This window comes from Nonomuraea sp. NPDC005730, from assembly GCF_040630865.1.
Taxonomy (GTDB): domain Bacteria; phylum Actinomycetota; class Actinomycetes; order Streptosporangiales; family Streptosporangiaceae; genus Nonomuraea.
On record NZ_JBEXYK010000059.1, the window covers coordinates 1 to 52,953 of the forward strand.

Here is a 52,953-nt window from a genome sequence, read left to right on the forward strand (position 1 = left end):
GGGAGGGGCCAGCCGCCCCTCCCCGCTCCCGGGGTCCGCGCCGCCCGCTCAGCGGGGGCTGATCAGGTCACTGATCGCGAACCCGGTCAGGCTGGTCACGTTGGCGCCGCCCACCGACAGGATCGTGGACGTGCCGGGCACGCGGTCCACCGCGTACGCGCCCGCGTACCCGGCCGACGGGCGGGCCGGGCCGCTGACCCGGGTCCACGAGGCGCCGTCGAAGTACAGGTAGGCGGGTGAGGTGGTGCCGCCGCCGGTCGGGATGACCAGGTGGCCCTGGCCGTCGCCGCTGATGCTCGCCGAGCCGTTGCCCGGGTCGCCGGGCAGCGCCGAGACGGTCCAGCGGGTGCCGTCGTAGCGGGCGATCGCCGGGGTGGCGGGCCGGTTGGGACGGGGCTGGTAGCCGCTGACCCAGATCCTGCCGGGGCCCTCGACGTACACGCCCCGGGGGCTGACGCCGGGCCTGCCCAGCGAGCGAAGGGCCGTGCCGTCCCACAGGACGACGCCGTTCTCGGCGGCGAAGACGATCTGGTCGCCGCCGTCGACGGCGCGCAGCAGGCCCAGGTTCTCGGTGCGCGGGTAGACGGTCCAGGAGCCCTGGCGCAGGCGCAGGATGTCGGTGCCGCCGGTGTTCTTGTACCTGATCGACCAGAGCGAGCCGTCCTTGGTGGCGGCGATCGGGCCGGTCCACTCGTCGCCGGGCAGCGGGGGCGTCCAGCCGGGCGGGGGCGGGATCTCCGACCAGGCCGAGCCGTTCCAGTACGCCGAGCGCGGCCAGGAGACGTCGGCGATGCTCTTGCTGCCGGTCACGTACACCTGGTCCGGCGCGACGGCCGCGACGCAGCACGGGCTCGGCACGTCGTACCCGGCGGTGAGCGGCAGCCTGCTCCAGGACGAGCCGTCCCAGCGCAGCACGGAGGTGTCGGGCGAGCCGTCGTAGCCGCGCCAGCCGACGGCGTAGGCATGGGAGGCGTCCAGCACGTCGACGTTCCAGAGGGTGGTGGGGTCACCGGGCGGGTCCACGGCCCGGAAGGACGGGGCCAGGAGCGCCTGGGCCGGCGTCGCCGCCGCCAGCGCGGCGGTGACGGCCAGGGCGGCGGCGGAGGCGCGGAGGACGCCACGGAAACGGGTCATGTCTTCTCCTGTGGGCGCGTTCCTGCGGAAAAAGGGGCACGAAGGAGGGTGGGGACGGGCCGCGGGCACGAGAAAGCGGGCCGGTACCGACCGGCCCGCCCGGGATCGCCCGCTCAGTCGTCGGATCTGCGCCCGTCGGGGCCGATCGGGCCGAAGAACGAGCTGAAGTTGGCGGTCCCGTCGCCGAAGATGCCGCCGCGGCCCTCCACGACGCGGCCGTTCTCCCACCGCATCAGGTCCACCCCCTCCATCTGCAGGTGCTCGTAGAAGGAGGTGCCGTCCGAGCCGGTGCGCTTGCGTACGGCGGTGCACCGGTTGACGTCGATGGTGTAGCCGTCCACCGGGTTGACCAGGCAGGCGATCTGCTCCATGCGCAGGGTGCCGCCGGCCAGCCGCTGCCAGGTCTTGATGAAGCCCATGAACGCGTCCAGGCCGTCGTGCCAACCGGCGTACGGGTGGTTGCCGGGGGACTGGAACCGCACGTCGGGGTGCCAGTACTCCAGCGCGCGCTCGCGGTCGCCGGACCGCAGCGCCTGGTGTGCCGCCGCCAGTCGCTCAGCCGTCAGATCCGACATCGCTCTCCTCTCACTGCATCGGGTGCTACTGCATCGGGTGCTTGGCGAGGAAGGCCGAGACGCCTTCGCCGACCGCTCTCGGGTTCATGATCTGCAGGCCGTGGGTGGCGCCGACGATGCCGCAGCGCTCGGCCTGGGGCAGCCAGTTCATGAGGAAGTGCTGCGCCTCGCGGAAGCCGGGCATGGCCGCCTCGCTGTCCAGGCCCATCACGGCCAGCACCGGCATCTGCGGCTTGTCCGGCACGAGCTGGTCGGCCTTGGACATGCGGAAGCCCCAGCCGCCCAGCGCCGGGAAGTCGACCTTGAACGTGACGTCCGCGCACTCCTCGACCCGCTCCCACACGTCGAGGGGGCAGGTCATGTCCACGGAACCGAGGTAGCTCGGGCCGCAGACGGCGGCCATGAAGTCGCAGGCGGCGGTGAGCTTGTCGCCCTTCTGCACCAGCTCGATCGCCGTCATCACGGCGTCGTTGTTGGCCTTCTCGGCCTCGGCGCCCTCACGCGGCAGGTACGGCTCCAGCAGCACCGCCGAGTGCGTGCGCTCGGGGTAGGAGAGCATGAACTGGAAGCCGATCACCCCGCCGAAGGAGTACGACATGACGTGCGCCTTGTCGATGCCGAGGTGGTCGAGGAGCTGCTTGGCGTGCTCGGCGCCCTCCTCGATGCTGAGGCTGTCCTTCTCCAGCGTGCTGCCGTTGTAACCGGCGCGGTAATAGCTGATGAACTGGTACTTGTCCAGCAGCTCCGGGTTGTACTTCAGGAGCGGCGTGATGAGACCGTCCGAAATGGAGGTGCAGTGGATGCACAGGACGGGCTCGCCACGCCCCACGACCGTGTAACGAAGTTCCGCGTTGCTGACCTTGACTCGCTTGTCGTGGTCGAGTTTCCAGTCTCGACCGGCGTACAAAGCATTCGCGCTCATGCCATTCCTCTCACGCGATCACTCGACCGTTTCTCGTGCCCGCTTGGCCATACTCAAGAATGGTTGCCATGGGCCATGGAGACGGTCAACGAGAGAGCCCGCGCCGGGGTATTCACCGCGAAATACGCCGGGGAACTCTGTCAAGTCGGCACGCGTGGGAAGGGACCTGCGGTCAGGGGAAGGACAGCTCGTACTCGACCTGCTCGACGGGGTTGCCGTCGCCGTAGTCGTGGGTGCGGGCGGCGCCGGACTCGGTGAAGCCGCTCTTGGCGTAGAACCGGCGCGCCTGCGGCGTGTCGCGCAGCGTCCACAGGTGCACCCGGGTGAAGCCCTCGTCGCGGATGCGGCGCAGGGTGTCGGTCATCAGGGCGGCGGCCACGCCCGTGCCCCAGCCGTCGGGATGGCCGTAGAAGCCGAAGATCTCCGCCGCGCCCGTCCGGGACGGCGAGGGCCCGAAGTAGGAGAAGGCCAGCCGGCGCCCGTCGAGCGCGGCCAGCACCAGGCCCACCCGGGTCTCGGCGAGCACGTCGTGCCATTTGCCGCGCCGGTGGCGCACGGCCTGGTCGAAGAAGGCGGGGGAGAAGAAGCCGGCGTAGGCGGCCTTCCAGGATTCGGCGTGGATCTCTCCCAGCGTCTCACCGTCGCCCGGCGAGGCTGGGAACACTGTGAAAATTCCGGTCACAAGATCACACTAGTCGAGAGGTTCCGCGGGTGTCCGGCGGCGGAGCGCGGGCACGTACGGGTATGCACGCACGCGGGGCGGCGCTCGGCGCGTCCGCCGCCGCACGAGGCGTTCGAGGAGGTGCGGGCGGAGAAGCTGCGCGAGACGGCCGTCCGGGCGTGGCGGCCGGGTCGGTCGATCACGCGATCCCGGCCGCCGTGCCGCGGCCGGAGGTCATCCGTAGCGCGGGAGCGCGGAATGGAGGCTCGATGAGGTGGCTGGCTCGCGGGGAGGGGCAACTCCCGGCGGGGGAGGACCGGACGGGCGACGGGCGGCCCGCCGAGCACCCGCTCGCCCGCTGGACCGTCGGTCAGGCCCTGCACCTGGTCTGTCCCGGCCCCGCCGGTGACCCCGACGTGCGGCGGCGTCCCGACGGCGCGGCGCAGGCGTGGCGGGACGGCCGCCCGCTGCCGGTGGGCATCTCGATCACCAGCCGCGCCGGATGGGCGGTGTGCCTGCTCGGCCTGGAGCCGGGGGCCGTCGGCTGCGACCTGCAACTGGTGGAGCCGCGCGGCCCGGGGTTCGTCGCCGACCGGTTCACCCGCCAGGAGCAGCGCATCGCCGGCGACGACCCGCTGCTGGGCAGCCTGCTGTGGTCGGCCAAGGAGAGCGCGGCGCAGGTGCTGCGCCGCGCCGGGAGCCGGGCGCTGGAGGTGTCGCTGGGCTGCGGCCGGCCCTCCGACGGGTGGAGCGCGCTGACCGTGCGCGCGGGCGGGCGCGGGGTGGCGCACGGGTGGTGGCGCCGGTTCGGGCCGCTCGTGCTGACCGTGGCGGCCGACCGCCCCACGCCGCCGCCGCGCGGGCTGGAGGAGCCGTCGGCGCTGGCCGCGGCTCTGGGGTCGGCGCTGGGGTCGGGTCAGCCTGCTGTCCCGTCGCCGGTCGGGTCGTACGCCGGGTGCGCCTCGCGGGCCGGCTGACCCGCCGCGGCGCTCAGGCCGGGCGCGGCGTCTGCGACCGGTAGGAGTGGCCGAGCTCCGGGCCGAGGCCGAAGTAGTGACGGAAGTTGTACAGCAGCGGGCTCCACGCGGACGGGTCCACGTGGTGGGTGCCGGGGACGACGATCCGCGGGTCGGCGTGCACCCTGCGCACGACGGCCTCGACGATGACGAAGTCCTCGGACACGTCCGGCAGGATCCGCGCGGCGGCCGCCTCCAGCTGGAGGGGGCACTCGGCCACGCGCGGCGGCCGTACGGTCTCGGAGGGCTCGGGGCGCAGGCCCGCCGCGCCGAACTTGTCGGGCTCGAAGCGGCAGCCGGCCGCCTTGGTGTCGGGCACCGGGTCGCGGCCGGTGAGCGGCGCGAGCCGTTCCACCTGCGGCCACAGGTGCGGGGCCGGCAGGTTGACGACCAGTTCGGGCCGGTCGGCCAGGTTGCGCGCGGTCTGCCCGTCGGCGCCGAGGCCGAGCACGACGGTCCGGCCGAGCGCCCAGGCCGACGACATCGGGGCCAGGTTGGCCGACCCGTCCCGGTTCTCCGTGCTCAGCAGCACCACCGGGGTGCCGAAGTAGAGGATGCTGGGCTCGATGGCGACGTGGCCGAGGGTTGCCGTGTTCATGGCAGGAGCCTAGGAACACGACGTTCAACCGCCGGCCGAAATGTCCTCGTCGTGCTGATCTACATCGTAAAGGCGCCCGGCTCGGCCACGTACGCCACGCCCTTGCCGGACAGGCCCGCGCCCGCGACGGCCGGGACGAACGCCGACTCGCCCGGCCGTAGCGTCAGCTCGCCCCGATCCGGAACGAGGCGGGCCTCGCCCTCCAGGCACAACACGATCCGGGGCAGCCCGCCGGGCAGCTCGAAGGAGGCGGCCTCGGCCAGGTCGTAACGCGTGAGGGCGAACTCGGGAGCCGGCGGGACGTAGCGCCGCTCCCCGCCGGCCGGGCACTCGGGCTCGACCAGGTGCGGCTCGGCGGGCGTGAAGTCGACCACCCGCATCAGCTCGGGCACGTCGACGTGCTTGGTGGTCAGCCCGCAGCGCAGGACGTTGTCGGAGCTGGCCATGATCTCCACGCCGACACCGCCCAGGTAGGCGTGCGGCACGCCGGCGCCGAGGTAGAGGGCCTGGCCGGGCCGCAGATCGACGTGGTTGAGCAGCAGCGCGGCCACGACTCCGGGGTCGCCGGGGCAGGCCGCGGCGATGTCGGCGTACGGGGCCAGGTCCGGGTCGGAGCTGCCGGAGAGGGCGTCCTCGACCTGGGCGCGCAGCGGCGCGGAGGCGTCGTCCAGCATCTGCGCGAAGACCGCGCGCAGGGCCTGACCGGCGGGCCGGACGGCGAGCGCGTCGATCCAGGGCTGCAGGCCCGGCACGCCGAGCCGGGCGAGCAGGCCGGCGGTGACGACGGGGGAGCGGAAGCCGCACAGCCCGTGGAAGGACGTGATCGCGCAGACCATCTCGGGCTTGTGCGAGCGGTCCTTGTAGGTACGGGCCGGGTCGCCGATCGGCACGCCGCGCGCCTCCTCGGCGGCGAACCCGGCCTCGGCCTGCGCGATCGTGGGGTGCACCTGGAGCGACAGCGGCCGGGCGACCGCGAGCACCTTCAGCAGGTACGGCAGCGCGGGCCCGAACCTCGCGACCGCCGGCGCGCCGAGGGCGGCGACGGGGTCGCCGGCGATGAGCCGGTGGAGGGGCACGCCGCCGGCGATCGACGGGTCGGCGGGATGGGCGCCCATCCAGAGCTCGGCCTGCGGGCGGCCGGTCGGCTCGGTGCCGAACAGCTCGGGCATGGCGGTGACGGAACCCCAGTCGTAGGGCCGGATCGTGGTGTCCAGGCGCAGGGGCAGTTCGAACGTCGGCACAGGGCAGGAGCGTAGTCGCCGGCGGCCCCTCCCCGCGCGGCCGGGGCCGGGCGGGGCTGCACGCCGGTATAGGATGCTTGTCCGGTGAACAGTCCGCTGTACGAATCGGTGGTGCGATGACAACCGTCCAGGACCCGGAGGACCTCACCGCGCGGGCCCGCATCCGCGACGCGGCGATCCGGCACATCGGCGAGCACGGGTTCGAGCGGGCCACGATCCGCGACATCGCCGAGTCGGCGGGGGTCTCGCTCGGCCTGGTCCGCCACCACTTCGGCGCCAAGCAGGCGCTGCGCGAGGCGTGCGACGAGCACCTGATGAGGATGGTGCGCCGGCTCAACGCCGAGGCCGCCGGCAGCCCGCCGGCCGGCTTCAACCCGGTGGCCGCGCTCGGCCCCTACCGCGCCTACCTGGCGCGGGCGCTGACCGAGGGCTGGGCCGCGCCGCTGTTCGACGAGATGACCCGGCTCGGCGAGCGCTGGCTGGCCGCCGCCGACCAGGACCGGCCCGATCCGCCGGACGTGCCGCCGCGGGCGCGAGCGGCGGTGATGGCCGCGATGGCGCTGTCGGTCACGGTCCTGTACCCGCACGTCTGCCGCGGCATGGGCGCCGACCTGTCCACGCCGGAGGGTGAGCGCCTGCTGATGCGCACGCTGATCGAGGTCTACTCCCAGCCGGTGCTCGGCCCGGAGGCCGCCGCCGAGGCGCGCGCCCGGCTCGGCTGACCCGCGATCAGCGCGGCCCGGCTGCGCTCGTCCGGCCAGACCGACGCGAGGTCCACGTACGGGCGGAGCAGGGCGGTCAGCTCCGGGTCGCCGCGGCCGTTGAGCTCCTCGGAGGCGATCTTGCGCGCCACTCCGGCGACGATGTCGGCCACCTGGACGCGGGGGTCCAGGTGCGAGGCGACCAGCGTCAGGCTCGTCAGCACCAGCGGGCCCGCGGGGCCGTCCGGGCGGGCCAGCAGCAGCCGTAGCCGCTCGATGCGCTCCTCGGTCAGCGTCGTCTGCCGGTCGTGCACCACGGAGACGGGCCGGCCGCCCGCGCCCCAGTGGGCGACCGCGTGCGCGATGGCCGGGATCAGCGGGTCGAGCGCGGGAAAGACGTGCGGGTCGTCGAGCAGGCGCGTGGTGAAGGCGTCCACGAGCGGCCGGGCGGCCCACAGCTCGTCCATGATCTCGCCGGCCGGGCCGGGGGTGGTGCGCAGGTCGGCGACCAGCTCGAAGGCCGACTCGGCGGAGATCTCGGGGCCGCGGCCGTTCCTGGCCCGCAGCAGGTGGTTGAAGGCGTCGAGGAAGGCCGTCCAGCGTGCGGGGCCGAAGGCGTGGCGGCCCTCCTGGTAGAGGGTGGCCGCCATGGTGGCCGAGCGTTCGTGCTGGTCGAGGCCGAGGCTGGAGTGGTGGCCGGCGAGCAGGTCGGTCACCTTGCTCACGGCGAAGTACGCCTTGTCGGTCAGGTGCACGCAGGCCCGTCCGAGGATGGGGCCCGACGGGCCGAGCAGCCAGACCAGGGTGGCCCGGTTCTTCTCGCGCAGCACGTGCTCGGCCTTGTACTCGGTGACCGGCGAGGGCGCCCTGAGGCGCAGCTCACGTACGCAGTCGGCCGCGGCGGTCACGTCGAGGGAGACGCCGGCGTGGGCGAACACGTCGGTGTTGCCGCCGACGAGCTTCTCGCCCTCCGCGCCGGACTCGTCGCAGGCGATCTCGACGGGGGGGCCGTCCGGTGGGACGGCTGCCTGCGCGCGGCTTCGCATGACTTCCATGGTCACTGGCGAACCTACCCAAACCGCCCTTCCTCCCGCGAGACATTTTCCGTCCGCCCACCGGAGGCGGAACCGGCGGGCGGACGGGTAAGGATCGGACGGCAGGTGCGGCAGGTCCGGAGGGAGAGCATCGCGCGTGAGCATCAACGTGACCGTCTGGGGCGAGAACGTACACGAGCAGCGGGAGGAGGAGGTGCGCCGCCGCTACCCCGAGGGCATGCACGGCGCGGTCGCCGGCGGCCTGCGCGAGCACCTGGGGGAGCGGGTGCGCGTGCGCACCGCGACGTTGCAGGACCCCGAGCACGGCCTCGACGCCGCGACGCTGGCCGGCACCGACGTGCTCACCTGGTGGGGCCACGCGGCGCACGAGGAGGTGGACGACGAGGTCGTGGCGCGGGTGTGCGAGCGCGTCTGGGCCGGGATGGGCCTGCTGGTGCTGCACTCGGGCCACTACTCCAAGGTCTTCCGCGCCCTCATGGGCACCACCTGCACGGTCAACTGGCGCGACACCGCCGACCGCGAGCTGGTCTGGACGGTGGAGCCGGCCCACCCGATCGCCGCGGGCGTGCCCCAGCCGCTGGTCATCCCCGAGCAGGAGACCTACGGCGAGCCGTTCGGCGTCCCGGCGCCCGACGAGCTGGTGTTCGTCAGCTCCTTCGCCGGGGGCGAGGTGTTCCGCAGCGGCTGCTGCTACCGGCGCGGCAAGGGGCGCGTCTTCTACTTCAGCCCCGGCGACCAGAACTACCCGGTCTTCCACCAGCCGGGCGTGCGGCGGATCCTGGCCAACGCGGTGTTGTGGGCGGCGCCCGCCGAGGGCACGGGCGAACCGCTGCGCAACACCCGCGTCGCGGCCGGCGACTGGTGACCTACCTCGTGCCGGGCATGACGATGATGACCTTGCCGGTCATGTGGCCCGACCGCAGGTGATCCATCGCGTCGGAGAAGCCGGCGAGCGGGAAGGTCCTGCCGACCACGGGGGTGAGCTCGCCGGTCGCGGCGAGGCCGGCCAGGTGGCGCAGGTCCGCCGGATCGGTCCGGGTGATCGGGGCGCGCAGGGCGTGCCGGACGAACGGCGACAGCGCCGTCGCCCGGAGCTGGCGGCCGGTGCCGTGCAGCCAGCGGCCGGAGGCGTTCTCGCCCCCGACGATCACGAGCGTGCCCCGGCGGGTGAGCATCCGCCGCAGGTCCCGCAGGGGACGATTGCCCGCGGTGTCGAGGACGACGTCGTGGCGGCCGGCGGCCGGCTCCTCGCGGGTGTAGTCGACGACCTCGTCCGCGCCGAGTGAGCGGACGAGGTCGCCCTTGCCGGGGCCGCAGACGCCGGTGACGTGCGCGCCGTGCGCCTTGGCGAGCTGGACGGCGAACGTCCCCACCCCGCCGCCCGCGCCGATGACCAGCACCCGCTGCCCCGGGCGGAGCCGGGCGTGGTCGCGCAGCGCCTGGAGCGCGGTCAGGCCGCTGGTCGGGACGGCGGCGGCGGCCTCGGACGACAGGCCGGCCGGTCTGGGGACGAGACGGTCCGCGCGGGCGACGGCGTGCTCGGCGAGCGCGCCGTCGCAGACCCCGAAGACCTCGTCGCCGAGCGCGAGGCCGGTGACTCCCGGGCCGACGGCCTCCACGGTCCCGGCGACGTCGCGGCCGAGGAGGGGCGAGCGGGGGCGGCGCAGCCCGGTGGCGAGGCGCACGGGGTAGGGCAGTCCGGCGCCGAGGTGCCAGACGCCGTGGTCGAGGCAGGCGGCGTGCACGCGCAGGAGCGCTTCGCCGGGGCCGGGGGCGGGACGGTCGAGGTCGGTGAGGGCCGGGGGGCCGTAGACGTGCCGGGTGATGGCCTTCAAGGCAGGTCTCCATGTCAAAGAAAGTAGACATGATGAACGTAAAAGAAGGCGGACATCATGTCAATGATTTTGTACATCGCCCTGCTTGGGAGGGCTGCCCGGAGTGACGCGCTGGGATTTTCGGCCCGATAACCCGAAATATCGGTATCGCTACCGATAACGGTACGGATGGGAGGTGGAGTTACCCTCTGCCCACCCCCCACCACGGCGGGCCGCCTGTTCGCCGGTTCCGCCGGCCTCTGGCCGGCGCGGCCTACGTGCCCGGATCGGGCCCTGGCTCCCGGCGACCGGCGGCCTGCTTCGGTCACCCCTCACGTGGAGGTGTCCCCCGCATGAGTCCTTCCCGATGGAGAGCGGCGGCCACGGCGTTGATCGCCGCGCTGGCCGTCGTCGCGCCGGCGACCCCGGCCCCCGCCCTCGCGCAGGTCCCCGCCGCCGCCCCCCTGCGGGCGCAGCTCGACAGCCGGGTCTCCCCGGCCGGCGAGGAGGTGCTCGCCGACCTGTCCCTGCCCTACGGCGCCACCGGACGGAGCTGGAGCACACGCGTCACCCGGCCCGGCTCCCGCTACGTCAAGGTGCACTTCGCCGCGCTCACCCTCGTGCCCGGCGACCACGTCACCGTCGCCTCGCCGGACGGCCGCGAGGTCCACACCTACTACGGCGACCCCACCCGCGGCCGCTACCCGACCGGCTCCGGGTACACGCTGCACGGCGTCCCCGGCTTCGCCGCGCTCTCCGTGGACGGGGACACGGCGGTGGTCACCCTGCACGCGTCCGGGCCGCGCGACGCCGTCCGGCTGGCCCGGCAGGGCTTCGGCGTGCGCATCGACCGGTACTTCCGCGGCTACACCACCCAGGAGGCCGCGGCCCTGACGCCGAGGACGTTCAGCGTCTGCGGCACCGACGCGCGGCGGGACGTGGTCTGCTACAAGGACAGCAACCCCACCGAGTACGCCCGCAGCCGCGCCGTGGCCCGCCAGTTGCTCAACGGCCTCGGCTACTGCACGGCCTGGCGGGTCGGCAACACCAACCGCATGCTGACCAACCACCACTGCATGGAGAGCGCCGCCGACCTGAGCGCCAGCGAGTTCCAGTTCGACTACGACTGCGCCACCTGCGGCGGCAACAACCCGGGCGCCGGGACGAAGGTCGGCGGCGGCCAGTTCCTGAAGACCAGCGCACTCGAAGCGCTCGACTACACGCTCTTCAGCGTCTCCGACTTCGCCGCGATCCAGCAGTTCGGCACCCTGTACCTCGATCCGCGCCCCCCGGTGGCGGGCGAGCGCATCTACATCCCCGGCCACGGCGACACCCTGCCCAAGCGCCTGTCCCTGTACGAGGACACGCAGGGCGGCGCGGCCTGCAAGATCGACGTGGTGTCGTCGGGCGTCAACACCGGCTACCGCTGCGACACCTCCGGCGGGAACTCCGGCTCCCCGGTGATCGCCGCCTCCAGCCACAAGGTGATCGCGCTGCACCACCTCGGCGGCTGCCCCAACTGGGGGACGCGGATCACCGAGGTGTACAACGAGATCTCCGGCATGATCGACAACACCCCGCCGAACGGCGGCGGCGACGACTTCGCGATGTCGCTCTCGCCCACGAGCGGCGGCGTCACGCCGGGCGGGTCGACCGCGAGCACGATCTCCACCTCCGTCACGCGCGGCGGGCCCCAGCAGATGCAGTTCTCGGCCGCCGGGCTGCCGGCGGGGGCCGCCGCGACGTTCGCGCCGCCCACCGTCCAGTCGGGCGGCACGTCCGTCATGACGGTCTCCACCTCCGCGCAGACGCCCGGCGGCGTGTACACGATCACTGTCACCGCCACCGGCCCGGCCGCCACCCACACGGCCGCCTTCGTCCTGTCCGTGGCCGTCGCGGGCGGCTGCTCGGGCTACGAGACCACCAAGTCCGGGACGCTGGCCTCCGGGGCGGAGCAGTACCAGCCCGACGGCGGGTATCTGCAGACCACCGTCACCGGCCCGCACCAGGCGTGCCTGGCCGGCCCGTCCGGCGCCGACTTCGACCTGTACCTGCAGCGCTGGAACGGGTCCACATGGGCGACGGTCGCCCAGAGCACCGGGTCGGGAGCCGACGAGACGCTCACCTACACCGGCGCGGCCGGGTACTACCGCTACCGGGTGCACTCCTACTCCGGGACCGGTTCGTACACCTTGGGATACAACGCTCCCTGACCCATGGACAGGCGGCCGCGCATTCCGGTCAAGGCTGACCCATGGACAGGCGGCCAGGCATTCCGGTCAAGGCTGACCCATGGACAGGCGGCCGGGCGGCGCCGAGATTGGGCGGCAGGCACGGTTCGCACGGACGCGGGGAGCGCGGATGAGGATCATGGAACTCGTCTCGGTGGACGGCTGCATCGCCTTCGACCTGGACTGCCCGGTCAGCGCGGGCGGCACCCGGCTGGCGCCGGATGTCACCCGCGCGGAGGCGGGGCTGCTGGCGCGGGCGATGACGTACAAGCTGGCCGTGCTCGGCGAGCGGATCGGCGGGGCCAAGGCGGTGCTGCGGGCCTCGCCGGCCGACCGGGCGGGCACGGTGGCGCGCTTCTGCCGGGAGGTCGCGCCGCTGGTCGAGAAGGGCACCTTCCTCACCTCCTCGGACCTGGGCACGCGGACGCAGGACTTCGCGCCGCTGCCCGGGTACCGGGCCGACTCGATCATGCACGGGAAGGCCGGTGGCGAGCTGGTGGACACCGTCGTGACCGGGCTGGGCGTGGTCGTGGCCGCCGGGACGGCGCTCGGCGGGCTGGCCGGGCGGACGCTGGCGGTGGAGGGCTTCGGCAAGGTCGGCAGCGCCGTCGTACGCGAGGCGGCGCGGCGCGGCGCGCGCCTGGTCGCCCTGTCCACCCTGCACGGGTGCGTCAGCGACCCCGCCGGGCTGGACGTCGCGGCCCTGGAGGAACTGCGCGCCGAGCATGGTGACGCGTGCGTGACCCGGCTCGGCCTGCCCGTGCTGCCGCCGGAGGCGCTGTACGAGGTGGCCGCCGACGTGCTGGTCCCCGGGGCGCGGACCGGGACCCTGTCGGCGCGGCGGGCGGCGACGGTGCGGGCCGGCCTGGTCGCGCCGGCCGCGAACGTGCCCTACACCGCCCAGGGGCTGCGGACGCTGAGGGAGCGGGGCGCGGTGACGCTGGCGGACTTCGTCTGCGGCGCGGGCGCCACGATCGGCTACCTCGCCGAACGGACGGGAACGGTCTCCACCGCGGACGAGGTCGGCCACCTGGTCGAGAGCCGCGTCGCGGAGATCACGGCCGCCGCCCTGCGCCATGCCGAGGGCCCGTACGCCGGCGCCTGCACCCTGGCCGCGGACTTCCTGTCAACCTGGCAGCCCCCACCCACCCCACCCCTGGCCCCCGACCCGGCCAACCCCTGACACTGGACCGGCTCCTGAGCGAGTGACCGCCCCTGAGCGGGTGGCGGCCCCTGAGCGGGTGGCCGCCCCTGAGACGTGGTCGGGCTCCGGCCCGGCGGCGCTGCCTGGGTCTCCGGTGACCTGGCACCCCCTGCCTGGCCCGCCGCCGGCCCCGATCCACTCGACTCCTGAGACCGGGACGGCTCCAGGCCGTCCGAGTTCCAGAGGCCTCCGAAACTCGGACGACCCGGAACCCGGCGTCGCTCGCGGCGGTCGCGGCCCCTGAAAACTCGGCGTCCTTAGACTCCGGCGCCGGTCCCTGAGGCTCGGCGGCCTTGGTACTCCAGCAGTTCTTGCGTGGCAGGGCCGACAGCAGCACCAGCACCAAGTCCCGCACCCGAAGCCGGGGTTCAACCCGCGCGAACCGGCCCGCTGTCCGGGACATCAGGACCTCGAACGCCTCCTGCCGGCGGGCAGGGTCTACGCTGTGACTCGCGGCCACACATGATCTTCAGTCTTCAGACACCGATGATCAACGGTGGCCGCGCCCGCATCCCTTCGGTGTCCCGCACGGGGCACGCAGCGTTCGCCCGCCGTCTCGTGCCAGGAGGACACATGCAACGCGGTGAAGTCTGGTGGGTCGACTTCGATGAGCGACGCCCGGTCGTGCTGCTCTCGGACGAGGAGTCATCCGGGTTTCAGGCGATGCAGGTCGTTGCGCCAGCGGGCGACGACATCAGCGGCCTGGGCGTTGAAGTGGCCGTAGGAGCCCCGGAAGGACTGCCCTTCGAAGGCGTGCTGCGGTTCGCGTTCCCGCGTTCAGGCTTCACTCCGTGCACATGGCTGACCACCGTGGCCCGGGACGACCTGATCGAGCGGGCGGGCGTGTTGTCCTCCGTGAAGCTCAGCGAGGTTGGAGAAGCCCTCCGTGCCGCTGGCGAGAGGAGGGAGTGGACCCCGATGACGGCTGCCAGGTTCAGCGAGATCAAAGATGCCCGCCGTCTCGAAGGACTCGAGTAGCGGACGCCTGTGCTGCCCAGCCCGATCTCGTCGACGACTGACCGCTGCCCCCCTCTCCACCGCACTCCAGCAATAAGATCACGATCTACGGCTGGAGTACTGGACTCCGGCGTCGGTTTCTGAGGCCGGGACGGCTCCTGAGCTGGGACGGCTCCTGGCCTCGGGCGGAGGACTCTGCAACTCGGACGTCCCGGGGTCCGGCGGGGCCCTGGGTCTCTGGCGGCCCGGCAAGCCCCGGCCCGCCGGTGGCCCCTATCCGGACGGTTCCTGAGACGGAGGCGGCTCTTGAGCCTCGGCCGCTCTTGAACCCTGGTAGGCGCGTGAGCCTTGGAGGGCTCCTGAGACTAGACGGCTCCTGAGACCAGGGCGGCCTTCTGAGATTCGGGCGGCCCTTCATGCGGGTGCGTAGTCGGAGAGTGCGGGTTCGAGGAGGTCGAAGGCGCGGGTGGCGTCGGTGGCGGTCGTGTCGGCGATGCGGTCGTTGGGGAGGCCCGCCAGGGTGAGCTCTTGGATGCGCTGGAACAGCACCCGGTGCACGGTTCCCAGCAGCCCGGCGGCGGTCTGGACGGTGATGTCGCCGGCCGTCGCGCCCGTGGCGTCGGCGAGGGCCTGGGCGAGGTGCTGTTCGCGCTGGTCGTGCAGGCCGCGCAGGCAGGACGTCAGGGTGGGGCTGTCGGCGATCATGCGGGCGAACTCAGGTCCGGAGAACCCGGCCACCGGATCCTGGGCCGCGACGGAGGCCAGGAAGGCCCGTCGTAGAGCGGACAGAGCCGACTCGCCGGGGCCGCGGGCGGCGACGGCGTCGGCCAGAGCGGACGTGAACGCCTCCTGATGGTCGAGGGCCAGGTCCTCCTTGCGCGGGAAGTAGTTGGTGACCGTCTTCTTGGCGATGCGGGCGGCGGTGGCGATCTCGGCGATGGTGGTCTGCTCGAACCCCTGGGCGATGAACAGCCTGGTGGCGTGGTCGGAGATGAGCTGCCGGGTCTCCTGCTTCTTGGATTCGCGGAGGCCGGGTGCGGGCGAGGTCTCGTGAGCCATGAGGAAATCTTACCCTCGTTGTATTTTTACGTTGACACCCTTCGGGCCATCGGGCTATATTTACGTCCGTCGTAAGTTTGCGACCGACGAACGAAAAGGAGAATCTGCTTGGAACTCAAGCTCTTCCCGGCTGTGGCTTTCAAGATCGACCTTGGGGCGTCGGACGGCCGCGACCGCAAGTCGCAGGGCACCTCCCTGCCGAGCGGCGCACTCCGCAGACCGTCCGCCGACCATGGCGCACGGGGATGGCGGGACCCCCAAGTGGCCCGCAACCTCCCCCGCCGCCGCGCCCACTGATCCCCGCCCTCCCCGCGACGATCGCCCCTCGCCCCCCTGACCACGTCCACCGCTGACGACGCCCGCGGCGCCCACGTCCACAGCGGTTCACGTCCACAGCGGTTCATGTCCGCTGGGGTCGTCGGCCCTCGTCGTCAACGTCGGGCAGGCCGTCCGAAGCGGCCGCTCGTGTTCCGCTCAGCCGTTCTCATCCCTCCTGGAGACCTTCTTGCAGATCACCACGTCCACCGTCTCGCTCACCGTTGCCGACGTCGCCGCCTCCCAGGCGTTCCTCACCGAACACCTGGGCTACACCGTCCAGGCCGCTGCGGACGGCTTCGCCTCGCTCACCCGTGCCGACGCGATGGACATCGTGCTGCTCGCCCGCGGCATCGAGGTCCTGCCGCCGGAGCAGCGCGACCAGCACGCCTCCGGCCTCATCCTGGCCTTCACCCTGGACGGCGGCCTGGACGGGCAGGAGAAGCTGCTGCGTGACGCGGGCGTCGAGATCACCATGCCACTGCGCGAGGAGCCCTGGGGCGAGCGCCTGTTCCAGGTGACGGACCCCAACGGGGTCGTCATCCAGTTCGTCGAGTGGGTGGCTCCCGCCTGACCGGGGCCGCCTCAGCCGGTCCGGCGGGCCTGGCCGTCGAGGAAGTCCGCCACGAACGCCGCGAACTCCGCCGCCTGGTGCTCCAGCGGGATCACGCCGCCCTTGACCACGGCCTGGGCGCTGTGGGGAAGGGCGGCGGCCAGGCGTTCCAGCTCGGGGAAGGCGAAGGGGTCGTCGGTGGCGCCGACGACCAGCACCGGGCAGCGGACCAGCCCGACCCGCTCCTCCATCCGGTACGCGGCCACCGCCTCGTGCCCGCGCTCCACCTCCGGCAGGACCGTCAGCGCGTCGCGGACGAAACGGGTCAGCAGCGCCCACGGGTAGTAAGGGGCCCGCCGGCTCCACAACTCGCCCAGATGGGAGCCGTCGGCCTGCTCGCGCACGGCGTCGATGGAGGGATGGCCCGCACGACGCCGCCGCCCTTCCGGGTCGACCATCGGCGTGGACGACAGCACCAGGGCGGTGACGCGGTCGGGCGCGCGCGCCGCCGTCTCGACCGCGATGACGCCGCCCGTGTGGTGCCCGGCCACGGCGGCTCGCGGCAGGCCGAGGGCGTCCATCAGGGCTAACACGCCGGCGGCGTAGGTCTCGATCGAGTGCTCGGGCGGGCGGGCGGAGTTGCCGAAGCCGAGCGTGTCCATGGCGATGGCCCGCCGGGTGCGGCCGAGCAGTGGGAGCACCTCGCGGTATTCGTCCCATGAGCGGGGGGTCTGGTGCAGCAGGAGCACCGGCTCGCCCGTGCCGCACGAGGCGTGGTGGATCTGGCCGAACGGGGTGTCGGCATAGCCGAATCTGATCACGGCGTCTCCTCCTGCCTGCTCACCAGGGGCGGGCTGGCCCCGTCTCGCGGACGATCCCGGCCGGGGCACACCTCCGGCCGGCCTCACGCCCCCACGATCGCAGACGAGGCCCCGCCGCGCATCAGCCCCTGGTCTGACCTCGCACCCCTCATCGGATAGCCGCCGCACCACCCATCGGAACGCCGCCGGTGAACGACTCCTGCGAGCGCCGGACGACCCCGCTACCCGATCCGGTACCCGACGCCCGGCCGGGTGCTGATCACCGGCGGTTCGCCCAGCTTGCGGCGCAGGCGGCCGACGGTGACGGTCACGGTGTTGGTGAACGGGTCGGCGTGCTCGTCCCAGGCCTGTTCGAGCAGGGCCTCGCTGCTCAGGAAGCCGGGCGACGCGCGCAGCAGCGCCTCCAGCACGGCGAACTCCTTGACCGACAGCTCCAGCGGACGGCCGTCCCGGGTGACGGTGTGCCGCAGCGGGTCGAGCTCGATCCCGCCCCCGCGCAACGTACGCGGCCGGGCGCCGGGACGGCGGCGCGCCAGTGCCCTCACCCGCAGCACCAGCTCCGGGAAGTGGAAGGGCTTGGCCAGGTAGTCGTCGGCGCCCAGGGTCAGCCCGCTCACCCGGTCGCCGGGCGAGCCGGCCGCGGTCAGCATCAGGACCATGGGACGTTCGTCCTGGTCGGTGAGCATCTGGCAGAGGGTGTCGCCGTGGATGCCCGGCAGATCGCGGTCGAGCAGCACCACGTCGTAGGGGGTGAGGTCGAGCTTGGCCGCCGCCTCCAGCCCGTCGTGGGCGACGTCCACGGCCATGCCCTGGTCGCGCAGGCCCTCGGCGAGCACGGCGGCCAGCGCCCGCGCGTCCTCCACCACCAGCACCCTCATGCCGGCAGCCGCACGGTGGCGCGCAGCCCGCCCTCGGGGCGGGCCGCGAGGTCGAGGCCGCCGCCGTGTGCCTGAGCGACGGCGGTGACGATCGACAGGCCGAGCCCCGAGCCGTCCCCCGACCCGGTGCGGGCCGCGCCGAGCCGCTGGAACGGCCGCCCCAGCCCCGCCACCTGTTCGGGGTCGAGCAGGTTCCCGCCGGACTCCACGACCAGGCGCGCCCAGCGGCCGTCGGCCGCGGCCTCGACCTTGATCCAGCCGCCGTCCTGGTTGTGGACGATCGCGTTGTCGACGAGGTTGTGCACCATGCGGGTGACCAGCGCGACGCTGCCCCGCGTCCGCACCCCCTCCGCGACGCCCTCGTCGTCCAGGGTGAGGCGCCGGGCCGCGAGGTCGGCGGCGCGGGCGTCCAGGGTGTGCCGCACCAGGTCGCCGAGCGTGATCGCGGCGGCGTCGGGCAGGCTGCCGTGCTGGGCGCGGGCCAGCGCGAGCAGGCCCTCCAGGAGCCGGTCGACCTGGTCGAGGTCGGTACGCATCCGGTCGGCCAGCGCCAGCGTCTGCGCCGGTACGGGCTCCGGCTTGGCCACGGCCACGTCCAGCCGCGCCCGCATGGTGGCCAGCGGGGTGCGCAGCTCGTGCGAGGCGTCGGCGACGAACCGGCGCTGCGCGGCGAAGGCGCCCTCCAGACGGGCGAGCAGGCCGTCGACGGTGTCGGCCAGGTCCTTGACCTCGTCGGCCGGGCCCGGCACGGCCAGGCGTTCGTGCAGGTTGTCGGCGGAGATGCGGCGGGTGGCGGCGGTGATCGTGCGCAGCGGGCGCAGCACCCGGCCCGCGACCACCCGGCCGAGCGCGATCGACACCACGGCCATGACGGCCAGCGCGAGCACCGACCCGGCCAGGAGCTGGCGCGACTGCGTGGCGTGCACGTCGGCGAGCTGGGCCTGGAGCAGGGCGATGTGCTCCTCGGCGGCGGCCGGGACCGGCCGGCCGCCGGGCCGGCCCGGCACCGGCTCGGTCCGCGACAGCGGCATGCCGGCGAGGTTGACCAGGACCAGCAGGGCCGCCCCGGAGGCCAGGAACAGCCCGCCGTACAGAAGAGTGAAGCGCAGCCGGACCGTGCGTGCGGGCAGCCTGGGGCGTGACGGCATCTGTCTCCTTTCGGGGACTCCAGGATGCCGCCACCGACCTAACACCGGCATGACGGGGTCGGCGCTCCGCCGCTCCCGCCGGGGCCGTGGGACCGGTCAGGCGGGCTCGGCGAGCGCCTGGCCGCTGTTCCACGGGTCAGGCGGGTTCGACCAGGGCCTGGCTGCGGTCCCACAGGCGGCGGGCCAGGACGGGGTCGTCCGCCAGGCGGTGGACGGCCGAGGGACGGCGCTTCTCGAAGTGGCCGCCGGGCGCCCAGTCGGCGCCCGGCCGCGAGGTGGCCAGCCAGACCAGGGTGTCGGCGCCCTGCTCGGGCGTGAGCAGGAACCGCTTCAGCGGCGTGTGGTAGAGCAGCCGCGCCGCGCTGTCGCCGCCGCCGGAGAAGTTGGTGGCCACCACGCCGGGATGGAAGGAGGCCGCGGCCAGGCCGTCCGCGCCGTGGCGGCGCTGGAGCTCGCGGGTGAACAGGATGTTGGCCAGCTTGGAGTTGGCGTACGCCCGGCTGCCCGAGTAGCGGCGCACCGCGTCGAGGTCGTCGAGGTCGAGCCGGGCGCGGGTGTTGAGCAGGCTGGAGGTCGTGACGACCGTGCCGCCGCAGGCCAGCAGCCGGGGCAGCAGCAGCGTGGTCAGCAGGAACGGCGCCAGATGGTTGACCTGGAAGGTCGCCTCGTGGCCGTCGGGCGTGGTGGTGCGCGAGCCCATGATGGCCCCGGCGTTGTTGACCAGCACGTCGATGGCCGGGTGGCGGTCGAGCAGGGTGGCCGCCAGGTCGCGTACCTGTGACAGGCGCGCGAAGTCGGCCACGTGGTGGTCGGCCGCCAGCTCCTCGGCCAGCGCCGCGGTCTTGCCGGCCGACCGGCCGACGAGGACGACCTCGTCGCCCCGCTGCCGCAGGGCGCGTGCCGCGGCGCGGCCGATGCCGTCGCTGGCGCCGGTCAGGACGATGGTCTTTCCCGCCATGGGCCCGATCCTTCCGCATCCGGCCACCACCATAGATCGCGGGGCGGCGTACCCGCCACGCCGGGGGCGGCCCGTGGCCGCGGGGTCAGGGGCCGGTGGTGAGGAAACAGGCGGCCGGGTCGTCGCCGAGGGCGGCGTCGAGGCGGGCGCGCATGTCGGGGCTCAGGTCCGGCAGCTCACGCAGGGGGAACCAGCGGGCCTCGCTGTTCTCGCCGTCGGCCGGGTACGGGTCGCCGGACCGCCAGTGGCAGCGGAACACCAGGTCGAGATAGCGGGCCCGGTCGCCGTTGGGGTAGGTGACCTCGCGCGTGACGTGCACCAGGGCCAGCCGTTCCGCGACGGCGCGTACGCCGGTCTCCTCGGCCACCTCGCGCAACGCGGCGTCGGCCGGCTGCTCGCCCGGGTCGATGATGCCGGTCACGGGCGTCCAGGCGCCGGTGTCGCTCCGGCGGACCAGCAGCACCTGGTCCTCGCGCAGCACGACCGCGGTCACCCCGGACAACCACAGCGGCTCGGTGCCGATCTTCTCGCGCAGCGCGAGGACGAACTCAGGGGTTGGCATCCGCCCAGCATATGCACCGGACGCGGGCCGCCGGAGGCCCGCCGTGCCTTGAGCGCCCCGAGGTGCGGACGCGTTCCCGGCGTGCCGGGCATGCGCCGGACGGCCATAACCCCATAAAGTCTATAGGTAATAAGGATAATCCCAAGGAGAGGTAAGCAGCCATGTCCGGTTCCACGTCCTGGCCTAGCCTCGGTTCCATGTCGATCGACGAGAACGCCCTGCTCCCCGATCCCGGCCGCGCCGTCGTGGCGGTCGAGCCGCCGGTCCCGGCGCACGGCCATTGGGCCGGGGCGCCGAGCGCCGTCGCCGCGGACGGGCTGATCTACCTCGCATACCGCCTGCGCCGCCCGGTCGGCGAGGGCCGCGGGTACGCGGTCGTGATCGCCCGCTCGTCCGACGGCGAACGTTTCGAGCCGCTGACCACGATCACCCGCGAGGAGATGGACGCCGAGTCGCTGGAGCGGCCCGCCCTGGTCCGCACCCCGCAGGGACGCTGGCGGCTGTACCTGAGCTGCGCCACGCCCGGCACCAAGCACTGGCGGGTGGAGGTCGTCGAGGCCGCCGACCCGGCCGCGTTCGACCCGCGCACCCGTACCACTGTGCTGCCCGGCGACCCCAAGACAGGGGTCAAGGACACCGTGATCGTACGGCGCGGCGACGTGTGGCACCTGTGGGCCTCCTGCCACCCGCTGGCCGACCCCGACGAGGCCGACCGGATGGTGACCGACTACGCCACCAGCGCCGACGGCCTGGACTGGACCTGGCACGGCACCGCCCTGACCGGCCGCCCCGGCCTGTGGGACGCCCGCGGCGTCCGGATCAGCGCCGTGCGCTTCGACGGCGACCGGGTCGTGGCCTTCTACGACGGCCGCGGCAGTGCGGAGGAGAACTACGAGGAGCGCACCGGCGTGGCCGTGGGCGCCGACCCCGACGCGCTGACCGCCCTGGGCGACCGGCCCGCCGCGATGTCGCCGCACCACGGCGGCGGCCTGCGCTACCTCACCTTCGTCGACCTGCCGGGCGGCGGCCTGCGGCTCTACTACGAGTACACGCGCGCCGACGGCGCCCACGACCTGCGCACGGAACTCCGCCCGGCCCGCTGACCGGCCCGCTCCCGGATCGCCGTCCCGGTCAGGGGGCGCGGCCGTTCCTGGCCTGGCGCTGGCCGGGCGGCCGGCTGCCGACCAGCCCGCCCGAACGTTCCCGCGGCCGCAGCCAGTCGCTGAAGTCCTCGCCGGTGACCTGCTGGAGCAGCTCGACGTCCGCCGCGAAGTAGGGGATCAGCCGCTGCCGCTGCTCCCACTCCAGCGGCCGGCGGGCCCGGCCGCGCCGCTGGAGCAGCCGCTCCAGCGGCCCGGACAGGGATGTGGGAAGGGTACGGCGCAGGGTGGACAGCAACGCGTGCCGCGCGCCGGGGTCCGGGTGCGCGGTCACGTTCTCCCTCGGGACGCCGGTGAGCAGGCCCTGCCGCACGCCGAGGAAGCCGCAGATGCGGTCCAGGGTCTCGGCCGGGCGGTCCACGATGTCCCGGTAGCGGAAGATCAGCACCTGGTCGCGGGGGAACAGGGTGAACAGGTGGGCGAGCTGCCCGCCGTACCGGCCGAGACCGGTGTAGTGCCAGAAGTGCGCCCATCCGGCCGCGATGCGCTCCGGCTCGGCCTCGCAGGCGCGGACGAGGTCGCCGATCGGCTCCAGGCCGGCCGACCACAGGTGGGTCCAGTTGGAGTGGGCGCGCTCGACCGGGTCGCGCAGGCTCACGATGATCCGGACGTGCGGGATCGTCTCCCGGATGCGGCGTTGGGCGTCCAGGTCGTACAGGTAGAAGGGGGTGGACTCGCCGGCGAGGGTGCCGGGGGGAGCGGCGGCGAACAGCGCCTCGTAGTCCGTGCGCCGCCAGACGTGTTCCCGGTAGGTCTCGGCGTCGCCCGGTCCGCCTCGTCCGGGCGGTGGCCCGTCGGTGAGGAAGAACTTCGGCTCCTTGATGGGCGACAGGAACAGGTCGGGGTGCGGGTGCAGCGCGGTGTGCAGCGCCGTCGTCCCCGCTTTGGGCACTCCCGCGATCAGGAAATCAGGCAAGGGCACCGTCGTCCTCCCAGTGACGAGAACCGATATTGCCTGATTTTCCTACCAAAAGTGTAGGAAGCCAAGAGGTTCCCGCGACGTCACCGGCGGGCGGGCGAGACCGACGCGGCGGCCTCGTCCCCGGGCGCCCGGCCGCCGGGACGGCCGGGCAGCGCCATGGTGACGGCCGCCGCGGCCGGCGCCGCCCCGCACCCGACCGGCATCCCGGTACGGAAGCCGGCCTCCGACCGGCAGGCCGAGGGCCCCGCCGATGCCCATGGACGAGCTCATCAGCGCGATCGCGGGGCCGAGCCGGTCGGGCGGCAGCAGGTCGCGCAGGGCGCTGGTGCCGAGCGGGATCAGGCCCAAGCTCATGCCCTGTAACCCGCGCCCGACGATCATGGGCGCGAGCGACCCGGCCGGCGAGCAGATCACCGACCGCGCGATCAGCGGCGCGGTGCAGACGGGCATCATGCGGCGCTTGCCGTACAGGTCGCCGAGGCGTCCGGTGACCGGCGTGGCGACCGCGCCGGCGGCGGTGGATGCGGAGCCCCCCCATGTTGTTCCCCCGTCGTCGACGGATGTGCACGCTACACATCATGTGTTACGTACACAATTCGTGTAAGGTGCACATATCTCGTGAAAGGGGGGATTGGGATGGAAAAGCCCACACATCTCATCGAGTTCGAGACGATGCTGCTCGGCCGGCACCGGCACTACGACCGCAGTGCCCACCTCCTGCTGCGGCGGCTGCACGGCTCGGGCCCGATGTCCATCGGGCAGCTCAGCGACGCCTTCGGCCTGGACGTCTCCACCCTCAACCGGCACACCTCGGCCCTGCTGCGCGCCGGCCTGGTCGAACGCATCCCCGACCCCGAGGGCGGCATCGCCCGCAAGTTCCGCCTCACCCCGGAGGGCGAGCGCAACCTCGCCGAGGAGCGCGAGAGGAACGTGCGCGGCCTGGAGAAGGTGATGGCCGACTGGTCGCCGGAGGACGTCGCGGCCTTCGCCGCCTACCTCAGGCGCTTCAACGCCGACATCGAACGCCTGGCCGGCCGCCCCTGGCCGCGTACCTGAGCCGGGCCGACCGGCCCCGGACACGCGCGAGGGCCCCCCGCCGGGACGGGCGGGGGGCCCTCAACGCGTGCGTACCGGTGTGCGTGTCGCCTCTCGGCGAGGGGCGCAACGCGGCTCCAGCCGAACGGTAGTCCGCGAAGGCGATAGGTGAGGCCCGGGGACACTGGGCACACCGGCCACGAGGGATGTAACGGCGGCCGCCTCCGGGATGTTCCCGGCAGATCAGGCGAAGTGCATGACGATGGCCAGGCCGACGATGTGCGTGACCACCACCACGACCAGCAGCGTGACGAACACGAACTTGGCCGGGCCGTGCTCGAAGTGCTTGCCCTCCTTCAGCGGAGGCAGCTTGGCCTGGCGCTCGGCGATGCGCTCCTCCAGCGGCTTGCGGTGAAACATGAGGTGTCCCTCTTTCGGCGGCCCGGCCACGGGTACGATTTGTGTGGCATCGATTTGCAGGCTATTAGTTTGTACACAAAGTAAGTTACCAGACGGCATCGGAGGCGTACACGCATGGAGCCTGTGACAGAGGCGACAGACCTGCTGGCGCTCGACCGGCAGGTGTGCTTCGCCCTCAGCATCGCCTCGCGCAGCGTGATCGGCCTCTACCGGCCGCTCCTGCAACCCTTCGGGCTGACCCACCCCCAGTACCTGGTGATGCTGGCCCTCTGGCAGCACGAGCCGCTGTCGGTCAAGGAGCTGGGCGAGCTCCTGCAGCTCGACCCCGGCACGTTGTCCCCGCTGCTGAAGCGGCTGGAGGCGCTGGGCTACGTCCACCGCGAGCGCAACAGCAAGGACGAGCGGGCCCTGGCCGTCACCCTGACGCCCGCCGGCCGGCAGCTCAGGGCCGAGGCGGAGAAGATCCCGCCGGCCATCGTCGCCCGGCTCGGCATGGACCTCGACGAGCTCCAGGACCTGCACGCCGCGCTGATGCGCCTGATCGCCTCGGCCCGCCGCGACGCCTGATCCCGCTCGGCACCGGCCGCCGATAAGCAACTGCAGTTGACTATGTCTCAGTTGGTCAACTACGGTTGCTTGCGTTCGCGAGTCCCCATCGTGTCGCTGGAGGCAGCATGTCCATGGTTCAGGCCGGTCGTCCGAGGTTGCGGCAGACGCTCGACCGGCTGGTGGCCGACGACCGCGGGCCCGGCATCGTGGCCGAGGTCCGGGACGGCGACGACCCGCCGTGGTTCGGCGCCGCGGGCGTGGCCGACCTGGAGACCGGCCGCCCCCGCGGGCCCGGGGAGCACTTCCGCGTCGGCAGCTTCACCAAGGCGTTCGTCGGGACCGTCGTGCTGGGCCTGGCGGCCGACGGCGACCTGGCCCTGGACGCCCCGGTGACCACCTGGCTGCCCGGCGTCGTCGAGGAGTACTTCCCCGGCGCCGACGCCGCCCGCATCACCCCGCGGCTGCTGCTCAACCACACCAGCGGCCTGCCCGACGCGATCCCCGGCCAGGAGACCCCGCCCGTCGGGGAGCCGGGGAAGCGGTTCGTCTACTCCAAGGTCAACTACAACCTCGCCGGGATGATCGTCGAGGCGGTGTCCGGCTCGACGCTCGCCGAGCAGATCGACCGCCGCGTCGCGGCCCCGCTGGGGCTGACCGGGACGTACCTGCCCGCGGCCGGCGAGGGGCTGCGGGACCCGCACGCCCGCCACTACTCCGGCCAGGACGAGACCGGCCAGGACACCGGCCGCCACGACGTGACCGGCGCCGACCTGTCATGGGCCTGGGCCGCCGGCGGCATGGTCTCGACCACGGCCGACCTCCACCGCTTCCTGGCCGCCCTGCTGGGCGGGCGCCTGCTCCCGCCCGCGCGGCAGGAGGAGATGTTCACCACCGTGTCCACCGAAGGCGCCGGCTGGGTGCCCGGCGCCCGGTACGGGCTCGGCGTCTACTCCCAGCGTTTCCCGTCCGGGGTCACGCTCTGGGGCGGGGGCGGCTACATCCAGGGGTCGATGACGTACGCGATGGGCGACCGGCAGGGCAGCCACACCCTGGTCGCCAACGTGAACGGCGACTGGGGCGACTTCCTGGGGACCTGCGCCGACCTGTTCCAGGCCGACTTCGGCTGACGGCGCGGGCCCCCACCGGCTCAGACGAGCCCAGGGACGGTCACCGCGGCCGTCCTGACCTCGCGCACCCGTACGCAGGCGGCACGACCACCCGGGCCTCACCGCCGGGGCCGACCAGGGCGATCACGCCGGGCGCGAAGTCGGCCCGGCCGAAGTCGAAGCCGACGCAGTCCACGTAGATCCGGCCGCGGCCGTCCACGACGACCTCGTTCGGCCCGGCCGGCAGCCTGCCCAGGTCGGCGTGGACGGACGTCGTCCCGTCCGGCTCCACGCGCAGCAGCTCGCGGTCGCCGGTCACCAGCAGGCGGCCGTCGGGCAGCCGGCCGAGGCAGAACCCGGCGGGTTTCGGGCCGCGGGCGACCACCTCGCGCTCGCCGTCCGGGGTGACGGCGACGATCTCCTGCGCCCCCCAGTGGGAGAACCACAGCCTGCCCTCGTGCCAGCGCGGCGACTCGCCCACGCACAGTCCGGTCACCAGTGTCTTCGTCTCGGTCATGTCGTCATGCCTCCTTCTGCCCTCCACACGAAGGGCGGAGACCCACATCGACACCGCCGGGAACAGAATCGCGCCGGATCTACAGGGCGGCGCGGGCGCGCTCGGCCAGCGCGGCGCGGTCGACCCCCGCCAGGGCCAGCGCCCGCGGGACCGTGCCCACCTCGGCCTGGAGGACGCCGAGCAGCACGTGGACCGGCCGCAGGTCCTTCTTGCGATGGGTGGCGGCCAGCCGCTCGATCGCCAGCTTGACCGACGCCCCGAGCTGCGGGCGCCGCTCGGGGTCGGGCGTCGAACGCAGGTCGAAGGCGGCCACCGACACCCCGGCCGCGGCGAGGCTGTGCTCGAACTCCCGCCGCAACGCCGCCCGCACCCCCGCCTGGTCGAGCCCGGCCTCGGCCAGGATCGCCCGCGCCGCGGTGTCCTGCGGCGCCGCCATGGCCAGCAGCACGTGGTGGGCCTCGATCGTGGGGGAGCTCTCCGCGCGCGCCTCGGCCTGGCCCCGGAGCAGCACGTCGTGCAGGTAGTGGTCGAACGCGCCGCTCATGCCCGCCTCCTCAGCTCGACCCCGGCCGCGATGAGCCGCCTGGCGTGCTTCTTGTGGACCGCCTGGCGGGTGACGCCGAGCGCCTCGGCCACCTGCGGCCAGCTCCAGCCCGCCCGCATCGCCTGCTCCACGGCGGCGTCCTCCAGCTGGTCGGCCAGGCGGCGCAGCGCGACCACGGACGCGAGCGCGTCCGCGGGCTCCTTGACTGACATTCCAGCCACCCTAGGCGTCCGCCCCGGAACAGGCAATTCAGGTTGCTTGAAGGGGGCCGATGCGTCATACCGGGAGCCACCGGGTAGGGCCAGGGATGTCATGAGCACGATCGAGAACGCCGGGGCCGCCGCCTACCGCATCCCCACCGACCAGCCGGAAGGCGACGGCACACTGGCCTGGCGGTCCACCACCATGGTCGTCGTCACCCTGACCGCCGCGGGCGTCACCGGCACCGGCTGGACCTACGCCCCGGCCGCCGCCGCCTCGGTCGTCACCGAGCTGCTGGCCGGCGTCCTGACCGGCGCGGACGCCGCCGACATCCCCGCCCTGCACGCCGCGATGGTCCGGCAGGTGCGCAACGCGGGCCGTCCCGGCGTGGCCCGGCCCGAGGTCCCCCTGTACGGCTCGGGCGGCTTCACCACCTACGACGACGAGGCCACCACGGCCCAGCTCGCCCACTGGGTCCACGAGCAGGGCATCGGCCGCGCATGCGCGAGCACGACGTGACCTGGTTCGAGGAGCCCGTCTCCTCCGGCGACCTGGCCCGCCCCCGGCCCGACGCCCCCGGCCACGGGCTGGAGCTGCGCGCCGCCGCCGCCGAACCCCACCGCGTGTCCTGACGGAAGGAGCGGGCGCCGATGCGGATCGAGGACTACGCCCTGATCGGCGACATGCACACCGCCGCGCTCGTCGGCCGCGACGGCTCGATCGACTGGCTGTGCCTGCCCCGCTTCGACTCGCCCGCCTGCTTCGCCGCGCTGCTCGACGGCCCGTCCGCCGGACGCTGGCTGCTGGCCCCCGCCGGCGGCGGCCGGGCCGGCTCCCGCGGCTACCGCCAGGGCACCCTCATCCTGGAGACCACCTGGGACGGCCCCGGCGGCAGCGTCCGGGTGGTGGACTTCATGCCGCCCCGGGGCGAGGCCCCCGACGTCGTGCGGATCGTCGAAGGCGTGCGCGGCCGGGTCGAGATGACCATGGAACTGGTGCTGCGCTTCGACTACGGCCGCGACGTCCCCTGGCTGCGCTACGAGCCCGGCGTGCTGGCCGCGGTCGCCGGCGGCGACGCCACCTGGCTGCGCACCCCCGTCGAGCTGTGCCCGGACGCCGACCGGCACCGCACCACCGCCTCGTTCACGGTGGAGGAGGGGCAGCGGGTGCCGTTCGCGCTGACCTGGCAGCAGTCGTGGCTGCCGCGCCCCGAACCGGTCGACCCGCCCGAGGCCCTGGCCGACACCGAACGGCTGTGGCGCGAGTGGGCCCGCCGGTGCGGCTACCAGGGGGACTACGACGAAGTCGTCCGCACGAGCCTGCTCACCCTCAAGGCGCTCACCTACGCCCCCACCGGCGGGCTCGTCGCCGCCGCCACCACCTCGCTGCCCGAGCAGCTGGGCGGCGCGCGCAACTGGGACTACCGCTACTGCTGGCTGCGCGACGCCAGCTTCACCCTCCAGGCCATGATGACCGCGGGCTACGACGCCGAGGCGCGCGCCTGGCGCGAATGGCTGCTGCGGGCCGTCGCCGGGCACCCCGCCGACCTGCAGATCATGTACACCGTCGAGGGCGGCCGGCGCATCCCCGAATGGACCGCCGACTGGTTGTCGGGCTACGAGGCGTCCGAGCCGGTACGCGTCGGCAACGCCGCCTCCGGCCAGCTCCAGCTCGACGTCTACGGCGAGACCCTCGACTGCCTGCACCTGGCCCGCCGGTCCGGTCTGGCCATCGACGACGAGGCCTGGGACCTCCAGAACGCCCTGATGAACTACCTCGAAGGCATCTGGGACCAGCCCGACAACGGGCTGTGGGAGACCAGGGGGCCACGCCGCCAGTTCGTGCACTCCAAGGTGCTGGCCTGGGTCGCGGCCGACCGCATGATCCAGGCGGTCGAGGCGTTCGGCCGCGACGGCCCCGCCGACCGCTGGCGCGCCCTGCGCGAACGCATCCACCAGGACGTCTGCGCCCACGGCTACGACGCGGAACGCAACACCTTCACCCAGTACTACGGCTCGACCGGCCTGGACGCGGCCCTGCTGCTCATCCCGCGCCTCGGCTTCCTGCCGCCCGGCGACCCGCGCGTCGTCGGCACCGTGGACGCGGTCGCCCGCGACCTCGTCCACGACGGTCTGGTCCTGCGCTACCGGCCCGAGGACGAGAACATCGACGGCCTGCCCGGCGGCGAGGGCACCTTCCTGGCCTGCTCCTTCTGGCTGGCCGACGCCCTGGCTGCGACCGGCCGCCGGCGCCGGGCCACCGAGCTGTTCGAACGGCTGCTCGGCCTGCGCAACGACGTCGGCCTGCTGTCGGAGGAGTACGACACCGTGCACCACCGGCAGGTCGGCAACTTCCCGCAGGCCTACAGCCACGTCTCGGTGATCAACACCGCGACCGTCCTGTCGGGCAGGTTCAGGCCTGGGCGCCCTCGGCATCAAGCCGGGTGAAGGTGGCTCCGCGCAGCACGGCGCGGGCGCCGAGCACGTGCCCGTCGCACATCCTGGTCACCGTCCCGGCCTGGTCGGTCACCTTCCACCGGACCAGCTCCGGGCAGGGCCGGCCGGCCCGGTCCTGCGGCCAGGTGCGGTGGCAGACCCGGCACTCGGTGATGTTCGCCCGGTGGGACAGGGTGTTGCCGTGCTCGGGGCAGACGCCCCACGGCATGCCGCAGACCTGCTCGCGCTGCGCCCGCAGCCTGGCCAGGTCGCCGGCCGCCCGTTGCAGGTCCTCGCCGCCCCGGTCCAGCCAGTCGGCGGCGTGCCGCGCGGCCCGGAGCTGGTCGCCCTCGGGGGATCCGGCGGGCTCGGTGTCACACAGCGAGCGGACCTCGGCGGCGAGGTCCTGGGCACGGCGCGCGAGGTCGCGCAGCTGGGCGGGGGTGACAGTCATGAAGGCTCTCATCTCGTCAGGGCCGGGCGGCAACGGTATGCGACGGTCACGCGGCGGAACGGCCGGCCGGCCGCTCCCGCCCTCCAGTCTCGTCAGCCCGGCGCGCTCGTGGCGCGGTCGCGGCCCACGAGTTCGCGCCCCCGCTCCTGGCGCCGGTCGGCCGCGGTGCGTCAGGACGTGGGGACGCCGCTGTAGGCGGGCCCGAAGAACACCAGCGTCACCAGGTCCTCGGTGACGTCGTGGAAGCGGTGCTCCTCGCGGGCCGGGACGAAGAGAGTGGTGCCGGGGCCGACCTCGATGGTGACGCCGCCCGAGGTGAAGGAGGCGCGCCCGCTGGTCACGACGTAGATCTCGTCCTCGGCGTGCGGCGACTGGCCGTCGACGGCGCCGGCCGGGATGGAGTACGTGCCGAAGCTGAGCGCGGGCACGCTCAGGTGCTCGGCGAAGTCGGCGGAACCGTCCGGGGCGGGCTCGAACCGGCCGCTGTCGATGATCTCCATGGCCCGTGATCCTCTCATGCCGCCACGGGCCGGGCTGTCGGCGGGGAGATGCTTGCGGCTTGCCCTAAATGTGAGTAAATGTCACGTCATGTTGCGTGGCTGGAGTGGCCGGTTGACCGCGGCCGTCAAGCGTGAGCTGTCGTACGTGCGCGGGCAGGCCGCCGGGCTGGCAAAACCGGGGTCGTACCAGCGGCTGCAGGCGCTCCAGATCGCCAAGGCGACGCTGGCGGCGGTGCTGGCCTGGCTGACGGCCAGCCGGCTGCTGGCGCTCGGCGCCACCTGGATCGCCCCCGCAACCGCGGTGATCATGGTCCACGCCACCGTGTACCGCACGCTCACCAACGGCCTGCGCCGGGTCGCCGCGGTGGGCGCCGGGGTCATCCTGGCCGGCAGCATCGGGCACCTGCTCGGCCTGGGCGTGCTCAGCCTGGTGCTGGTCGTGCCGCCCGCGCTGGTCGCCGCCCGCTGGCACCGCATGGGCAACCACGGCTCCGACGTCGCCACCACCGCCGTGCTGCTGCTCTCCTTCGCCGCCGGCTCCCAGGAGCGCTACCTGCTGGCGTACGTGCTGGCCACGGCCATCGGCGCGCTGAGCGGGGCGGTGGTCAACAGCGTGCTGTGGCCGCCGCTGTACCGCGACCGGCCCGACGCGGCCGTCCGCCGCCTGGCCCGCGAGACGGCCACGCTGCTGACCTCCGTCGCCGAGGGCTTACGGGACGAGTGGAACCTCTCGGCGCTGCCCGACTGGGAACGCCAGGCCGTCCGGCTGGACGAGCACCTGGCCGACGCGGCCGCCGCCGTGGCCGACGGCGCCGAGAGCCGCCGCTACAACCTGCGGCAGAGCCTCCACCCGGTCACGGTGGCGCAGGACCACGAGCAGGTCCTGCGCCGGCTGACCACGCTGGCCGCGCACGTGCACACGATCGTGCACGCCTTGGCCCACCTGGAACACCACGACGGGCCCTCGACCGACGTCAGCCCCGACTACGCCCGCGACTACGCCGACCTCCTGGACCTGCTGGGCGACGCCCTGACCGCCACCGTACGGCGCGACCCCGACCACGGAAGGGCCCGCACCCTGCTCGGCCGGGCGGAGGCGCAGGCGAGCCGCATCCACGACCGGATGACGACGGAGATCCAGAGGGGCGAGGTCGCCCACCCGGCCGGCTGGGCCCTGAGCGGCAGCCTGCTCACCGACGCCGAACGCATCCTGACGGTCCTGACCGACATCCTGGCGGCCACGCCCGGCGGCCAGGACGAGGACAACCGCCCCTCCTCGCCGGCCACCCAGCCCTGACCCGTCCGGCCGGCCCCGGTTTGCCCGGGGAGCCGTCGCGCGGCACACTCGGGAGCCATGCTCATCAGGTCGTTCCCCGAGGCGGACGTCCCCACGGACCTGCTGGCCCAGGTGCGCGACCTGCAACGGGAGGCCTGGCCCGGCCACGACTTCCCCGCGCCCGACGGCGGCGGCCCCGCGCACGACCCCGCCCTCGCCCCCCGCTCCATGCTCCTCCTCGACGAGGGCACGGTCGTGGCCGCCCTGGACGTCCTGTCCAAGACCCTCACCCACGCCGGCCACCGGTTCCGCGCCGCGGGCCTGAGCACCGTGGTGACCAGGAAGGCGGCCCGCGGCCGGGGGCACGGCCGCCGCCTGGTGGGCGCCGCGCGCGCGGCCATCGCCGACGCGGGCTTCGACGTCGCCCTGTTCACCTGCGACCGGCCGCTCCAGGGTTTCTACGAGAGCGCCGGCTGGTCGGCGATCCCCGGCGCGGTGCTGGTCGGCGGCACCCCGCAGGCGCCCTTCCCCAGCGATCGGCCCGGGTTCGACAAGGTCACGATGGGCGACTTCCCCTCACCCCGGGGCCGGGCGCACCGGCTGTCGTTCCACCACGCGCGCGTCGAGCTCCACCCCGGGGAGATCGACCGGCTCTGGTGAGCTCTCCTCAGGCGTCCTGACCTCGCCGGACCAGCGGCAGGAAGACCTCGTCCACGATCTCCACCAGGACGTCGTCCGGCGCGCTGGGCGCCCCCCGCACCACGAACTCGTTGCGCAGCAGCACGATGGCCACCGTGGCGACCCTCGGGCGCAGCGACTCGGGGGCGGCCTCGCCGCGGGCCACCGCCCGTTCGAGGACGGCCAGCCAGGGCGCGGCCACCGCGTCGTCCGACTGCTCCTGGAGCTGGTCCAGGAACGCGGCGGCGCCGCCGGCGGCGGCCATCAGGTCGCGCAGGATCGCGCCGAGCGGCGAGCTCCAGTAGCGGTTGGCCCGGCGCAGCAGCTCCAGGGCGTCGCCGCGCAGCTCGCCGGTGTCGGGCGGCGAGACCGTCGTGGCCAGCCGCTTGTAGGCGGCGACGCCGAGGGCCAGGCGGCCCGGCCAGCGGCGGTAGATGGCGTTCTTGTTGGTGCCGGCGCGGGCGGCGACCTTGTCCATGGTCAGCCCGGCGTACCCGGACGCGGTGAGCTCGTCGGCCGCCGCGCTCAGGATCGCCTCCTCCAGCGCGGCCCCGCGCCGCCGTGTCCGCCCGCCTGCCTCGGCCATCGCCACCCTCCTCGGTCTGAGGGTACCGACCGTACCTCACATGGGCTAAGGTACGGTCCGTACCGTAAAGATGAAGGGAACACCCATGCGAGCCAAAGGCATCAGCTACGACACCGGTTTCGTCGTCAACGGGACGATCGGCCACCCGGGGTTCGACCCCGGCGTGGTGGCGCGCGAGATGCGCGTCATCCGGGACGACCTGCACTGCACGGCCGTCCGCGTCATGGGCGGCGACCCCGACCGCCTGGAGATCGCCGCCGCTCTCGCCGCCGACCTCGGGCTGGAGGTCTGGTTCTCGCCCTATCCGCTGGAGCTCACCGAGGACGAGATGCTGGCGCTGTTCGCCGACTGCGCCGAGCGCGCCGAACGGATCAGGCGGCGCGGCGCCGAGGTGGTCTTCGTCACCGGCGCCGAGCTGTGCCTGATGAGCAAGGGCTTCCTGCCCGGGGACGACATCGACGAGCGGGTGGCCCTGCTGAGCCGTCCTGAACGGGTGCGCGAGCTGGTCGGCGGCGTCCGCGCGCGGGTCAACGACTTCCTCGGGCGGGCGGTGGCCGTCGTGCGCGAGCGGTTCGGCGGCCGGGTGACCTACGCCTCCGTACCGCTCGAAGGCGTCGACTGGACGCCGTTCGACCTCGTTTCCGTGGACCTCTACCGGTCGGCCGAGATCGCGGGCGTGTTCGAGCAGGGCGTGCGCGTCCTCGTCGCGGAGGGCAGGCCGGTCGCGATCACCGAGTTCGGCTCGGCGACCTACCGCGGCGCGGGCGACCGGGGCGCGCTAGGCCTGGAGATCGTGGAGTACGCCCCGGGCACCCGCGAGCCCGTCCGGCTGACCGGCGAGCACGTCCGCGACGAGGAGGGCCAGGCCGCGTACGTGCGCGAGCTGCTGGAGATCTTCGACTCGGCCGGCGTGGACGGCGCGTTCGTGTTCACCTTCGCGCTGCGCGACCACCCGTACCGCCCCGACGGCGACCCTCGCGACGACCTGGACCTGGCCAGCTACGGCATCGTCAAGGTCCACGAGGACCGCTCCGGCACCGCCTACCCCGGCCTGACCTGGGACCCCAAGGCCGCCTTCGCCGCCGTCGCCGGCCACTACGCGAAGCACTGACATGATCCACCACCACCCTCGGCCGCACCGGCCTGCGCGTGAGCCGCCTCGGCCACGGAGCCATGGAGCTGCGCGGCCCGCGCGCCTGGGGCCCGCCGATGTCCGACGACGCGGCCCGCGCCGTGCTGAACGAGGCCGAGGAGACCGCCGCCGGGATGCGGGCCCTGCGGGACGAGGGCCTGATCCGCTTCACCGGCATGTCGGGGGAGCTGCCGCACCTGCCGGAGCACAGGGGAGGCGGGTCACTGGTCGTCGAGGAAGGTGAGCACGGCCAGCACCCGGCGGTGGCCGCCGTCCGAGACGGCCAGGCCGAGCTTGGCGAAGATGCTGCCGATGTGCTTGTGCACCGCGTTGTCGGTGATCGTCAGCCGCTCGCCGATCTCGGTGTTGCTCAGGCCCTGGGCCATCCAGGACAACACCTCCCGCTCCCGGCCGGTGAGGCTGTCCAGGCCGTGGCCCCGCCCGACCATGAGCTGGGCGATGACCTCGGGGTCCATGACCGTGCCGCCCGCGGCGACCCGGCGGACGTCCTCGACGAACTGGCTCACCCGGCTGACCCGGTCCTTCAGCAGGTAGCCGACGCCGCCGGAGCCGTGCGCCAGCAGCTCGCGGGCGTAGATGCGCTCGACGTACTGGGACAGGACCAGGATGGGCAGGGCGGGGTCGGCGCGCCGGAGGGCGACGGCGGCCCTGATGCCCTCGTCCCGGAACGACGGCGGCAGCCGCACGTCGGCGATCACCAGGTCGGGCCGGTGCTCGGTGACGGCGTCCAGCAGGCCGCCGGCGTCCGGCACGACCGCGGCCACCTCGATGTCCTTGCTGGTCAGGAGCATTTCCAGCCCCGTGGACAGCAGGACGTTGTCCTCGGCGATCACGACGCGCACGGCAGCTCCACGACGAGACGGGTGGGCCCTCCGGGAGGGCTGTCGATGGACAAGGTACCGTCGAGCGCGGCGGCCCTCCTGCGGATGCCGGTGACGCCGGTGCCGCGGTTCTCGTCCACGCCGCCCTTGCCGTCGTCGCAGACCTCGATGCGCAGCACGCGTCCGGACGCCAGCCGTACGGTGACGTGGTCGGCGCCGCTGTGCTTGGTGGCGTTCGTGACCGCCTCGGCCACGATGAAGTAGGCCGCCGTCTCGACCGCGGCGGGCACGGCGCCGAGGCCGCTCACGTCCGTCTCGACGGGCAGGCCGGCCTTCGCCGTCACGGCGGCCACCGCGCCGGCCAGCCCCCTGTCGGCCAGGACGGGCGGGTACATCGTCCGGATCACCTGCCGCAACTCGGTCATCGCCTCCTCGGTGCCCTCGTGCGCGTCCTTCAGCAGTCGGCCGACGGGCCCGCCGTCGTCGTCGAGCGCCTCGCGGGCCATGGCCAGCCGCATCGCGATGGCGACCAGCCGTGCCTGGGTGCCGTCGTGCAGGTCGCGCTCGATGCGGCGCAGCTCGGCCGCGTGCGCGTCGAGGACGTTGGACCTGCTCTCGGTCAGCTCGCCGACCCGCTCGGCCAGCCGGTCGGCCTCCGAGGGGGCGAGCGCGGCCAGGCAGGCGCGGGCGTGCAGCCGGGCCAGCCTCGGCAGCGCCCACCAGGCCAGCGGCGCGGCCAGGACGACCTGCGCGACGCCCATGCCGATCGCCTGCTGCCACCCGGTGACCGGGAAGGCCACCAGCAGCCGCAGCGGCTCGTCGGCGGGGAACAGCCACCACAGCGGGGCCTCCAGCACGGGGTTCACCAGCAGCCCGGCCACCCCGAGCGCGGCCAGCGCGGCGGGCAGGCCCACGACGACGTGCAGCGCCGTCCAGCGCAGGTCGCGCCTGGGCCGCGTGCTCATGAGGAGCTGCCGCCACTGGTCGCGCACCCCGGCCTGGGCGGGCGGCGCCGGGCGCGCCGGCACGTCGACCTCCAGCACCGCGCCGGCCTTGACGCGCTGCCACTCGGTCCACCGGTGGAGCACCGCCATCATCCGCGGCACCAGCACGAGCCCCGCCCCGCCCACCGGGACGAGCACGACGCCCGCGACGAGCACCGACAGCCAGACCATCGCCGCCAGGGCCGACGCGAACACGAACAGGTGATACCGAACGAACCGCCACAGAGCTTTCACGTCACGTCATGATCTTCCGGGCGGGTAGCTCCATGGCGAGGGACACAATCGTCATCACTGCCAGGATAGAGGCCGGTACCAGCCACAACGGCCCGGCCGGCAGCGGGCGGGCCAGGAAACCCACGCTCAGCAGCACCAGCGGCACCGCCGACAGCACCAGCCCCGACACCGACGCCCCGGCGCCCACGAGCAGCGCCTCCCACCGCACCACGCGCCTGAGCTGAGGCCGGGTCAGGCCGATCGCGCGCAGCCCGGCGAACTCCTCCCGGCGCGCGGTCGTCGTCGCCACCAGCCGGTTGGCGACCGCCACCAGCACGTAGCCCAGCAGCACGGCGAGCACGGCCACGTTCACCAGCGTCTGGGCCGAGGCCATGGCGGCCTGCGGTCCGGTGGCGTGGTTGTCGATGCGCAGCCCGGGGCGGCGCGCGAGGTCGCCGAAGTCGGCCGGACGGGCCAGCACCGCGCTGTCCAGGCCGGTCGTCGTGTGCGCGGCGGCCAGGTCGCGGGAGACCACGATCGGGCCGAACCCGAGGCCGCGCCGGTAGGTGGCGGCCACCCGCGCCCGCACCCGCGCGCCGTCGCCCATGATCACGCCCATGCTCTGGCCGACCCGGCCCGCGCCCTCTTCCACGGCGACGGCCGCGCCCTTGAGCCCGGACAGGCTGCCGTCGGCGAGGTCCAGGTCGACCAGGCCCTCGGCGTCCGGGCCGAGCGCCATGGCGGGCATGGCCATCAGGCCGGGGCTGTCGCCGGTCAGCATCGGCTCGGTCACCACGGTGGTCATCGCCATGCCCGCCGCCTTCGTGCGCGACCGCACGTCGGCCAGCAGGTCGCGCGGGACGCCGCCGAGGTCGGGAGCGCTGATCGTGACGAGGCCGCGCAGGCCCAGGGCGACCTCGTCGGCGCGTGCCTTGGCCATCGTGGTCTGGGTGAGCACCACGCTGAGGCCGAGCGTGACGACCATGCCGAGGGCGGCCACGGCTCCGGCGGTCCGCAGCGCGTACCCGTGGGAGTTGTGCACCGCCAGCCACAGCGGGCCGGGCAGCCGCGTCATGAGCCGCGATCCGGCCACCGCCCTGGCCGCCCCCTGCACCAGGCGCGGACCGGCCAGCGCCAGGCCGATCACCGCGACGATAGACGCGATGCCCGGACCGATCATGCCCGCTTCGCTCCGCATGAACAGCGGCGTCACGGACAGCGCCAGCGCGGCGAGCATGAGCAGCAGCCCCGCCCGGGTCCGCCCCGGCGACGGCATGCGCGGCTCGGGAAGCCCCGAGACTACCGGCATGCGCGAGACCCGCAACGACCCCGCCCACGCGGCCACCCGCGTGACGCCGAGCAGCAGCAGCGCCGCGGCCACGGCCGGCAGCGGCCCGTACACCAGCGGCTGGTCCGCGCGCACCAGCCCGATCCCGGCCAGCAGCTCGCCGAAGCGGGCGGCCAGGAAGTAGCCGAGCGCGGCCCCGAACGGCACCGCCGGCAGCGCCGCCGCCGCGGCCTGGACGGCCACCAGCCTGCGCACCTGGCGCGGGGTCGCGCCGGCCGCGCGCAGCAGGGCGAGGTCACGGCGCTGCCGGTTGACCGACAGCGCCAGGCCGCCACCCACCACGAACCCGACCACCAGCAGGCTGATCCCGCCGATCGAGGAGGGCAGGACCAGCAGCAGCCCGCGACCGGCCGCCGCGCCCGGCGACTCCGCGTCGGCCCTGTCCCGGCCCGTGGCGTACGCGTAGCCGTCGCCCAGGCGGTCCTTCAGCCGGGCGGCCAGCGTCTCGGGGGAGACGCCGGGCGCCGCGCGGACCGCGACGAGGTCCACCGTCCGCGCCCGGCCCGCCGTCCGGGCGGCCAGGGCGGTGGCGACGGCGTCGGGGAAGTACACGCCCGGGGCGTCCACCACGGCGCTCACCCGGTAGGTGCCCGGCGTGCCGGCCGCCGTCAGCCGCAGCCGGTCGCCGACCCGAGCGCCGCTCACCGCGATCTCGTCGGCGGCGCGCGGCGCCCGCCCGGCGGTGATCCGGCCGCTCAGCGCGAGGGACGACCACCCGTGCCCGGCGGTGGCGGGGTCGGCGGTCCGCCCGGCCGTCCCGGACCCGACGGCGGCGGGGAAGGCGACGTCACCGGCCACGGCCGCGACGCCGGGCACCCCGGACGCCGCGGCGACCAGCGAGCCGGGGATCCTGGCGCGTTCCGGCAAGGCGATGTCCGGTTCCTCCTTGATCGGGATCGTCTGCCGCGCCGAGACGACCACGTCCGCGCCCGACAGCCGCAGGGGCGGCTGCGCGCGGAAGGCCGAGTCCACCAGCACCCCGGTCCCGGTCACCAGCGCCATCCCGCCCAGCACCGCCGCGAACACCACGACCAGCCCGCCCGCCTTGGCGAGCGCCAGCGCGAGCCTGATCATGCGACCCGCTCCTCGCTCAGCCGCGCCAGCCGTACGGCCAGGTCCTCGGCGGTCGGGGCGGGCAGGACGTCGAGGACCCGCCCGTCGGCCATGACCACGGTGTCGTGCGCGCGGGCCGCGGCGGCCGGGTCGTGGGTGACCATGACGACGGTCTGGCCCAGGTCGTCGACCAGCTCGCGCAGCAGGTCCAGCACGTGGGCGGCGCTGCGCAGGTCGAGGGCCCCGGTGGGCTCGTCGGCGAACACCACGTCCGGGCGCGCGGCCAGGGCCCGGATGATCGCCGCCCGCTGCTGCTGGCCGCCCGACAGCTCCGTGGGCAGGTGCCGCATGCGGTCGCGCAGGCCCATCCGGTCGACCAGCTCGCCGAGCCAGGCCCGGTCCGGGCGCACGCCGGCCATCCGCAACGGCAAGGTGATGTTGTCCTCGACGGTCACGGTGGGCAGCAGGTTGTAGGACTGGAACACGTAGCCCAGGTGCTTCCTGCGCCACTCCGTGCGCCGGGTCTCCGACATGCGGGTGACCTCGACGCCGCAGATGGTGATCGCGCCGGAGGTCGGCGGCTCCAGGGCCGCGGCGGCCTGCAGGAGGGTGCTCTTCCCCGAGCCCGACGGCCCCATCACGGCCACGAACCGGCCGCGCGGGAAGGCCAGCGAGACGTCGTCGAGGGCGACCACGTCACCGTAGCTCTTGCTCACCCGCTCCAGCGTGACGACCGCCTCCATGACGGGCCTCACGACCGGCCTCCGGCGAAGCGCAGGATCAGCAGGCCGGCGATGCCGGCCACGCCCACCACGCCCGACAACAGCCCCAGGGGGTTCAGATCTCCCCGCGTGACGATGTTGGCCGCCACGTTCACCGAGGCTCCGCCCACCGCCAGGACCCACAGCAGGGCACGCGACGCCGGTCGCCGCGGCCGGGTCCGCGGGCTGTGCGCCGGCCGCTCATATGTGTCAATTCTGTACGGATCGCTCATGAGGACAACGCTAGGGACGCCGACCTCCGCGCTGAATCCCGCCAGCAACCGAAGCGACGGTACAGACTGCTGTAGTACGGACGACCACGGATCGGGAGGAAGACACGGTGAAGCGGATCGGGGTCATCGGGGTGGGCGAGATCGGCCGGGCCATCGTGACGGGCCTGTGCGAGGGCCCCGGCGAGCGTCCCGAGGTGTTCCTCTCCCCGCGGGGTGCGCGCGCGGCGGCGGAGCTGTCGCAGCGCTACGAGGACGTGCACGTGTGCGCCTCCAACCAGGAGGTGGTGGACCGCGCCGAGCTGGTCGTCATCGCCGTACGCCCGCCGGACCGGCACGACGCGCTGGCCGGCCTGCGCGTGGCCGACGACACGATCGTGGTCAACGTGATGGCCGGCGTGGCCGTCGACGAGCTGCGCAAGCTCCTGGACACCGGCGCCACCCTGGTACGCGCCATCCCCCTGCCCGCCGTCCGCGACCGCGACTCCGTCACGGTGACCTGGCCCGCCCACCCGGTGACGGACGCCCTGTTCGGACGGCTGGGCGGCGTGCTCGTGGCCGAGGACGAGGCGGCCTTCAACGTCTTCTCCGCGCTGACCGCCACGCTCACCACCCACCTGTCCTACCTGGCCACGCTCAGCACGTGGGCCGCCGGGCACGGTGTGCCGCCCGAGGTGGCGGAGGGCTACGTCCGCGGCCTGTTCCAGGGGCTCGGGCGGGCCCTGGGCGACGAGAGCCGTTCGCTGGCGCGGCTCGCGGCCGACCACGAGACCCCGAACGGCAGCAACGAACGCGTCCGCACCACCTGGTTCACCCCGGCCAGGTCGCAGGCCCTGGCCGACACGCTCGACGACCTGCTCGACCGCCTCACCTGACCGAGAGCTCCCGGCCGGGCCGGGTGTCCAGACAGAAGTCGATCACCCTTCCTCCGTGCCTTCGGAGATCAAGGGCGGGTAAGGAAACTCAGCCGGGCCGGTGGGCGGCGGTCAGCAGGTGTCCGCTGGCGCCCAGGAGCGAGGGCTCCGACTCCATCGAGCGCTGTGCGTCCAGGAGCAGGGCCCGGCGGTCCGGGTCGTCGAGCCAGTCGTTGACGTCGCCGTGCAGCCAGAAGGTGCCCTCCAGGCCGTAGTGGGCGGTGCCGGGCAGCCCGGCGTCGGCGAACTCGGCGGCCACCTCGTCCGGGCGGTGGAAGTAGGCGGTGAAGCCGCGCCTGGGGGAGAGCATGACGCCGTCCGCCGCGGCGGCATGGGCCGCCTCCCGCTGCCGTTCCTCCAGGTAGGTGCCGAGGTTGACGGTGTCGAGCACGGCCGCGTACCGGTTGATGGTGGCCGCGGCCACCAGCCCGCCGGGCCGTACGGCGCGCCGGGCCTCGCTCAGGACCCGCAGCCGGTCGGCCCGGTCGGCGAGGTGGTAGAGCGGGCCCAGCAGCAGGACGGCGTCCGCGCCGCCGTCCGGCACGGGCAGCCGCCGTGCGTCACCGACCCGGGCGCGCAGCCCCGGCACCCTCGCCGCCCGTTCCACGTGCAGCGGCACGGGGCCCAGCAATTCCACCTCGTAGCCGTCGGCCAGCAGCCATTCGGCGTGTACGCCGGTGCCGCCGCCCACGTCGAGGACCCGGGCGGGGGCCGGTGGCAGCGTGCGGCGGAGCACGTCCTGGGTGCGCCAGAACTCCAGGCGGCCGCGCCCCTCGCGGAGCCGGTCGTGCTCCAGATCCTGTGCGTAGTAGGTGAGTACCTCTCGTGTCACGGTCATGATCGATCGTGGCCGCCCTGCCGGGACGGCGGCGACGGATTTTCTCTCGCACTTTGTTATCCAGGCGTATAAATTTATTCTTATGGATAACAACCAGGTCTGGCGGCTCGTCCGGATCCTCTTCGCCGCCGTGCTGCTTCTGTCGATCGCCACGCTCGGCGTGGCCGCCGTCGTCGGCGGCAACTGGGTGGTGTGGCTGCGCGCCGCCGCGGTCGCCGCCGCCTCCGCCTGGCTCGTCTCCCTCGCCGGGCAGGCCGCCCGGGGCAGCCGGGCCGCCTACGTGCGCATCCGCTTCGTCTCCGTCGCCGCGCCCATCGGCGTCGTGCTCATCCTCCTCGCGCCGGACAGCGGCTACCCGCTGTGGATGAAGGCCGAGCAGGCCGTGGTCGGCGTCCTGGTCGCCGCCGTCGCGGTCGTCGTCAACCGCCGTGCCGTGCGTGCGGCGTTCCCGAAGCGTGGCAAGCTGGGCTGACATGGAGAGCTCCGGAACCCGTCAGGCGGCCACCGAGGCCCGCAAGGCCCAGATCGCCTCGGCCGCGATCGCCGTGCTCGCCGAGCGGGGTTACGCGGAGACCACGTTCGAGGCCATCTGTCACCATGCCGGGCTCAGCAGCAAGAGGCTGATCTCCTACCACTTCTCCACCAAGGAGCAGCTCTTCGAGGCCGTCGTCCGGCAGGTCGTCTCCGACGCGGCCGCCTTCATGCGGCCGGTGATCGAGGCCGCTTCCGGCGCCCGCGCCCAGCTGGAGGCGTTCATCAGGGCGAACATCGCCTTCATCGCGGCCCATCCGGCCCACGTGCGCGCGGTCCAGCAGATCGCGTTCAACCGCGCGCCCGTGGGGGGCGACGAGCGGGACGCCGCCATCGCCAGGCTGGTCGCCCTGTTCGAGGACGGCCAGCGCAGCGGCGCGTTCCGGCCGTTCGACAGCGTCCTGATGGCAACGTCCCTGCGCGCCGGCATCGACGCGGTGGCCGACCGGGTCGCCGGCGGCCTCGACCCCGACCACTGCGCCGCCGAGCTGGCCGACCTCTTCGACCGCGCCACCGCCAGCACGCCCCGTCCGTCCTGACCGGCCGTCGGGCATGATGGTCGGCATGCCGGCTCTCGTCGATCCCACGCCCGGGTTGCGGACGTCGTTCCTGGCGGCGGTGGCCGAGTTCCGGGCCGACCGTGACTTCCCCGTCCCGTGGTTCGTCCAGGACGTCGATCCCGGGGCGCTGACCGATCCGGCGGCCTTCGCGGCCTACGTCCGGCGGGTGCTGGGCGAGCGCACCCAGGCGGGCGTGCGCGCGGGGTTCGTGCCGATGACCACGCTGTGGTGGGCCGACGGCGACCGGTTCCTCGGCAGGCTGGCCGTCCGCCACCGGCTCACCCCGGAGCTGGAACGGTTCGGCGGCCACATCGGCTACGACGTGCGCCCGGGGGCCCGCCGCCTGGGCCACGCGACGGCGATGCTGGCCGCGGCGCTGCCGATCGCGCGGCGGCTGGGCGTCGACCCCGCCCTGGTCATGTGCGACCGCCCGAACGCCGCCTCCCGGCGGGTCATCGAGGCCAACGGCGGCCGGCTCCTCGACCTCACCGAGCGCAAACGCCGCTACCTGGTGCCCACCGCCCCCGGATAGCGGCTCACCCGGCGGACCGGGACTCGCCCGAGGTCACGGGCGTTCCCCGCGTTGCGCGGCCCGCAGGTCCAGCCAGCCGATCAGCTTGACGTCCTCGGCGTCCAGGGCCTCCCGGACGTCGGGGTCGGTGAACAGGGCGAGCTCCCAGCCGCGCTTGGCCGCGCCCGGCATGATGGCGCGCAGCTCGTCGGTGTCCTCGAAGGGATGGATGTAGATCTCCGTCACGCCCGGTCGCAGCGAGCGCAGCAGCCCGATCATGTCCTTCTTGAGCGAGTCGTAGTCCTCGCCGTCGGACTGCTGGAAGGGCAGCGACCACAGGTGGTCGAGGATGACCACCCCGGCCTCGTCGGCCATCGCGGCCAGGGCCCGCGCCACGGGCTCCAGCTCCTCCGGCGCGCCGGTGCCGGCCAGCGAGCGCGGCAGGCGGAAGGGCAGGCCGAACTCGGCGCACACCGGCAGGACGACGTCCAGGAAGTGGCGGCCGGTGGCCAGGCCGTACAGGCTGCCCATGTGGTTGTCGGCGTGCGAGGGGTCCAGGCCGAGCGCGACGGCCTTGCGGATCTGGTTGACGATCTCGACGCGGACCTCGCCGGGGTCGGCGGACCGTTCGAAGGAGGCGCAGTCGCGGAAGAAGTAGCCGGTCTCGTCCACCAGCGTGGGGACGGGCCGGTCACGGGTGACCGGGCCCCAGCGGTAGCCCGCCCACTCGCTGGTCAGCGTCAGGTGCACCCCGACGTCGAAGCCCGCGGCCGCGGCGACGGCCTGCGGCGCCCACGGGCAGGGCGTCATCACCGTGGCCGAGCTGATCGCCCCGGCCCGCAGGAGGGAGGTGATGCCGAGGTTGGCCGACCGGCTCATGCCGTAGTCGTCGGCGTTGACGATGAGCAGCCGGTCGTCGGGGGCGTGGCCGAGCCGGGAGGCGAGCGTCATCAGGGAACCCTTCGTAGGTGGCGGCCGTGGACGACCCCGCGCGACCGATCGTCCAGCACCGCGACGACCTTCGTCAATCACCGCCCGGCGATCAGAGCTCCATGGGCGTGAGGTCGAGCGCGGCCAGCCGGTCGGGGTCGGCCAGGATGTCGATCGTGACGATCCGGCCGTCGCTGACGGTGAAGCTCATGACCGAGTACAGCCTGCCTTCGACGGTGTTGACCAGGCCTGCCAGACCGTTGACGAGCGCCGGGCGGGCGACCGCGCCGATGGGCGAGCGGCGGAAGGCGGTGGCCTGCCCGGCCACGTCCGCGGCGCCGCGGACCACCTTCATGCCGCCGGTGAGCAGGCCGCGGTCGGCGCGCAGCACCACGTCCGGATCGAGGACGGCCAGCAGCGCGTCGAAGTCGCCCTCGCGGGCCGCGGCCAGGAACGCCTCCACCACCCGGCGCTGAGCGGCGAGGTCGGGATCGGGGGTCGGGGCCGCGCCGCGCACCCGCTGACGCGCCCGGCTGGCCAGCTTCTTGGCCGCCACCGGCGTGCGCTCCACGATGGGCGCGATCTGCTCGAACGGCAGGCCGAACATGTCGTGCAGCACGAACGCCAGCCGCTCGGCCGGCGACAACGACTCCAGCACGACCAGCAACGCCAGGCCCACCGAGTCGGCCAGCAGCACCTCCTGCTCGGGGTCGGGCGCCGGGTCGGCGGTCTCGGCCCGTCCGACCACCGGGTCCGGCAGCCGCGCCTCCAGCGGCTCCTCCCGCAGGGCCTTGCGGGCGCGCAGGATGTCCAGGCAGACCCGGCTCACCACGGTGGTCAACCAGGCGCCCAGGTCGGCGATGTCGCCCGAGTCCGAGCGCGCCAGCCGCAGCCACGCCTCCTGGACCGCGTCCTCGGCCTCGGTCAGCGAGCCGAGCATGCGGTAGGCGACCGCCTTCAGACGGGGACGATGCCCCTCAAACCGGTCGGCCAGCAGGTCATGGTGAGTCATGGCGATATTTCCTCTTAAAGGTGGCGTCCTCATCCTGCTGACGGATTGAACCGCAGAAAGGTGACCGCCGCCGGTCCGGGGGCACTTGCCGGGCGGGCGCGCACGCGAGACGGTGGCCGGATGCGTGACATCCCCGGCCCTCCTCCCGCGGCGGACGGCGGGCTGAGCGCCATCGCGGCCGCCGGCGGCCTGCACACCTACCAGCTCCGGCTGCACGAGCGGTACGGCCCGCTGGTGCGCTTCCAGCTCCCCGGCGCGCCGGCCGCGATCTCGGTCGCCGACCCCGTGCTGCTGGAGGCCACGGCCGCGATCGACGAACGTCCTGACAAGCTCTTCGAGTTCCTGGCTCCCCTGTGCGAGGCCGGCAACCTGCAGACGCTCCCCGCCGACGAGCACGGCCCCTTCCGCCGGGTCCTGCTCTCGGTGCTCGCCGGCCGCCGCTCGCACGAGGCGCACTTCGCCGGCTTCGTCACCCTGGCCACCGAGCTGGCCGACCGCTGGGAGCGCCGCGCCGCCGACGGCCCGGTGGCGCTCCAGCAGGACCTGAGCGAGCTGTCCTTGCGCATGATCGCCCAGTACGCCCTGGGCGGCGGCCTCGCCGACCCGGCGCGGGTGGTGAGCGCGTTCGAGACCGTGCTGACCGTCCACCTGGGCCGCCTGTACGAGCGCGACGACGACCTCGCGCGCGGCGACCGGGCACTGGCGTACCTGCGCGAGGTCGTGGACGGGGTGCTGGCCCGCGGCGGCAGCGAGCTGGTCACCGCCCTGGCCGAGGCGGACATGTCGCCCGCCCGGATCAGGGACACCGTGCTCATGATCATGCTCGCCGCCCACCACACCACCGGCGTGGCCGTCTCCTGGACCCTGCACCTGCTCGCGCGCCACCCCGGCCCGGCCGCGCGGGTGGCAGCGGAGCTGGACGACGTGCTGGGCGACCGGGCCGCCCCCGAGTACGCCGACCTGCGGCGCCTGCCGTACCTGGAGATGGCGCTCAAGGAGTCGATGCGGCTCTACCCGCCCGGCCCGTACGGCGCCCGCGAGACCACCGAGGACCTCACCCTCGGCGGCCACCACGTCCCGGCGGGCACCACGATCTTCTACCCCTTCTGGGCCGTCCACCTCGACCCCCGCCACTGGCCGGACCCGCACGCGTTCCGGCCCGCCCGGTTCACCCCCGAGGAGCAGGCCGCCCGCCACCGCTACGCCTACCTTCCCTTCGGCCTCGGGCCGCGCGGCTGCGAGGGCGCGAGCCTGGCCATGGTGGAGGCCGAGCTGGTGCTCGCCGTGCTGCTCAGGAGGTTCGCCTTCGAGCCGGTCGAGGACCATCCGGTGACGCCCGTCGAACGCTTCGTGCTGTGGGCCGAGCACGACATCCGCATGCGCCTGACCCGCCGCTTCCCCCGCTGACTTCCCGGACGGGTGTGGCGGGGCTTGCCTGGGCGTGCCCGCTGGCATATGAGTGATGCACGCTCGTTCGGACGCCGCCGGCACATCTATGCACGGGGAGAGTCGATGAACATCCGCGGGAAGGCGACGGCCACTGTGGCGGCCGGCGTCCTGGTCACGATCACCACCCTCGCCACCGGCGGCCCGCCCGCCTCGGCCCGGACCACGGCGCCGGGGGTGACGCACGAGGAGAACCCCCGGGTCCCCGCGGGCGCCGCCTGGACGGAGGCGTACTTCCCCTCCGCCGACGGCAGCGGCGTCGAGCTCCACGCCGACGTGCTGCGCCCGGCGCACCTGCCGGCCGGCGCGCGGACGCCGGTCATCGTCTCGGTCGGCCCCTACTTCGCCCACGCCGGGCAGACCGGCCCGGAGGGATGGGACCAGGTCGGGCCGTCGGCACGGTTCCGGGACTTCGTCGACGGCGCCGGACTGATGGCCCGCGGCTACACCTTCGTGATGGTCGACCTGCGCGGCTTCGGCGGCAGCACCGGCTGCCTCGACTGGGTCGGGCCGGGCGAGCAGGCCGACGTGCGGGCCGCCGTCGAGTGGTCGGCGGCCCAGCCCTGGTCGACCGGCAAGGTCGGCATGTACGGCAAGTCGTACGACGCGGTCACCGGCCTGGTCGGCAACAACCTCAGGCTGCCGAGCCTGAAGGCGGTCGTCGCCCAGGAACCGGTCTGGAACATGTACAACTACCTGTTCAGCAACAAGGTCCCGCGGCCCAACGTCACGGGCACGCCGGAGGCGTACAACTCGATCGCGACGATGGCGCCGATGGCCGGGGACAGCGACCGGTACAAGGCGAACGCCCAGTACGAGACCGCCCATCCCGCCTGCCTGACCGACAACATCACCAACAACAACAATCCCGACCTGCGCTCGGCGTACTGGCGGGCGCGCAACCTGGCCGACCGGGCGGCCGGCACCAGCACGCCGCTGCTGGTCACCCAGGGCTTCATCGAGCCCAACACCAAGCCCGAGGACATGGAGGTCTACCTGGACAACCACCGCGGGCGCGAGCGCGGCTGGCTCGGCCAGTGGGAGCACGTGCGCGGCAACGACCGCGACGCCCAGGGCCGGCTGCTGCAGGGACGGGCCGGCTGGTTCGACGAGGTGCTGCGGTTCTACGACCAGTACCTGCGCGGCGTGCGTCCCTCGGTGGGCGACCCGGCGTACGCGATCGAGGACAGCCTCGGCGTGTGGCGCGCGCAGCCGACCTGGCCGGTGGTCACGACGTCGTACGAGGCCCGGCTGTCGGCCGGCGCGTACCTGGACGACGGCGGCGGCGCCGCGGCGACGGCGACCACGCCCCCCTCCGGCCGCTGGGACATGGAGCACGCGCCGCCGCTCGAACCGCTCTCCACCGCCGAGAAGAGCTCGGCCAGGCAGAGCGCGGCCGCCGCGGGCAGCTACTGGACCTGGTCCACGCCCGCCGCCGAGAAGCTCAGGCTCACCGGCACGCCGCGGATCAGGCTCGACGCGAGCACCAACGGCAACGTCATGGTCCGCCTGTGGGACGTCGCCCCCGACGGCCGGGCGACGATGTTCGACGAGAACGTCGCCCTGCTGGAGCGCGGCGGCCCGATCGCGTTCGACCTGAAGTCGGCCGACTGGACCTTCGAGCCGGGCCACCGCCTGGGCGTCCAGATCGGCACCATCGAGTCCAACGGCTGGCTGGACGTGCCCTCGGGCAACACGATCAAGGTCTCCGGCGCGCGGCTGAGCCTGGACCTGCTGTCCACGCGGCACGACGTGCCCACCCAGGGTGACCGCTCGCCGTACCTGGACCGGTACCTCGCGGCCTACACCACCACCCTCGGCGGCGTCGGCGCGGGCACCTTCCCGCTGCGGCTGTCCCGCCGCTGACCGGCCCGTCCCCGGCTCCTCTCCCGGCCCGGCGCGCACCCGATCCGCCGGGCCGGGGAACGTCAGAGCGCCTCGCCGCGGGCGCGCAGGAACCCGGCCATCGCCTCGACGCCGAGGGCGATCGCGCGCTCGTCCGCCACGAAGTCCGGGGCGTGCGGCACGCCCCGCTCGCCCACGCCGAAGAAGAACATCGCCCCGGCGCCCGCTCCAGGAACAGCCCGAAATCCTCCCCGTTGAACGCGCAGTGCAGGGCGTACACCTCGCGCGGCGGGACGGCGTCCAGGACCGCCACCACGCCGTGGCCGCCGACGCCGGTCCGGACCTCCAGGCCCGCCTCCCGCAGCGCCTGCGCCACCAGGGCCGCGGTACGCCGCTCCTGGCCGGCCGGCTCGGGGTGGCGGTGGAGCTCGCGCCGTAACTCGATCAGGTCGTCGTCGCTCATGGCCGAATGCTGGCACATCATCCGGGACCCGAACTGATGGAATGGGTGGATTTGGGGTGACGCCGGTGTCAAGGTTGCATACTCCCCGCATGACCTTCACGCAGGCAGAGCTCGACTACCTGGCCGGGCAGCACCTCGGCCGGCTGGCCACCGTCTCCCCCTCCGGCGACGTGCAGAACAACCCCGTGGGCTTCTTCGTGGACGCCGCCACGGGCACGATCACCATCGGCGGGCACGCGATGGGCGCCTCCAAGAAGTTCAGGAACGTCCAGGGGGGCAGCACGGTCGCCCTCGTCGTGGACGACCTGGCCTCGGCCGACCCGTGGGTGGTGCGCGGCATCGAGATCCGGGGCACGGCGGTGGCCCTGGCCGACCACGAGCCGCCGGTGCCGTACTTCTCGCGGGAGGTCATCGTGATCACCCCCGTCCGGATCGTCTCGTGGGGGATCGACGGCGGTCGGTCGTCCAGGACCGTCTGAGGGCGCGGGCCGGCGCCGGCCGCTAGCGCGGCGGGCGCCAGCCGTGCATGAGGAGGTCGAAGACCTGCTCGACGGCCCCGCGAAGATCCGGCCGCCCCCGCGTGAGCGCCGGCGTCTCCAGGACGAACCGGGCGAGCGCGTGGCAGGCGACGTCGTCGGGGGCCACGCCCGCGTCCTCGGCGATGGCCGCGCCGAGGGCGGCGGTGTGCCGGGTCCACATCCGTTCGTAGTACGCCAGCAGCGCCGGCGTGGACTCCACCAGCTCGGTGAACCCGGCCCGCAGCGGATGGGCCGCGACCTGCGGCCAGGACGCCAGCACGTGCCCGCGCAGCGCCTCGACGACGCTCTGCCCCTCCGGACGCCCGCGCACCGCCGCGACCAGCTCCGCCTCCCGGTCGGCCTCCTCGTCGAAGACCAGCGCCTCCTTGCTCGGGAAGTGCTTGAACAGCGTGGTGGTCGACACGTCGGCCGCCTCGGCGACGTCCCTGACGCTCACCCGGTCGTAGCCGTGCTCGAGGAACAGGCGCAGGGCGGCGTCGGCGATGGCTCTGCGGGTGGCGGCCTTCTTGCGTTCGCGGCGGCCGGTGACGGGTGGCGTGTCCATGTCGCCCACCCTACCAAAAGGTGGCATGAGTGAATTAGTGGACCAGTTGCACTTTTGTACTCGTTCTGCTTCTCTGGAACGGCGGCGCTCGCCGTACCCACCCCTGATCGCGAACGAGAGGTCCAGTCATGCGCTCGCCCGCACCCGCCACCGCGCGGATCCATGTCGTCGGAGCAGGCCCCGGCGGGCTCACCTGCGCCCGCGTCCTGCAACGGCACGGCATCCCCGTGACCGTCCACGACCGCGACGCCCACCCCCGGGCCCGCGACCAGGGCGGCACCCTCGACCTGCACGCCGACGACGGGCAGGCCGCCCTGCGTGAGGCCGGCCTGCTCGACGACTTCCTCCGGCTGGCCCGCCCGGAAGGGCAGGAGATGCGGCTGCTCGACCCGTCCGGACGGCTGCTCGACCACCACGTCCCGGCCGCAGGCGAGCTCTTCAAGCCGGAGATCGACCGGGGCGTGCTGCGCGACCTGCTGCTCGGCTCGCTGGAGCCCGGGACCGTGCGGTGGGGCGCGGCCGTCGAGAAGGTCACCGGCCCGCCCGGCGGCCCGCGGCGGGTGCACTTCCGCGACGGCACGTCCGTCGAGGCGGACCTGGTCGTCGGGGCCGACGGCGCGTTCTCCCGGGTTCGGCCGGCGGTCTCGCCCGCGGCGCCGCGCTACACCGGGGTCACCTTCCTGGAGGCGTGGTTCCACGACGTCGAGAACGCCCACCCCGGCCTCGCCGCGCTCGTCGGCCAGGGCGGCGCCACCGCGGCCGACGGCGACCGCGCCCTGTTCGCCCAGCGCAACGGCGGCGACCACATCCGGGTCTACGTCATCCAGCGCCTGCCCGCCGGGTGGATCGCCGCGAGCGGCCTGAGCGCCGGAGACACCGCCGGGATCCGCGCCCGGCTGCTCGACGCGTTCTCCGGCTGGTCGCCGGACCTGCTCCGGATGATCACCGGCAACGACGGGCCGTACGTCGACCGTCCGCTGTTCGCGCTGCCCGTCCCGCACGTGTGGGCGCGGTCGTCCAGCGTGACCCTGCTCGGCGACGCCGCCCACCTCATGCCGCCGCTCGGCGTCGGCGCCAACCTGGCCATGCTCGACGCCTGCGAGCTCGCCCTCGCGCTGGCCGGCTCCGCCGCGGTGGCCGAGGCCGTGGCCGCGTACGAGACGACAATGCTCCCGCGCGCGGCGGACGCGGCCCGCTCCCTGGAGCACGGCGCCGAGGCCCTGCTCGAACGGCACGAGAGCGGCGAGCTCGCCGCCTTCGCCCCGCCCCGCCCCGCCGCTGACCCGGCCTCGGCGGGCTAACGCGTGGCCGCGGTCACGAACAGCGGCAGGGCGAGGAACAGCCGCCCGGCCCGCCCGCGCTCCCGCTGCTCGGCGAGCCAGCCCTCGGCCTCCGCCGCGCCGACCGCCCCGGCCGAACACGCCTTCCCCGCGAGGTCGGCCAGTACGGGCACCATCGTCGCGTCGGTGAAGACCCTGGTGTGCACCTCGACGGTGACGTCGGAGAAGCCGGCGTCCAGCAGCAGGTCGCGGCTGCGGCGGACGACGCGGGGCGACCTGACGAGGTCGGCGCGGGCGTGCACGATCCGGCGGGTGAGCGCGGCGTCGCCGGAGTCGATGACGAAGGTGTCCCAGTCCTGCCCGAGCAGCACGATCCGCCCGCCGGGGGCGAGCACGCGCCGCGCCTCGGCCACGGCGCGGGCCGGGTCGTCCAGGACGTGGTACACCTTCTCGGCCCGATAGCCGCGCAGCTCGCCGTCGGCGAACGGCAGCGCGTACGCCTCCGCCACCCGGAACTCGCCGGCGGGCCACCGCCCGGCCGCCACGCCGATCATCCGCTCGTCGGGGTCGACCCCGATCGCGCGCGCGCCGAGCCCGGCCAGCTCCGCCACCGCGCGGCCGGATCCGCAGCCGACGTCGGCCACCGCCGCCCGCGGGGCGAGGCCGAGCAGCTCGTAGGAACGCGCACGCAGCTCGGCCGTCCCGGGCAGGTTGTCCGCGAGGTCGAGCAGGGCGATGAGCGCGTCGGTCTCCCCGCCGGTACGGCCTGTCGTCTGGTTCTTGGTCATGTGCGGGATCCTGCGACTTCAAGTGCGCTTGAAGTCAAGCCGGTTCCTGGGATCGGCGGTCCTGGGAAGAGTGGTCCGTTCCGCCGCAGGCGCGCGAGGGGCAGGGTGGGCTGCGGCCGTGCGAGGGCCGGTCCGGACGAGGAGGGTGATCACGCGATGAAGGCCGTGCGGTTCCACGAGTACGGCGGGATCGACGTCCTGCGGGTGGAGGAGGTCGAGCGTCCGGCGCCGGGCCCCGGTCAGGTGCTGGTCGAGGTGCGGGCGGCCGGGATCCAGCCGGGCGAGACGATGATCCGCCAGGGGGCGCGGCACGGACGCTGGCCGGCGACGTTCCCGTCCGGGCAGGGCAGCGATCTGGCCGGTGTGGTGGTGGCGGCCGGTCCGGAGGTGCGCGGGTTCGCGGTGGGCGACGAGGTGCTCGGCTTCACCCATCGCAGGGCGAGCCACGCGGAGTTCGTCGTGGCCGACGACGTGGCGCTGACCCTGCGGCCCGCGGGGCTGCCCTGGGAGGTGGCCGGGTCGTTGTACGTGGGCGGCACGACGGCGTACGCCACGGTGTTCGCGGTCGATCCGGGGCCGGGGGAGACGGTGGTGGTGTCCGGGGCGGCGGGCGGCGTCGGGTCCCTCGCCGTGCAGCTCGCGCGGCGGCGGGGCGCGACGGTGATCGGGCTGGCGAGCGAGGCCAACCACGCCTGGTTGACCGGGCACGGCGTCGTGCCGGTCGCGTACGGGGAGGGCGTGGCCGAGCGCATCCGGTCGGCCTCCGGCGGGAAGGTGCACGCGTTCGTCGACACCTACGGGGACGGCTACGTCGATCTGGCGGTCGAGCTGGGCGTGCGGCCCGAGCGGATCGACACGATCTGCGACTGGGCGGGCGCGGCCAGGGTCGGCGCGCGGACGTACGGGGAAGGGGCGGCCGCGTGCGCGGTCGTGGTGGGGGAGCTGGCCCGGCTCGCCGCGCGGGGGCAGCTGGACGTGCCGATCGCCCGCGTGTACCCGCTGGAGCGGGTCAGGGACGCGTTCGGCGAGCTGGAACGGCGGCACACCCACGGCAAGATCGTGCTCAGGCCGTAGCGGCGGCGTGGTGGGGCGTTCATGGGGCTGATACGGGCCTGGCTGGACGGCGCGACCGCCGTCTCGCCGGCCGGGCTCGACGCCGCCTGCCGCGCGGCGGTCACCCCGGGCGTCCGGGCCTGCCCGCGGGGTGGACCGCGTAGGCTACGGTGGGAACGTTTGTGATCTACGGTCAGGAGACCGGACATGGCAGGTGACGACGACATCTCCGGGTGACACCGGAGGGTGATCGGCCCCGGCGTGAGCGCGTGAGCGCCGCCGACGTGGGCCTTTTCGTCGTTCCCCGAAACCTTGTCCCCTTCACCGGGC

General features: G+C 73.9%; 61 protein-coding genes and 1 pseudogene. 27 read left to right on the forward strand and 35 right to left on the reverse strand.

The window, feature by feature from the left end:
• Window positions 1-48: 48 nt before the first annotated feature.
• The 4 genes from ABZ444_RS40740 to ABZ444_RS40755 all read right to left on the reverse strand — a co-directional run bounded on the left by ABZ444_RS40740 (window position 49) and on the right by ABZ444_RS40755 (window position 3,295).
• Window positions 49-1,134: a hypothetical protein gene (locus tag ABZ444_RS40740; RefSeq protein ID WP_358009146.1), complete on the reverse strand. Its 1,086-nt coding sequence runs from the start codon at window positions 1,132-1,134 to the stop codon at window positions 49-51.
• Window positions 1,135-1,247: 113 nt separating this feature from the next.
• Complete coding sequence (locus ABZ444_RS40745) at window positions 1,248-1,709, reverse strand: nuclear transport factor 2 family protein (RefSeq protein ID WP_357697088.1); 462 nt, start codon at window positions 1,707-1,709, stop codon at window positions 1,248-1,250.
• Window positions 1,710-1,734: 25 nt separating this feature from the next.
• Entirely contained in the window at window positions 1,735-2,631 is an 897-nt protein-coding gene (locus ABZ444_RS40750; protein ID WP_357981127.1) for an alpha/beta hydrolase, read from the reverse strand.
• A 172-nt stretch (window positions 2,632-2,803) separates the two neighbouring features.
• Complete coding sequence (locus tag ABZ444_RS40755; protein WP_358009148.1) at window positions 2,804-3,295, reverse strand: GNAT family N-acetyltransferase; 492 nt, start codon at window positions 3,293-3,295, stop codon at window positions 2,804-2,806.
• Window positions 3,296-3,561: 266 nt separating this feature from the next.
• Between ABZ444_RS40755 and ABZ444_RS40760 the strand changes: the two genes are divergently transcribed.
• Window positions 3,562-4,269, forward strand: coding sequence for a hypothetical protein (locus tag ABZ444_RS40760; protein ID WP_358009150.1), 708 nt, complete (start codon window positions 3,562-3,564; stop codon window positions 4,267-4,269).
• A 13-nt stretch (window positions 4,270-4,282) separates the two neighbouring features.
• Here ABZ444_RS40760 and ABZ444_RS40765 read toward each other — a convergent pair whose 3' ends face one another.
• Together ABZ444_RS40765 and manA are read right to left on the reverse strand one after the other, a co-directional pair.
• The gene (locus tag ABZ444_RS40765) at window positions 4,283-4,906 is read right to left on the reverse strand and encodes a flavin reductase family protein (RefSeq protein ID WP_358009152.1); all 624 of its coding nucleotides are present in this window, start codon (window positions 4,904-4,906) and stop codon (window positions 4,283-4,285) included.
• A 59-nt stretch (window positions 4,907-4,965) separates the two neighbouring features.
• On the reverse strand, window positions 4,966-6,147 hold the full coding sequence (gene manA, locus ABZ444_RS40770; protein WP_358009154.1) for a mannose-6-phosphate isomerase, class I: 1,182 nt from the start codon (window positions 6,145-6,147) through the stop codon (window positions 4,966-4,968).
• A 116-nt stretch (window positions 6,148-6,263) separates the two neighbouring features.
• Here manA and ABZ444_RS40775 point away from each other — a divergent pair, with 116 nt between their 5' ends.
• Window positions 6,264-6,869: a TetR family transcriptional regulator gene (locus ABZ444_RS40775; protein ID WP_358009156.1), complete on the forward strand. Its 606-nt coding sequence runs from the start codon at window positions 6,264-6,266 to the stop codon at window positions 6,867-6,869.
• Here ABZ444_RS40775 and ABZ444_RS40780 read toward each other — a convergent pair.
• Window positions 6,809-7,894 carry a hypothetical protein gene (locus ABZ444_RS40780; protein ID WP_358009158.1) on the reverse strand — a complete coding sequence of 362 codons (1,086 nt, stop codon included), beginning with the start codon at window positions 7,892-7,894 and terminating at the stop codon, window positions 6,809-6,811. The two genes, ABZ444_RS40775 and ABZ444_RS40780, sit on opposite strands and share 61 nt — an antisense overlap.
• 145 nt (window positions 7,895-8,039) lie before the next feature.
• Between ABZ444_RS40780 and ABZ444_RS40785 the strand changes: the two genes are divergently transcribed.
• Entirely contained in the window at window positions 8,040-8,768 is a 729-nt protein-coding gene (locus ABZ444_RS40785) for a ThuA domain-containing protein (RefSeq protein WP_358009160.1), read from the forward strand.
• A gap of 1 nt (window position 8,769) precedes the next feature.
• Here the strand turns inward: ABZ444_RS40785 and ABZ444_RS40790 are convergent, their stop codons facing one another.
• The gene (locus tag ABZ444_RS40790) at window positions 8,770-9,738 is read right to left on the reverse strand and encodes an NAD(P)-dependent alcohol dehydrogenase (RefSeq protein ID WP_358009162.1); all 969 of its coding nucleotides are present in this window, start codon (window positions 9,736-9,738) and stop codon (window positions 8,770-8,772) included.
• A 332-nt stretch (window positions 9,739-10,070) separates the two neighbouring features.
• On the opposite strand from ABZ444_RS40790, the gene ABZ444_RS40795 reads away from it, so the two are divergent.
• The 3 genes from ABZ444_RS40795 (at window position 10,071) to ABZ444_RS40805 (ending at window position 14,130) form a co-directional block, all read left to right on the forward strand.
• The gene (locus tag ABZ444_RS40795; RefSeq protein WP_358009164.1) at window positions 10,071-11,930 is read left to right on the forward strand and encodes a serine protease; all 1,860 of its coding nucleotides are present in this window, start codon (window positions 10,071-10,073) and stop codon (window positions 11,928-11,930) included.
• 148 nt (window positions 11,931-12,078) lie between these two features.
• Window positions 12,079-13,131: a Glu/Leu/Phe/Val dehydrogenase dimerization domain-containing protein gene (locus ABZ444_RS40800; RefSeq protein WP_358009166.1), complete on the forward strand. Its 1,053-nt coding sequence runs from the start codon at window positions 12,079-12,081 to the stop codon at window positions 13,129-13,131.
• A 594-nt stretch (window positions 13,132-13,725) separates the two neighbouring features.
• The gene (locus ABZ444_RS40805; protein ID WP_358009168.1) at window positions 13,726-14,130 is read left to right on the forward strand and encodes a type II toxin-antitoxin system PemK/MazF family toxin; all 405 of its coding nucleotides are present in this window, start codon (window positions 13,726-13,728) and stop codon (window positions 14,128-14,130) included.
• 393 nt (window positions 14,131-14,523) lie between these two features.
• On the opposite strand, the gene ABZ444_RS40810 is transcribed toward ABZ444_RS40805, so the two are convergent.
• Entirely contained in the window at window positions 14,524-15,168 is a 645-nt protein-coding gene (locus tag ABZ444_RS40810; RefSeq protein WP_358009170.1) for a TetR/AcrR family transcriptional regulator, read from the reverse strand.
• A gap of 505 nt (window positions 15,169-15,673) precedes the next feature.
• On the opposite strand from ABZ444_RS40810, the gene ABZ444_RS40815 reads away from it, so the two are divergent.
• The gene (locus ABZ444_RS40815; RefSeq protein ID WP_358009172.1) at window positions 15,674-16,057 is read left to right on the forward strand and encodes a VOC family protein; all 384 of its coding nucleotides are present in this window, start codon (window positions 15,674-15,676) and stop codon (window positions 16,055-16,057) included.
• 11 nt (window positions 16,058-16,068) lie between these two features.
• Here ABZ444_RS40815 and ABZ444_RS40820 read toward each other — a convergent pair whose 3' ends face one another.
• The 5 genes from ABZ444_RS40820 to ABZ444_RS40840 all read right to left on the reverse strand — a co-directional run bounded on the left by ABZ444_RS40820 (window position 16,069) and on the right by ABZ444_RS40840 (window position 20,403).
• Entirely contained in the window at window positions 16,069-16,857 is a 789-nt protein-coding gene (locus ABZ444_RS40820) for an alpha/beta hydrolase (RefSeq protein WP_358009174.1), read from the reverse strand.
• A gap of 221 nt (window positions 16,858-17,078) precedes the next feature.
• Window positions 17,079-17,735 (reverse strand): response regulator transcription factor, encoded by a 657-nt coding sequence (locus ABZ444_RS40825; protein WP_358009176.1) that lies wholly within the window; start codon window positions 17,733-17,735, stop codon window positions 17,079-17,081.
• Window positions 17,732-18,883: an ATP-binding protein gene (locus ABZ444_RS40830; protein WP_358009178.1), complete on the reverse strand. Its 1,152-nt coding sequence runs from the start codon at window positions 18,881-18,883 to the stop codon at window positions 17,732-17,734. Before ABZ444_RS40830 ends, ABZ444_RS40825 begins: the two co-directional genes overlap by 4 nt.
• A gap of 136 nt (window positions 18,884-19,019) precedes the next feature.
• Entirely contained in the window at window positions 19,020-19,841 is an 822-nt protein-coding gene (locus ABZ444_RS40835) for an SDR family NAD(P)-dependent oxidoreductase (RefSeq protein ID WP_358009180.1), read from the reverse strand.
• A gap of 85 nt (window positions 19,842-19,926) precedes the next feature.
• Window positions 19,927-20,403 carry an NUDIX domain-containing protein gene (locus ABZ444_RS40840; protein WP_358009182.1) on the reverse strand — a complete coding sequence of 159 codons (477 nt, stop codon included), beginning with the start codon at window positions 20,401-20,403 and terminating at the stop codon, window positions 19,927-19,929.
• Between the two features lie 197 nt (window positions 20,404-20,600).
• On the opposite strand from ABZ444_RS40840, the gene ABZ444_RS40845 reads away from it, so the two are divergent.
• A complete protein-coding gene (locus ABZ444_RS40845; RefSeq protein WP_358009184.1) occupies window positions 20,601-21,506 on the forward strand; it encodes a hypothetical protein in 906 nt (301 codons plus the stop codon).
• A 28-nt stretch (window positions 21,507-21,534) separates the two neighbouring features.
• On the opposite strand, the gene ABZ444_RS40850 is transcribed toward ABZ444_RS40845, so the two are convergent.
• From ABZ444_RS40850 to ABZ444_RS40860, 3 genes and pseudogenes are all read right to left on the reverse strand, one after another.
• Entirely contained in the window at window positions 21,535-22,485 is a 951-nt protein-coding gene (locus ABZ444_RS40850; protein WP_358009186.1) for a sulfotransferase, read from the reverse strand.
• A gap of 80 nt (window positions 22,486-22,565) precedes the next feature.
• Window positions 22,566-22,688, reverse strand: a complete 123-nt coding sequence (locus tag ABZ444_RS40855) for a hypothetical protein (protein WP_358009187.1) — start codon at window positions 22,686-22,688, stop codon at window positions 22,566-22,568.
• A 76-nt stretch (window positions 22,689-22,764) separates the two neighbouring features.
• A pseudogene (locus ABZ444_RS40860) lies at window positions 22,765-22,968 on the reverse strand (MFS transporter); the annotation flags it as partial.
• 153 nt (window positions 22,969-23,121) lie between these two features.
• On the opposite strand from ABZ444_RS40860, the gene ABZ444_RS40865 reads away from it, so the two are divergent.
• Window positions 23,122-23,541 (forward strand): MarR family transcriptional regulator, encoded by a 420-nt coding sequence (locus tag ABZ444_RS40865; RefSeq protein ID WP_358009188.1) that lies wholly within the window; start codon window positions 23,122-23,124, stop codon window positions 23,539-23,541.
• A gap of 222 nt (window positions 23,542-23,763) precedes the next feature.
• On the opposite strand, the gene ABZ444_RS40870 is transcribed toward ABZ444_RS40865, so the two are convergent.
• Window positions 23,764-23,940, reverse strand: coding sequence for a hypothetical protein (locus ABZ444_RS40870; RefSeq protein ID WP_357981063.1), 177 nt, complete (start codon window positions 23,938-23,940; stop codon window positions 23,764-23,766).
• Window positions 23,941-24,063: 123 nt separating this feature from the next.
• Between ABZ444_RS40870 and ABZ444_RS40875 the strand changes: the two genes are divergently transcribed.
• Window positions 24,064-24,507 (forward strand): MarR family transcriptional regulator, encoded by a 444-nt coding sequence (locus tag ABZ444_RS40875; RefSeq protein ID WP_357697133.1) that lies wholly within the window; start codon window positions 24,064-24,066, stop codon window positions 24,505-24,507.
• 107 nt (window positions 24,508-24,614) lie between these two features.
• Window positions 24,615-25,616, forward strand: coding sequence for a serine hydrolase domain-containing protein (locus ABZ444_RS40880; RefSeq protein ID WP_358009189.1), 1,002 nt, complete (start codon window positions 24,615-24,617; stop codon window positions 25,614-25,616).
• A gap of 40 nt (window positions 25,617-25,656) precedes the next feature.
• On the opposite strand, the gene ABZ444_RS40885 is transcribed toward ABZ444_RS40880, so the two are convergent.
• From ABZ444_RS40885 to ABZ444_RS40895, 3 genes are all read right to left on the reverse strand, one after another.
• A complete protein-coding gene (locus ABZ444_RS40885) occupies window positions 25,657-26,112 on the reverse strand; it encodes an SMP-30/gluconolactonase/LRE family protein (protein ID WP_358009191.1) in 456 nt (151 codons plus the stop codon).
• A gap of 79 nt (window positions 26,113-26,191) precedes the next feature.
• Entirely contained in the window at window positions 26,192-26,656 is a 465-nt protein-coding gene (locus ABZ444_RS40890; RefSeq protein ID WP_358009193.1) for a Clp protease N-terminal domain-containing protein, read from the reverse strand.
• Window positions 26,653-26,868 carry a hypothetical protein gene (locus ABZ444_RS40895; RefSeq protein ID WP_357981053.1) on the reverse strand — a complete coding sequence of 72 codons (216 nt, stop codon included), beginning with the start codon at window positions 26,866-26,868 and terminating at the stop codon, window positions 26,653-26,655. The genes ABZ444_RS40890 and ABZ444_RS40895 overlap by 4 nt, the downstream gene beginning before the upstream one ends.
• Before the next feature lie 100 nt (window positions 26,869-26,968).
• Between ABZ444_RS40895 and ABZ444_RS40900 the strand changes: the two genes are divergently transcribed.
• From ABZ444_RS40900 to ABZ444_RS40910, 3 genes are read left to right on the forward strand one after another with little or no spacing between them, the layout of a single operon-like run.
• Entirely contained in the window at window positions 26,969-27,376 is a 408-nt protein-coding gene (locus tag ABZ444_RS40900) for a hypothetical protein (protein WP_358009195.1), read from the forward strand.
• The gene (locus ABZ444_RS40905; protein WP_358009197.1) at window positions 27,358-27,489 is read left to right on the forward strand and encodes a hypothetical protein; all 132 of its coding nucleotides are present in this window, start codon (window positions 27,358-27,360) and stop codon (window positions 27,487-27,489) included. The genes ABZ444_RS40900 and ABZ444_RS40905 overlap by 19 nt, the downstream gene beginning before the upstream one ends.
• A gap of 18 nt (window positions 27,490-27,507) precedes the next feature.
• Window positions 27,508-29,304, forward strand: coding sequence for a glycoside hydrolase family 15 protein (locus tag ABZ444_RS40910; protein WP_358009199.1), 1,797 nt, complete (start codon window positions 27,508-27,510; stop codon window positions 29,302-29,304).
• On the opposite strand, the gene ABZ444_RS40915 is transcribed toward ABZ444_RS40910, so the two are convergent.
• Together ABZ444_RS40915 and ABZ444_RS40920 are read right to left on the reverse strand one after the other, a co-directional pair.
• Complete coding sequence (locus tag ABZ444_RS40915) at window positions 29,270-29,746, reverse strand: hypothetical protein (protein WP_358009201.1); 477 nt, start codon at window positions 29,744-29,746, stop codon at window positions 29,270-29,272. The genes ABZ444_RS40910 and ABZ444_RS40915 overlap by 35 nt on opposite strands.
• Window positions 29,747-29,916: 170 nt before the next feature.
• Window positions 29,917-30,246: a cupin domain-containing protein gene (locus ABZ444_RS40920; protein ID WP_358009203.1), complete on the reverse strand. Its 330-nt coding sequence runs from the start codon at window positions 30,244-30,246 to the stop codon at window positions 29,917-29,919.
• Window positions 30,247-30,358: 112 nt separating this feature from the next.
• Between ABZ444_RS40920 and ABZ444_RS40925 the strand changes: the two genes are divergently transcribed.
• Both ABZ444_RS40925 and ABZ444_RS40930 read left to right on the forward strand, forming a co-directional pair.
• Window positions 30,359-31,543: an aromatic acid exporter family protein gene (locus ABZ444_RS40925; RefSeq protein WP_358009205.1), complete on the forward strand. Its 1,185-nt coding sequence runs from the start codon at window positions 30,359-30,361 to the stop codon at window positions 31,541-31,543.
• 57 nt (window positions 31,544-31,600) lie between these two features.
• A complete protein-coding gene (locus ABZ444_RS40930) occupies window positions 31,601-32,182 on the forward strand; it encodes a GNAT family N-acetyltransferase (protein WP_358009207.1) in 582 nt (193 codons plus the stop codon).
• Between the two features lie 7 nt (window positions 32,183-32,189).
• Here ABZ444_RS40930 and ABZ444_RS40935 read toward each other — a convergent pair whose 3' ends face one another.
• Window positions 32,190-32,786 (reverse strand): TetR/AcrR family transcriptional regulator, encoded by a 597-nt coding sequence (locus tag ABZ444_RS40935; RefSeq protein ID WP_358009209.1) that lies wholly within the window; start codon window positions 32,784-32,786, stop codon window positions 32,190-32,192.
• Between the two features lie 85 nt (window positions 32,787-32,871).
• On the opposite strand from ABZ444_RS40935, the gene ABZ444_RS40940 reads away from it, so the two are divergent.
• Entirely contained in the window at window positions 32,872-33,897 is a 1,026-nt protein-coding gene (locus ABZ444_RS40940) for a hypothetical protein (RefSeq protein WP_358009211.1), read from the forward strand.
• 242 nt (window positions 33,898-34,139) lie between these two features.
• On the opposite strand, the gene ABZ444_RS40945 is transcribed toward ABZ444_RS40940, so the two are convergent.
• The 5 genes from ABZ444_RS40945 to ABZ444_RS40965 are packed head-to-tail and all read right to left on the reverse strand — an operon-like array spanning window position 34,140 to window position 39,372.
• Window positions 34,140-34,781, reverse strand: a complete 642-nt coding sequence (locus tag ABZ444_RS40945; protein WP_358009213.1) for a response regulator transcription factor — start codon at window positions 34,779-34,781, stop codon at window positions 34,140-34,142.
• Window positions 34,769-35,959 carry a histidine kinase gene (locus ABZ444_RS40950; protein WP_358009215.1) on the reverse strand — a complete coding sequence of 397 codons (1,191 nt, stop codon included), beginning with the start codon at window positions 35,957-35,959 and terminating at the stop codon, window positions 34,769-34,771. Before ABZ444_RS40950 ends, ABZ444_RS40945 begins: the two co-directional genes overlap by 13 nt.
• A 40-nt stretch (window positions 35,960-35,999) precedes the next feature.
• Complete coding sequence (locus ABZ444_RS40955) at window positions 36,000-38,399, reverse strand: ABC transporter permease (protein WP_358009217.1); 2,400 nt, start codon at window positions 38,397-38,399, stop codon at window positions 36,000-36,002.
• Complete coding sequence (locus tag ABZ444_RS40960) at window positions 38,396-39,121, reverse strand: ABC transporter ATP-binding protein (RefSeq protein WP_358009277.1); 726 nt, start codon at window positions 39,119-39,121, stop codon at window positions 38,396-38,398. The genes ABZ444_RS40955 and ABZ444_RS40960 overlap by 4 nt, the downstream gene beginning before the upstream one ends.
• An 8-nt stretch (window positions 39,122-39,129) precedes the next feature.
• Window positions 39,130-39,372 carry a hypothetical protein gene (locus ABZ444_RS40965; RefSeq protein WP_358009219.1) on the reverse strand — a complete coding sequence of 81 codons (243 nt, stop codon included), beginning with the start codon at window positions 39,370-39,372 and terminating at the stop codon, window positions 39,130-39,132.
• A gap of 107 nt (window positions 39,373-39,479) precedes the next feature.
• Here ABZ444_RS40965 and ABZ444_RS40970 point away from each other — a divergent pair, with 107 nt between their 5' ends.
• Entirely contained in the window at window positions 39,480-40,244 is a 765-nt protein-coding gene (locus ABZ444_RS40970; protein ID WP_358009221.1) for an NAD(P)-binding domain-containing protein, read from the forward strand.
• 88 nt (window positions 40,245-40,332) lie between these two features.
• Here the strand turns inward: ABZ444_RS40970 and ABZ444_RS40975 are convergent, their stop codons facing one another.
• Window positions 40,333-41,121, reverse strand: a complete 789-nt coding sequence (locus tag ABZ444_RS40975; RefSeq protein WP_358009223.1) for a methyltransferase domain-containing protein — start codon at window positions 41,119-41,121, stop codon at window positions 40,333-40,335.
• 82 nt (window positions 41,122-41,203) lie between these two features.
• Here ABZ444_RS40975 and ABZ444_RS40980 point away from each other — a divergent pair, with 82 nt between their 5' ends.
• From ABZ444_RS40980 to ABZ444_RS40990, 3 genes are read left to right on the forward strand one after another with little or no spacing between them, the layout of a single operon-like run.
• Window positions 41,204-41,593 carry a hypothetical protein gene (locus ABZ444_RS40980; protein WP_358009225.1) on the forward strand — a complete coding sequence of 130 codons (390 nt, stop codon included), beginning with the start codon at window positions 41,204-41,206 and terminating at the stop codon, window positions 41,591-41,593.
• A 1-nt stretch (window position 41,594) separates the two neighbouring features.
• Complete coding sequence (locus ABZ444_RS40985; protein WP_358009227.1) at window positions 41,595-42,191, forward strand: TetR family transcriptional regulator; 597 nt, start codon at window positions 41,595-41,597, stop codon at window positions 42,189-42,191.
• Between the two features lie 25 nt (window positions 42,192-42,216).
• Window positions 42,217-42,744, forward strand: a complete 528-nt coding sequence (locus ABZ444_RS40990; protein WP_358009229.1) for a GNAT family N-acetyltransferase — start codon at window positions 42,217-42,219, stop codon at window positions 42,742-42,744.
• 33 nt (window positions 42,745-42,777) lie between these two features.
• On the opposite strand, the gene ABZ444_RS40995 is transcribed toward ABZ444_RS40990, so the two are convergent.
• Entirely contained in the window at window positions 42,778-43,674 is an 897-nt protein-coding gene (locus ABZ444_RS40995) for a polysaccharide deacetylase family protein (RefSeq protein WP_358009231.1), read from the reverse strand.
• A gap of 91 nt (window positions 43,675-43,765) precedes the next feature.
• Window positions 43,766-44,665 (reverse strand): sigma-70 family RNA polymerase sigma factor, encoded by a 900-nt coding sequence (locus ABZ444_RS41000; RefSeq protein WP_358009233.1) that lies wholly within the window; start codon window positions 44,663-44,665, stop codon window positions 43,766-43,768.
• Window positions 44,666-44,785: 120 nt separating this feature from the next.
• Between ABZ444_RS41000 and ABZ444_RS41005 the strand changes: the two genes are divergently transcribed.
• The gene (locus ABZ444_RS41005) at window positions 44,786-46,072 is read left to right on the forward strand and encodes a cytochrome P450 (RefSeq protein WP_358009235.1); all 1,287 of its coding nucleotides are present in this window, start codon (window positions 44,786-44,788) and stop codon (window positions 46,070-46,072) included.
• Between the two features lie 105 nt (window positions 46,073-46,177).
• The gene (locus ABZ444_RS41010; protein WP_358009237.1) at window positions 46,178-47,977 is read left to right on the forward strand and encodes a CocE/NonD family hydrolase; all 1,800 of its coding nucleotides are present in this window, start codon (window positions 46,178-46,180) and stop codon (window positions 47,975-47,977) included.
• Window positions 47,978-48,039: 62 nt separating this feature from the next.
• Here the strand turns inward: ABZ444_RS41010 and ABZ444_RS41015 are convergent, their stop codons facing one another.
• Window positions 48,040-48,168 carry a hypothetical protein gene (locus tag ABZ444_RS41015; RefSeq protein WP_358009239.1) on the reverse strand — a complete coding sequence of 43 codons (129 nt, stop codon included), beginning with the start codon at window positions 48,166-48,168 and terminating at the stop codon, window positions 48,040-48,042.
• 53 nt (window positions 48,169-48,221) lie between these two features.
• Between ABZ444_RS41015 and ABZ444_RS41020 the strand changes: the two genes are divergently transcribed.
• The gene (locus tag ABZ444_RS41020; protein ID WP_358009241.1) at window positions 48,222-48,395 is read left to right on the forward strand and encodes a hypothetical protein; all 174 of its coding nucleotides are present in this window, start codon (window positions 48,222-48,224) and stop codon (window positions 48,393-48,395) included.
• 113 nt (window positions 48,396-48,508) lie between these two features.
• Window positions 48,509-48,898 (forward strand): PPOX class F420-dependent oxidoreductase, encoded by a 390-nt coding sequence (locus ABZ444_RS41025; RefSeq protein ID WP_358009243.1) that lies wholly within the window; start codon window positions 48,509-48,511, stop codon window positions 48,896-48,898.
• 22 nt (window positions 48,899-48,920) lie between these two features.
• On the opposite strand, the gene ABZ444_RS41030 is transcribed toward ABZ444_RS41025, so the two are convergent.
• Entirely contained in the window at window positions 48,921-49,502 is a 582-nt protein-coding gene (locus ABZ444_RS41030; RefSeq protein WP_358009244.1) for a TetR/AcrR family transcriptional regulator, read from the reverse strand.
• 128 nt (window positions 49,503-49,630) lie between these two features.
• On the opposite strand from ABZ444_RS41030, the gene ABZ444_RS41035 reads away from it, so the two are divergent.
• Entirely contained in the window at window positions 49,631-50,803 is a 1,173-nt protein-coding gene (locus tag ABZ444_RS41035; RefSeq protein WP_358009246.1) for an NAD(P)/FAD-dependent oxidoreductase, read from the forward strand.
• Here the strand turns inward: ABZ444_RS41035 and ABZ444_RS41040 are convergent.
• Window positions 50,800-51,570: a methyltransferase domain-containing protein gene (locus tag ABZ444_RS41040; protein WP_358009248.1), complete on the reverse strand. Its 771-nt coding sequence runs from the start codon at window positions 51,568-51,570 to the stop codon at window positions 50,800-50,802. The two genes, ABZ444_RS41035 and ABZ444_RS41040, sit on opposite strands and share 4 nt — an antisense overlap.
• A 156-nt stretch (window positions 51,571-51,726) precedes the next feature.
• Between ABZ444_RS41040 and ABZ444_RS41045 the strand changes: the two genes are divergently transcribed.
• On the forward strand, window positions 51,727-52,644 hold the full coding sequence (locus tag ABZ444_RS41045) for an NADP-dependent oxidoreductase (RefSeq protein ID WP_358009250.1): 918 nt from the start codon (window positions 51,727-51,729) through the stop codon (window positions 52,642-52,644).
• Window positions 52,645-52,953 lie beyond the last annotated feature (309 nt).

Coding starts and splice junctions, on each gene's coding strand:
- ABZ444_RS40740 (WP_358009146.1), bottom strand. CDS start 1,134: ATGACCCGTTTCCGTGGCGTCCTCCGCGCCTCCGCCGCCGCCCTGGCC.
- ABZ444_RS40745 (WP_357697088.1), bottom strand. CDS start 1,709: ATGTCGGATCTGACGGCTGAGCGACTGGCGGCGGCACACCAGGCGCTG.
- ABZ444_RS40750 (WP_357981127.1), bottom strand. CDS start 2,631: ATGAGCGCGAATGCTTTGTACGCCGGTCGAGACTGGAAACTCGACCAC.
- ABZ444_RS40760 (WP_358009150.1), top strand. CDS start 3,562: ATGAGGTGGCTGGCTCGCGGGGAGGGGCAACTCCCGGCGGGGGAGGAC.
- ABZ444_RS40765 (WP_358009152.1), bottom strand. CDS start 4,906: ATGAACACGGCAACCCTCGGCCACGTCGCCATCGAGCCCAGCATCCTC.
- ABZ444_RS40775 (WP_358009156.1), top strand. CDS start 6,264: ATGACAACCGTCCAGGACCCGGAGGACCTCACCGCGCGGGCCCGCATC.
- ABZ444_RS40780 (WP_358009158.1), bottom strand. CDS start 7,894: ATGCGAAGCCGCGCGCAGGCAGCCGTCCCACCGGACGGCCCCCCCGTC.
- ABZ444_RS40795 (WP_358009164.1), top strand. CDS start 10,071: ATGAGTCCTTCCCGATGGAGAGCGGCGGCCACGGCGTTGATCGCCGCG.
- ABZ444_RS40800 (WP_358009166.1), top strand. CDS start 12,079: ATGAGGATCATGGAACTCGTCTCGGTGGACGGCTGCATCGCCTTCGAC.
- ABZ444_RS40805 (WP_358009168.1), top strand. CDS start 13,726: ATGCAACGCGGTGAAGTCTGGTGGGTCGACTTCGATGAGCGACGCCCG.
- ABZ444_RS40810 (WP_358009170.1), bottom strand. CDS start 15,168: ATGGCTCACGAGACCTCGCCCGCACCCGGCCTCCGCGAATCCAAGAAG.
- ABZ444_RS40825 (WP_358009176.1), bottom strand. CDS start 17,735: ATGAGGGTGCTGGTGGTGGAGGACGCGCGGGCGCTGGCCGCCGTGCTC.
- ABZ444_RS40830 (WP_358009178.1), bottom strand. CDS start 18,883: ATGCCGTCACGCCCCAGGCTGCCCGCACGCACGGTCCGGCTGCGCTTC.
- ABZ444_RS40835 (WP_358009180.1), bottom strand. CDS start 19,841: ATGGCGGGAAAGACCATCGTCCTGACCGGCGCCAGCGACGGCATCGGC.
- ABZ444_RS40840 (WP_358009182.1), bottom strand. CDS start 20,403: ATGCCAACCCCTGAGTTCGTCCTCGCGCTGCGCGAGAAGATCGGCACC.
- ABZ444_RS40845 (WP_358009184.1), top strand. CDS start 20,601: ATGTCGATCGACGAGAACGCCCTGCTCCCCGATCCCGGCCGCGCCGTC.
- ABZ444_RS40855 (WP_358009187.1), bottom strand. CDS start 22,688: ATGCCGGTCGGGTGCGGGGCGGCGCCGGCCGCGGCGGCCGTCACCATG.
- ABZ444_RS40865 (WP_358009188.1), top strand. CDS start 23,122: ATGGAAAAGCCCACACATCTCATCGAGTTCGAGACGATGCTGCTCGGC.
- ABZ444_RS40870 (WP_357981063.1), bottom strand. CDS start 23,940: ATGTTTCACCGCAAGCCGCTGGAGGAGCGCATCGCCGAGCGCCAGGCC.
- ABZ444_RS40880 (WP_358009189.1), top strand. CDS start 24,615: ATGTCCATGGTTCAGGCCGGTCGTCCGAGGTTGCGGCAGACGCTCGAC.
- ABZ444_RS40885 (WP_358009191.1), bottom strand. CDS start 26,112: ATGACCGAGACGAAGACACTGGTGACCGGACTGTGCGTGGGCGAGTCG.
- ABZ444_RS40890 (WP_358009193.1), bottom strand. CDS start 26,656: ATGAGCGGCGCGTTCGACCACTACCTGCACGACGTGCTGCTCCGGGGC.
- ABZ444_RS40895 (WP_357981053.1), bottom strand. CDS start 26,868: ATGTCAGTCAAGGAGCCCGCGGACGCGCTCGCGTCCGTGGTCGCGCTG.
- ABZ444_RS40900 (WP_358009195.1), top strand. CDS start 26,969: ATGAGCACGATCGAGAACGCCGGGGCCGCCGCCTACCGCATCCCCACC.
- ABZ444_RS40905 (WP_358009197.1), top strand. CDS start 27,358: ATGCGCGAGCACGACGTGACCTGGTTCGAGGAGCCCGTCTCCTCCGGC.
- ABZ444_RS40910 (WP_358009199.1), top strand. CDS start 27,508: ATGCGGATCGAGGACTACGCCCTGATCGGCGACATGCACACCGCCGCG.
- ABZ444_RS40915 (WP_358009201.1), bottom strand. CDS start 29,746: ATGACTGTCACCCCCGCCCAGCTGCGCGACCTCGCGCGCCGTGCCCAG.
- ABZ444_RS40920 (WP_358009203.1), bottom strand. CDS start 30,246: ATGGAGATCATCGACAGCGGCCGGTTCGAGCCCGCCCCGGACGGTTCC.
- ABZ444_RS40930 (WP_358009207.1), top strand. CDS start 31,601: ATGCTCATCAGGTCGTTCCCCGAGGCGGACGTCCCCACGGACCTGCTG.
- ABZ444_RS40935 (WP_358009209.1), bottom strand. CDS start 32,786: ATGGCCGAGGCAGGCGGGCGGACACGGCGGCGCGGGGCCGCGCTGGAG.
- ABZ444_RS40940 (WP_358009211.1), top strand. CDS start 32,872: ATGCGAGCCAAAGGCATCAGCTACGACACCGGTTTCGTCGTCAACGGG.
- ABZ444_RS40955 (WP_358009217.1), bottom strand. CDS start 38,399: ATGATCAGGCTCGCGCTGGCGCTCGCCAAGGCGGGCGGGCTGGTCGTG.
- ABZ444_RS40960 (WP_358009277.1), bottom strand. CDS start 39,121: ATGGAGGCGGTCGTCACGCTGGAGCGGGTGAGCAAGAGCTACGGTGAC.
- ABZ444_RS40965 (WP_358009219.1), bottom strand. CDS start 39,372: ATGAGCGATCCGTACAGAATTGACACATATGAGCGGCCGGCGCACAGC.
- ABZ444_RS40975 (WP_358009223.1), bottom strand. CDS start 41,121: ATGACCGTGACACGAGAGGTACTCACCTACTACGCACAGGATCTGGAG.
- ABZ444_RS40980 (WP_358009225.1), top strand. CDS start 41,204: ATGGATAACAACCAGGTCTGGCGGCTCGTCCGGATCCTCTTCGCCGCC.
- ABZ444_RS40985 (WP_358009227.1), top strand. CDS start 41,595: ATGGAGAGCTCCGGAACCCGTCAGGCGGCCACCGAGGCCCGCAAGGCC.
- ABZ444_RS40990 (WP_358009229.1), top strand. CDS start 42,217: ATGCCGGCTCTCGTCGATCCCACGCCCGGGTTGCGGACGTCGTTCCTG.
- ABZ444_RS40995 (WP_358009231.1), bottom strand. CDS start 43,674: ATGACGCTCGCCTCCCGGCTCGGCCACGCCCCCGACGACCGGCTGCTC.
- ABZ444_RS41000 (WP_358009233.1), bottom strand. CDS start 44,665: ATGACTCACCATGACCTGCTGGCCGACCGGTTTGAGGGGCATCGTCCC.
- ABZ444_RS41005 (WP_358009235.1), top strand. CDS start 44,786: ATGCGTGACATCCCCGGCCCTCCTCCCGCGGCGGACGGCGGGCTGAGC.
- ABZ444_RS41010 (WP_358009237.1), top strand. CDS start 46,178: ATGAACATCCGCGGGAAGGCGACGGCCACTGTGGCGGCCGGCGTCCTG.
- ABZ444_RS41015 (WP_358009239.1), bottom strand. CDS start 48,168: ATGTTCTTCTTCGGCGTGGGCGAGCGGGGCGTGCCGCACGCCCCGGAC.
- ABZ444_RS41025 (WP_358009243.1), top strand. CDS start 48,509: ATGACCTTCACGCAGGCAGAGCTCGACTACCTGGCCGGGCAGCACCTC.
- ABZ444_RS41030 (WP_358009244.1), bottom strand. CDS start 49,502: ATGGACACGCCACCCGTCACCGGCCGCCGCGAACGCAAGAAGGCCGCC.
- ABZ444_RS41035 (WP_358009246.1), top strand. CDS start 49,631: ATGCGCTCGCCCGCACCCGCCACCGCGCGGATCCATGTCGTCGGAGCA.
- ABZ444_RS41040 (WP_358009248.1), bottom strand. CDS start 51,570: ATGACCAAGAACCAGACGACAGGCCGTACCGGCGGGGAGACCGACGCG.
- ABZ444_RS41045 (WP_358009250.1), top strand. CDS start 51,727: ATGAAGGCCGTGCGGTTCCACGAGTACGGCGGGATCGACGTCCTGCGG.